Genomic DNA, 57,671 nt, shown 5'->3' on the forward strand with positions numbered 1-57,671 from the left:
ATAATATAGAATATAATTATAAAAAAAAATCAAAAAGGAGTGAAGGCGCAAAAAACACTGTCACGCTTGTCACGCTGTCACGTTTTCGAGGTGGCGGAATTTTCTTAGTTAGAAAAATTTTATTGCCTAACTGGACAATTTTTTTCGGGTAGTTATCCCTTATTTTATCGGCAATTGAGCGGGATTGGGAATACAATTACGGAAACCGATATTGTAAAATAAAATGGTTTTCAGCGCACTTTACAAGCAGCCACCACACAGTTTCGTTGGCTCCAAAAAACAAATCATGAATTACTTTTATCTAATCGCAAATGATGGATATTATTGTCAATTTTTGAAAGATAAATGCGAAAATATTTGTTTTTTTCGATAAAGCTTTCTATATTTGCACACAGAAATCACATCGTCAGAATTATTATTCATGAAATAAACAAAAACGCTATGGCAGAAAAATGCATTATGAGGATATTATTGACCTTTATCGTGGCATTGGGGATAGTGTCGTGCGGCAACAACACAAGCCGCTCTACCGACATGACTGATGCCAACGACTCGATCTACACCATCGAATACATCAACCATATTTGTTACTTGCATCCCGAGAGGGCATTGGAACTGTTAGACACCATGGAGCAACGGAAGCTGTTGGGACAGAACGACATTAATGGTCTAAGAGCAGTGATATACCAGAACGGACTGGATCAGAGCAATGTCGCGCTGAAATACGCTAAACGCATCTACGACAGTCCCGACATGCTCAAAGACACCGTTGTGGCAATAAAGACATACAATATCATCAGTTTGTTGTCGCACCAGACTGGCCACTATGCCGAGGCAATGAAATACGCCAACGAGGGTTCTGCCTACGCACTGTCGGCTGGCGACAATCTCAAGGCTGCCACCATCCTGCTCACCGCCGGCTACTCCATCGCGTCTTTAGGTCATAATGCCGAGGCAATAAACTATATCGACCGCGCCATCAATGTGCTCAAGTCGCTCAACAACGACAAAGACTACGACACACAGAGACACATCCTGGTAGGACAAATGCAGAAAGCAAATATCTACATGTCAACAGGACAGACTGACAAGGCAATGGCATTGTTTGATGACATACAGAAAGCCTACGACAATATTTCGAAGTGCGACCTCGTGCCCGAGGGACATTTGGAGAAGTATAAGGGCGACATCAACTACATGTTAATCACATGCTACACCGAGAAAAACATGATGAACGAGGCGGCACGGTGCTATGAGGAAATAATGAAGTTGCCAAAAACTCACTCCATAGGAAAAATGGTGGCTCCTTACCTCATCGCGACAAAACAGTTTGACAAGGCACTCAGCTTAATCAGCGAGTCAAAACATTATATGGCCTTAACAAGAGACACCGTCACTGACTATTATATTGAAAACATTCTCTTGCAGGAGGAAAACATCTACAAGGGAATGGGACGATATAAGGATGCTCTGAGAGTTGCAGACAACATCAAGAGCATCACCGACAGCATCATGAAACGAGAAAGGGAACACGAGGCCCAGGAGATGGCTACCATCTACGACATGGCTGACAAAGAACTGCAAATAGCCAACCAAGAGACCAAACTGCGCAACGGACGCATCCTTGTGACTGTGGCCTTGGCGCTACTGCTCGTTGCCGTAGTGGTGATCTTTATCGTGGTGAGATACAACAGAATCATCAAGATGAAAAACAGGGCCGCCGTGGCTACTATTGACGAACTCATGGCCACTCGCGAAAAACTTCAGAAGAAGGAAGAACAAATACCAAACTCGCTCACTGACTACCGTCCTGCGGAGAAATCTAAACAAGAAACGAAATCTAACGAAGAAACGAAGGGACAACAGACGAAGACAGAGAAAGGGCAAACATCGGAAACTGACTATCGAACATCGGAAACAGAGAATCGGAAGCCAGAAACAGAGAAACAACAGACAATGACAATAGACAAACTTCGACGGGAAGTAGAGGAACGTAAACTCTTCCTCGATCCTCTCTTCGACCGCAACAAGGCGAAAGAGACATTCCCCGAACTGAACATCAGGACGCTGTCGGCTGAGTTCAGCCAGCAGTACGGCATCTCGTTCCCGCGCTATATCACCTCGCTGCGCATCGACTACGCTCTCATGCTTCTTTGCACAGACAAAGACATAAGTGTGGAGACAATAGCCGCCAAGTCTGGTTTTGCCACCCGACAAACGTTCTACCGCTCCTTTACCGAACGGTTTGGCATCAGTCCTTCAGAATACAGAAGGATGAAAGAAGCAAAAATGTAGCATTTATAAACATCTGATAATCAACGTGTGACAAAATGTTACAGCGGTCTGCACAAAATGTTACATCATTTTTATTGCATTATTCAGACAAACATATTACCTTTGCATTCGAAAAAAAACGAATAATCAATCATAGACCTTCCATTTTTGCTAAAAAGTACGATAACTAAATAAAATAATAGAACAATGAACAAGACACTAAAATCTATCTTTGCAATCGGAGGAATAGTCTTATTGACTTCCTTCTTTTTCACATCGTGTGCAGTAGATGACAATGAGGAGGACAACGCCAACGGTGCGGAAATGGAGGAAATAGAACCGCTGCCCACCGAGGACGTCATCGAGACAACCATCGTGAGGAATGCAGCCATCTTTGGCAACAACTTCGACGAAGTGACACAGAAGGTGATCGACCGTCTGAAGGGTATCACGGAATATCTCGACCCAGTCACCGCCACCTCAATCCCCGAAAACGTGGAACTCATATTCATCGACAACGAGTCGCTGCTGAAGATGGAGCGTCCTGCCGTGATGGCCATCAAGGAGGCTTTCCAGCGCGGAGCAACCGTATATTTGCACAAGCCCAACGACTTTGCAGCAGCTTTGTTCAACATCGCCATGTTCGACGACATCGACAAGTTCTTTGGCAACCAAGCCAAGATGCGCGCCCAAACCCGCAGCGGCAATGAGTACCAGAACCACGACCTCTTTGCCGTGCGTCTCGACCAGAGCTATATGGATGCCGACGACCTGTTCAATGATGAGCCCATTGAGCAAACCTTCGTGAACGAGGATACAGGCGAAGAGACCACCGAGACTTTCCAGCCAAGCGATCCTACAAACTATCAGCTTGGACGTTATGCCGAGAATGCCGTGAAATGGATTGAATCAGAAAACGCCGAAACCGTCAGGGCCAAGACACGCGCCGCAAGCAGCAGCACCGACCCGTTTGCACAGCATCATATCCACAAGCTTTTATCGTGTAATCTGAATTATCCGAGCATATCGAAATACAATAAGAATTTTTCGGATATAAAGGTAGATTTAAACATTTCTGTTGACCTATGGATAATAACAGCCTATTCGTTTGAAAAACAAATGGACTATTACAATGTCGTAATGAAAGAAGTTTTCCCTGGGGGTACGGCATATAAAGGCGTGTATTGGAATCATGGGAATAGTGAGAAAGACGAGAGGGCATTTTATAAATTGAATGGGAACCAAATGGAAGATATAGGTTTTGCGCGTGCTGCATACGTTTACGCAGGTCCTGACATATACGTATTCAAGCCAGAAGGTTATACTGTAGAGCAGCCATCAACAGAATCTCCTGTTAACAAAAACAACTACTATATTAAAGAGAGCTATTCGAGCTGGGGCATTAACGGCGAATTAGGCTATTCTGACGGTAGTGTTGGCGGAAAATTGTCTTTCGACTACAAGAAGGGTGAAACCATAACATCATTTGAAAACGAACTCGAGGTAACCCTTAACAGGAACTACTCATACGACAATAAGAAAGCGACATACTGGGATTACGAGATGAATGTCAACAACAACAATCTAAAATACTGTGGATTTGTAAGACACAAAAAAGGAGGTATAAGTAAAGATGCCCTATGTCGCAAAGATTGCGAAACGAAACAGTATTGGGAATGGTTTATTTCTAATACTAATGCTGATATTTCTAAAAACATAGAGTTTGATGTTGTATTTGAATTCCCTGCATATTCAGCTAAATGTAATGTTACAGGTGATAATAATGGCTTCGATTTAAGTAGGTCTATTCTTACCAAGCAAAAGGTGAGATTCAAGCTTCCCATCCCATATCGCTATAACGAGACCTACACTACCTTTGCCGAGAAGTCAAAGGAGAACATTGCTGACGTGAAGGCAGTTGAGGAGGCCCTTGCCGGTAGTACTTATATAAAGGAATTCAAGTTTAAGCAGTCGAACATAACCAAGAAGGCCCTCGACGACAAGCTGACAAAAGAATGGAACACCACCATCGACAACCTTCTGAGAAACATTCAGGTGTTTGTGGATAACGAGGTGTCGGTATATCTCAACGACAGCAAGGGCAACCACCTTGGCGACCGTTTGGTGTTCTCCCCCGATAGTCCCAACGGTTATCCTCAAAGGAAAAAAGTAGAGTAAAATAGCTAATGGATGAAGACTTCACCAAATCCTATGATTAGTGAAAGGTGAAAGAATCACCGAATATTGTCAGGCGACTGCCACAGTTACGGCGGTCGCCTGATTTAGTTTCGGAAGTGGATAGCCATAGTGAGGGCCGAAAAGCTAATGTTTCATAAAATATCGCCACATCTCTTGATTGTGAATAGTATATTTTGTACTTTTGCAACGTATATACAGAAAAGCAAAATAGAATATTCACACCCTATAAAACAACAGAATAATGAAAAAGACAGCATTAATCACAGGCGCAACAAGCGGTATTGGCGAGGCTTGTGCAAGGAAATTCGCCGAAGGCGGCTACCGACTCATCATAACAGGCCGAAACGAGCAGAAACTAAACCAACTGAAAGACGAACTCGACACCGAGGTACTCACACTAAGATATGACGTACGCGACAGAAAGGCCACCGAGGCTGCCGTCAAGTCGATACCCGAAGGATGGACCGATATCGACGTGCTCATCAATAATGCCGGCCTTGCCCTCGGTCTGGAGCCCGAATACGAAGGCGACATGGACGACTGGGAGACAATGATCGACACCAATATTAAAGGTCTGCTGACGATGACCCGACTCATCGTGCCTGGCATGGTGGAGAGAAACCGCGGCCACGTGATAAACATCGGTTCGGTGGCAGGCGATGCAGCATACGCCGGAGGCAATGTCTATTGCGCCACAAAGAGTGCCGTGAAGGCAATAACCGACGGACTGCGTATCGACGTGGCACACACTGCAGTGAGAGTGACCAATCTCAAGCCAGGACTTGTGGAGACGCGTTTCAGCAACGTGCGCTTCCATGGCGACGACGCACGCGCCGACAACGTATATAAAGGCATCACACCACTCACTGGCACCGACATTGCCGACGTTGCATTCTATGCCGCCAGCGCTCCGGCCCACGTGCAGATAGCCGAAGTGCTCATTCTTGCCACTCATCAGGCAAATGGCAGCGTTATTCACCGAAAGTTGTAGATATTACACCATTCAGAGCCATCTATTCGGCATTATTTGCATTAAATAATGTGAATTGTTCTGATTTTACAAAAGAATAGCTTAATTTTGCACTTTCAAAGTGTAAATTATGAGCTTAACTCAATTTATAAGAAAAGTTTTTGTGCCTCGACAGAAAGAACTCGAGCGACACTATACCGAAGGCGAACTTCTTCAGCGAGAGGTGCTGAAGAAGCTCGTCAAAAGGGCTGCAGACACCGAATACGGACGCAACCACACTTTCTCTACCATAAAGGGATATGACAATTTTGCGCACAACGTGCCAGTAAACACCTACGAGGAACTCAAGGCTGACATCGACCGCATGCGACACGGCGAGAGAGACATCCTCTGGCCTGGCAAGGTGAAGTGGTATGCCAAGTCGTCGGGAACGACCAACGACAAGAGCAAGTTTATCCCCGTCAGCGAGGAGGGACTGCAAAACATACACTACCAAGGCGGCACCGACTGTGTGGCTCTTTACTTACGCAACTACGAGAAGAGCCGCCTCTTCGACGGACGCGCCCTGATTCTCGGCGGCAGCCACTCACCCAACTATAACATTCACAACAGTCTCGTGGGCGACCTCAGCGCCATTCTCATCGAGAACATCAACCCGTTGGCAAACCTCGTGAGAGTGCCTAAAAAACAAACGGCGCTACTCTCTGACTTCGAGGTGAAACGCGACCGTATAGCACACGAGACGCTTACGAAAAACGTCACCAACCTCAGCGGCGTGCCCTCGTGGATGCTTTCGGTGCTGAGCAGGGTGATGGAACTCTCAGGAAAGGAGCATCTCGAAGAGGTGTGGCCAAACATCGAGGTGTTCTTCCATGGTGGTGTGGCTTTCACGCCTTATCGCAAGCAATACGAGCAACTCATCACCAAACCCGACATGAGATATATGGAGACATACAACGCCAGCGAGGGATTCTTCGGTCTTCAAGACGACCCCGCCGACAAGTCGATGCTCCTGATGCTCGACTACGACGTGTTCTACGAGTTCATACCCATGGACGAGTTCGGCACCGACAACCCCACCGTCGTTCCGCTGTGGGGCGTAGAGACAGGACGCAACTACGCCATGCTCATCTCCACCTCGTGCGGCCTCTGGCGATATGTGATAGGCGACACAGTGAAGTTCACATCCGTAAACCCCTATAAGTTTGTCATCACCGGACGTACCAAGCATTTCATCAATGCCTTCGGCGAAGAGCTCATCGTAGATAACGCCGAAAAAGGACTTGCCTACGCCTGCCAGCAAACAGGAGCACAGGTGCTCGAATATACGGCAGCGCCGGTATTTATGGACGCCAAGGGCAAGTGTCGCCACCAGTGGCTCATAGAGTTCTCGAATGAGCCCGACGACCTCAACCTCTTCTCGCAGCTCTTCGACAAGAAACTACAAGAGCTCAATAGCGACTACGAGGCGAAACGCTATAAGGACATCACCCTCCAGCATCTTGAGATTGTTGTGGCACGCCACGACCTCTTCAACGACTGGCTGAAGATGAAAGGAAAGTTAGGCGGACAGCATAAGGTGCCACGACTGAGCAACAGCCGAGACATCATCGACCAACTGCTGAAAATGAACGAAAGATAATTAGTATTTGAGATATTACTCTGATGAAGAAAGACAGATGGCTTATCATTGCGCTGATAATCACCATGATAGCTTCATGCGCAAGAATGGGACAACCCGACGGAGGATGGTATGACGACACACCGCCCTCTGTGGTGGCTACTTCACCTGCAGACAAAGACACCAAGGTGAAGACAAACAAGGTGACCATCACCTTCGACGAGTTTATCAAGCTCGAAGACGCCAACAGCAAGGTGGTGATCTCGCCTCCGCAGATGGAACCTGCCGACATAAAAAGCTCGGGAAAGAAAATCATCGTCGAGCTAAAAGACTCGCTGAAGGATAACACCACCTATACCATCGACTTCTCTGACGCCATCACCGACAACAACGAAAGCAACCCAATGGGAAACTATACCTACAGTTTCTCAACGGGAGAGAAGATTGACACCTTCGAAGTGTCGGGAACAGTGCTCGACGCCAGCGACCTGGAACCCATCAAAGGCATACTCGTTGGACTCTATGACGACCTCTCAGACACGGTGTTTGCCAAAAAGCCATTCATGCGAGTGTCAAGAACCGACAGCCGCGGACGCTTCGTGATAAAAGGCATTGCTCCAGGCACGTACCGCGCCTACGCTCTGCAAGACGCTGACGGCGACTACACCTACAATCAGAAAAGCGAAATGGTGGCATTCAACCACCAGACCTTTGAGCCTTATGCCCGACCCGACGTAAGACAAGACACCGTGTGGCGCGACACGCTACGTATAGACAATATCATACGTGTTGACTATACGCACTTCTTCCCCGACGACCTCATACTCAGGGCTTTCACCGTGGAGCAGACCGACCGCTATCTCATAAAGACCGAGCGACAGGAGCCTAACCGGCTGAACTTCTACTTCAGCTACGGCAACGACTCGCTGCCTCAAATCAAAGGACTTAACTTCAACTCCGACAGCGCCTTCGTCGTAGAGACATCGCTGAAGAAAGACACTATCACCTACTGGCTGCGCGACACGGCACTTGTCAATCAAGACTCGCTCATGATCGAAGCCAAATATCTCATCACAGACACCACCGGAGTGCTCGTGATGCAGACCGACACTCTCGAACTACAGCCCAAGATCTCTTACGAGAAACGCATGAAGCTGAAGATGAAGGAGATAGAGAAATGGAAGAAAGAACAAGAGAAAAAGAAGAAAAAAGGCGAGGACTACGACTCGATAATGACAGAGAAGCCTCTTGAGATTAAGTTTACTAATACGGGAACGATAACACCCGAACAGAACGTCTTCCTCGAAATGGCCACACCGCTGTCGAAATGCGACACGTCGGGAGTGCATCTCTATTCGAAAATCGACTCACTATGGTATAATTCAAGATTTGAATGGAAACCCATAGAAGGCAATATCAGGGCTTTCAAACTGATGGCGGAATGGCGACCAGAAGTGGAATACAGTCTCGAAATAGACTCTGCCGCCTTCATCGACATCTATGGCTTGGCATCAGGACCAATAAAACAAGGTATAAAAGTTAGCTCTAACGACCAGTTTGGTTCGCTCGCCGTCAACATCACGGGAATGACCGACTCGGCTTCTGTCATCGTACAGCTATTAGCCTCGGGCGACAAGATGCAGAAAGAGGTGAAGGCCGTTGACGGCACAGCTGAATTCTACTATATCAAAGGCGGAAAATACTATCTCAGGGCTTTCGTTGACCGCAACGACAACGGCAAATGGGACACCGGCGACTACCATGCCGACCTGCAACCCGAGGAAGTGTATTACTACCCGAAAGAGGTGGAGGCTAAAGAGAAATGGGACATCACCATCGGCTGGGACCTCAACGCCACGCCTCTCGACAGGCAGAAGCCAGATGCCATAAAGAAACAAAAGTCGGAAAAAGAAAAGAAACTGAAAAACAGAAATGCCGAAAGGGCAAAGAACCTCGGCATCGACTATAAGACAGAAATGAGCAAGATAAAAGATAAAACACTGAAGAAATGAACGTAAAGCATATCATACTTACCATCGCCTTCGTGCTCGTGTCGATAAGCGGCAAGGCACAATGTGGCATAGAGAACACCGCCTTCAAGTCGGGCGAGTATCTCTCTTACGACCTTTACTTCAACTGGAAGTTTGTATGGGTAAAAGTGGGAACGGCATCGATGAGTACCGTACAGTCAAGATATAAGGGAAAGAGCGCATGGCGCAGTAGTCTCACCACACGTAGCAACAGCAAGCTCGACAAGGTGTTCACCCTTCGCGACACGCTCCTCTCATACTGCACACAAGACCTCGCCCCACTCTACTTCCGCAAAGGAGCTCGTGAGGGCGACCGTTACTACGTGGACGAGATATGGTACAGCTATCCCAAGAACAATAACTGCCACCTTAAGCAGCACAGAATTGAACATAGCGGCGAGCATGTGTGGAAAGAGTCTGAATATCAAGACTGTATCTACGACATGATGAGCATCTTCCTGCGTGCAAGAAACTTCGACGCGAGCAAGTTTACCATCGGGGAAAACGTGCCAATGCCGATAAGCGACGCCAAGCGTCTGTCAAACTCCTGGCTGAAATACCAAGGCAAGGAGACGTTTGAGATGGAAGACACGAAGCAGAAGTTCCGTTGTCTCGTCTTCTCGTTTATTGAGCGCGAGGACGGCAAGAACCACGAACTCATCCGTTTCTATGTCACCGACGATGCCAACCATATCCCCGTCCGTCTCGACATGTTCCTTAGCTTCGGCTCTGCCAAGGCTTTCCTCAAGGGATATAAGGGAGTGAGAAACCCCATGAAGGCATTGATAAAATGACGACAAACTGATTGTATATGAAGAAACTATATATAGAAACATACGGATGCCAGATGAACGTCGCCGACTCGGAAGTAGTGGCGTCGGTGATGAAGATGGCTGGTTACGACACATGCGACAACGTGGGCGAGGCAGACGCCATCTTCCTCAACACTTGTTCGGTACGCGACAACGCTGAACAAAAGATCTATAACCGGCTCGACACCCTCAACGCTGAAAGGAAGAAAGGCAGGAAGCTGATAATAGGTGTGTTAGGATGCATGGCAGAGAGAGTGAAGGAAGACCTGCTCGAAAACCATCATGCAGACCTCGTGGCAGGACCTGACGCCTATCTCTCCCTACCCGACCTCATAGCTCAGGCAGAGACAGGACATAAGGCCATAAACATCGAACTGTCAACATCAGAGACGTACAAAGATATCGTACCGCAGCGTATCCACGGTGCGAAGATAGGCGGTTTTGTGAGCATCATGCGCGGCTGCAACAACTTCTGCCACTACTGCATTGTGCCTTATACAAGAGGACGGGAACGAAGCCGCGACGTAGAGAGCGTCTTGCGCGAAGTACGCGACCTCAACAACCGCGGATTCAAGGACGTGACACTGCTTGGACAGAACGTCAACTCATACTCGTTTACTAACGAACAGACAGGCACAACGATAGATTTCCCGGCTTTATTGCGCCGCGTGGCAGAAGAGGTGCCCGAGATGCGAATACGTTTCACCACCTCACACCCAAAGGACATGAGCGACGAGACACTCCGCGTGATAGCCAAGATGCCCAACATCTGCAAACATATACATCTCCCGGTACAGAGCGGCAGCAACCGCATACTAAAACTCATGAACCGCAAATACACACTCGAGTGGTATCTCGACCGTGTAGCTGCAATAAGGCGCATCATCCCCGACTGCGGCCTCTCTACCGACATCTTTGTGGGATATCACAGTGAGACAGAGGAAGACCACCAGATGTCGCTTGACCTGATGCGCAAAGTGGGCTACGACTCTGCCTTTATGTTCAAATATAGCGAACGTCCTGGCACTTATGCCTCAAAACACCTACCCGACGACGTTGCCGAAGACGTGAAGATAAGACGTCTCAACGAACTGATACAGGTTCAGACGGAGATGTCGGCAATAGCCAACAAGCGCGATGAGGGCAAGACTTTTGAGGTGCTGGTAGAAGGATACAGCAAACGCTCACGTGAACAACTCTGCGGACGCACCGAACAAAACAAGATGGTGGTGTTTGACAAAGGCAATCACCATATCGGCGAGAAGGTGATGGTAAAGATCACCTCCAGTTCAAGCGCCACACTTCTGGGAGAAGAAGTGAGATAAAAGGGAGAAGGCATAAAGAAGAAAGATACTGTAAAACAGAATGTAAGAAAGAAAAGACAGATGAAAGAGTTTATACGTGTATTAAGGCGTTTTGTTCCTCCATACAAGAGATACCTGATATGGTCGGTGGTGTTTAACATCCTATCAGCCATACTTAATATCTTCTCTTTTATGGCTATCATTCCCATATTGCAGATCCTCTTCCAAACTGACGGCTCAAACACTCCACAACAGCTGGTTGAGATGAGATGGGACAATCTCCAGGAGGCATTCTCAAACAATGCCAACTACTATATAGGACAACTCATAGCCGATATAGGACCTACAACCACACTTCTCGTCATAGGACTCTTTCTTGCCTTTATGACATTCTTGAAGACAGGCGCCTACTTCCTGTCGTCAGCCACTATAATACCCATACGCACCGGCGTGGTACGCGATATTCGCAACCAGCTTTACCGCAAGATAACCTCGCTGCCCTTGGGATTCTTCTCGGAAGAACGCAAAGGAGACATTATCGCCCGTATGAGCGGCGACGTGGCTGAGGTGGAGAACTCCATAATGTCGTCGCTCGACATGCTGTTTAAAAACCCTGTGCTCATCGTTGCTTATTTCACTACACTCATCGTCATTTCATGGCAACTGACACTCTTCACACTCGTGTTCGTTCCCGTGATGGGATGGTTTATGGGCATGGTGGGACGCAAACTGAAGCAAAACTCCATAAAGGCACAAGCCCTATGGAGCGACACCATGAGCCAGGTGGAAGAGACGCTTGGTGGACTACGCATCATCAAAGCCTTCTGTGCTGAGAAAAAGATGAATGCGAGATTCGACAGCATAAACAGCCAATATCGCAACGACATCATGCGGGTAAACATTCGCCAACAGATGGCTCATCCCATGAGCGAATTTCTTGGCACCGTGATGATAGTCATTGTATTATGGTTCGGAGGCATACTCGTACTCTCTGGCGACACATCACTCTCAGGCCCAACGTTCATCTATTATCTCGTCATGCTCTACAGCATCATCAACCCGCTGAAAGAGTTTTCCAAGGCAGGATATAATATACCCAAAGGACTCGCCTCCATGGAGCGCATAGACAAGATTCTGAATGCGGAAAACGATATTAAGGAAAAGAATGACCCCAAACCGATAAAGGCCTTTGAACACAAGATAGAGTTCCGCAACGTGTCGTTCAGATACGACAAGAAATGGGTGCTCAGACATATTAACCTGACGATAGAGAAGGGAAAGACCGTGGCATTAGTGGGACAGAGCGGAGGCGGCAAATCGACCCTCGTCGATCTTATTCCACGATACTACGACGTGCAGGAAGGCGAGGTGCTCATCGATGGCATCAACGTCAAGGACCTCGGCATCCACGACCTTCGCAGCCTCATCGGCAACGTTAACCAAGAGGCCATACTGTTCAACGACTCGTTCAGAAACAATATCACCTTCGGCGTTGAAGGAGCCACAGACCAACAGGTAGAAGAAGCGGCACGCATAGCCAACGCCTACGATTTCATCATGGAATCGGAAGACAAGATGAACACAAATATTGGCGACCGAGGAAGTCGTCTCTCTGGAGGACAACGACAACGCATAAGCATAGCCAGGGCAATACTGAAAAACCCGCCAATACTCATTCTCGACGAGGCCACGTCAGCCCTCGACACCGAGAGCGAGCGACTCGTGCAAGACGCATTGGAGAAACTCATGAAGACACGCACCACGGTGGCTATAGCCCATCGTCTATCCACAATAAAGAGCGCCGACGAGATTTGCGTCATCCATGAGGGAACGATAGTAGAGCGAGGCAGTCACGAGGAACTGCTCGCCCTCAACGGCTACTACAAACGTCTCAACGACATGCAGAGCCTATAAGGAGAGATATGATAATAAAAGTTAATAAAGAAACACAAAAAGCACATCATCTGCAGTAAATCATTAACTTTGCAGACCAATTATACAATTTAACAATTAAATTATTTACAAGTATGTCATACCTATTCTCATCAGAGTCAGTCTCTGAAGGACATCCCGACAAGGTGGCCGACCAAATATCGGACGCCATCCTAGACCAGTTCCTGGCCTACGACGAAAAGGCACGTGTGGCTTGCGAAACATTCGTGACCACCGGCCAGGTAGTGATAATGGGCGAAGTGAGCAGCAAGGTGTATATCGACCTGCAGACCATTGCCCGCAATACAATAAAACGTATAGGATACACAAAAGCCGAATATCAGTTCGACGGCAACTCGTGTGGTATCCTCAGCGCTATCCACGAACAGAGTGGCGACATCAACCGCGGAGTTGATCGCGAGGAGGAAGAGGAACAGGGAGCCGGCGACCAGGGAATGATGTTCGGATATGCCACCAACGAGACCGACAGCTTCATGCCTGTCTCGCTCGACATTGCACATCTGTTGATGACCACTCTCGCCGAGATACGCAAGGAGGGCAAGCTGATGACCTACCTTCGTCCAGACTCTAAGAGCCAGGTGACAGTACAATACAGCGATGAAGGCATACCAGAGCGCATCGACACCATCGTGGTTTCAACACAACACGACGAATTTGCCGACGACGACACTATGCTTGCAAAGATACGCGAAGACGTCATCAATATCCTTATCCCACGGGCAAAGGCAAAGATAACAAACGAAAAAGTGCTTAAACTCTTTGGCAACGACATAAAGTACTACGTGAATCCAACGGGAAAATTCGTCATCGGAGGACCACACGGAGACACTGGCCTTACAGGACGCAAGATAATCGTTGACACCTATGGAGGCAAGGGAGCACATGGTGGTGGAGCCTTCAGCGGAAAAGACTCAAGCAAGGTGGACCGCTCAGCTGCCTACGCTGCACGCCACATAGCCAAGAACATGGTGGCAGCTGGTGTGGCCGACGAGATGCTCGTTCAGATAAGCTATGCCATCGGTGTGGCCAAGCCAATGAATATCTACGTCAATACTTACGGACGTAGCCGTGTGGCAATGAGCGACGGAGAGATAGCCAAGAGGATTGAGACACTCTTCGACCTTCGTCCAAAGGCTATTGAACGCCGCCTGAAACTGCGCCAACCGATGTTCAGCGAGACAGCAGCCTATGGCCACATGGGACGCAAGTGTGAGATAATCAAGAAGACCTTCACAAGCCATTACCATGAGACAAAGACCATCGACGTAGAACTGTTTACATGGGAGAAACTCGACTGTGTCGATATGATAAAGAAGAATTTTAATCTTTAGTATTCTATCGTTGGCAAGCTGGCGCACAACCAGCTTGCCAACTATATATCATCATGCAGCAGGATACAACATCAACAATACAGCAAACGCCATCGCCCGAGGCAATTCAGGCACAACGACCAGCAAAACCACAGCATCCTTATCAGGTGCTGAGGATGCTGCCCAAGGATGCTACGCCTGCCCAACAAGACTCCGCCATACAGGCCACCTTCCAACCGAAACCCATCCGCTACAGCTCACGTCCCGACACTTTGCACATCCCCGGTCACGAGATAGGCAAGAGCATTCGCGACGTAAGTCTTCCGAAATACTATAAAGAGACCTTCTTCTCAAAAAACAGCCTCCTCCATCCCGAGATAGCAGGAGGACGCTATGGCGTGGCCGGCGACCCCGTGCCCTATACCGTAAAGAGCGACGACACGATATCGCTGCTACTCATCGTCAGTTTCATCATCGCCACCATCTCATTCTCGCGGTCAAAGCACTTCCTTGCACGTCAGACAAAGAGCTTCTTTTACGTCTCACACCGCGAGAGCAGCATAAGCGAGACACTTAACGAGATACGCTTTCAAGTGTTTCTTGTCGGTCTGGCATGTCTTTTATGGGCGCTTCTGCAGTATTTCTATACCATCCACTACGTCAGCACCACGTTCGTCCTAAGCTCACAATATCATCTCATAGCCATATATTTCGCCATGAACACAGGTTACTTTGCCACACGTAGCCTTTTGTATTCAATAGTTAACAACGTGTTTTTCGGGAGAAAAAAGAATTTACAATGGCAAAAGACATTACTGTTTCTCACAGCTATTGAGGGAGTGCTGATATTCCCGGCCGCGATACTTCAGTCATACTTTGAAGTTCCTATAGAACACGTGACAATATACGCTCTTTCGATAGTCATTTTAGTTAAATTACTGACATTTTATAAGACTTATACAATCTTTTTTCATCAAACTCGCCTTTTTTTCCAAATAATTTTGTACTTTTGCGCTCTCGAAATGGTGCCAACCGCAGCTTTTTGGGGTGCACTGGCAATAACTGGTAACTATTTGAAAATAAATTTTTAGGACAAGATGATTAAAAAGATTTTGGTTTCACAACCAAAGCCAACAAGCGAGAAATCACCGTATTTCGCCATCGCTGAACGTTTTGACGTGGAACTGGTGTTTCGTCCATTCATCAAGGTAGAAGGACTGACATCCAAGGAATTTCGCCAGCAGAAGGTGAGCATAGCCGACTATACGGCTATCGTGTTCACGTCGCGTCATGCTATCGACCATTTCTTCAAGCTGTGCAAAGAACTGAGAGTGAACATCTCCGAGGACATGAAGTATTTCTGTGTCACAGAAGCCATATCCCTGTACATTCAGAAGTATGTCCCATACCGCAAGCGCAAGATCTTCTTCGGTTCTACAGGAAAGGTGGCCGATATGTTGCCTCAGATGGTGAAACACAAGACTGAGAGATATCTTGTACCGATGAGCGATGTACATAACGACGAGATACGCGATTTACTCGACTCTAAGAATCTCAAGCATACGGAATGTGTGATGTATCGTACAGTAAGCAACGACTTCACGGAAGAGGAAGTAAAGAACTTCGACTACGATATGCTCGTCTTCTTCAGCCCTGTCGGCGTTGACGCTCTGGTGAAGAACTTCCCCGACTTCAAGCAGAAAGATATTGCCATCGCATCCTTTGGACCTGCAACGGCACGCGCTGTGAAAGAAGCTGGCTTAAGACTTGACCTTGAGGCACCGACAGAGAAATATCCGTCAATGACTGGAGCTCTTCAACACTATCTCCTCGAGCACGAAGAGGAATAAGTCAAACAAGCAGTATAATATGACAACATCTGAAAGACCATGCATGTCATTTCCGAAAAAAGAGCGTATTACGAGTAAGAAACTCGTCGAGCAGCTCTTTTGTGGCACAAACCGCTCTATGGTGGCCTTCCCAATAAGAATGGTGTATATGCCGACAAAAGCCATTGACGTGCCTGTGCAGGTGTTGACAAGTGTCTCAAAACGCCATTTCAAACACGCTGTAAAACGAAACAGGGTGAAAAGGCAGATAAGGGAAGCATACAGAAAGACGAGAAACAGCTTCGTTGAAAGCATTGCAAATACCGACAATCACTATGCCGTGGCTTTCATCTATCTGGCCGACGACATTAAGAGTTCGGACGTCATCGATGGATGTATCGACAGACTGATGAAAAGGCTTGGTGAAAAGATTGCTCATGAAAGAGAAGTTGAAAAAGGGGACGTCAAAGCCAATGAAGGTTGTTAAGGTAATATCAGCTATCCTATCCTGGCTCTTGCTCCTGCCCATCCTCTTCTATCAGAGATGCATCACACCGTTCACTCCACCGAGCTGCCGCTTCACTCCCACATGTTCGGAATACGCGCGGCAAGCCATCAGGAAACACGGACCGTTTAAAGGCCTTTACCTTGCCGTATGGCGCATACTGAGATGCAATCCTTGGGGTGGTAGCGGATATGACCCTGTCCCATAGACAACAAAAGACGACACATGTCGTATATAAAAAATAGGAAACAAGAACTTTGTAATATATATAAGTCGTGAAGAATTTTATCGAAGAACTGAAATGGCGTGGAATGTTGGCGCAGATCATGCCAGGAACAGAAGAGCTGCTCCAGAAAGAGATGGTGACAGCTTATCTCGGCACAGACCCTACTGCCGACTCACTCCACATAGGTCACCTTTGTGGTATAATGATGCTGCGCCATCTTCAGCATTGCGGACATAAACCAATCATCCTGGTGGGCGGTGCCACAGGTATGATCGGCGACCCGTCGGGAAAAAGCCAGGAGCGTAACCTCCTCAACGACGAGACACTCCGCCACAATCAAGAGTGCATAAAGAATCAGGTGGCAAAGTTCCTCGATTTCGATACCGACGCTCCCAACCGTGCAGAGATGGTCAACAACTACGACTGGATGAAGAACTTCACCTTCCTCGATTTCGCACGTGAGGTAGGAAAGCACATCACTGTCAACTATATGATGGCAAAGGAGAGCGTTCAGCAGCGACTGAATGGCACTGCACGCGACGGACTGTCGTTCACCGAGTTCACATACCAGCTGCTCCAAGGATACGACTTCTTGTATCTGTACCAGCATAAGGGCTGTAAATTGCAGTTGGGTGGCAACGACCAATGGGGAAACATGACCACAGGTACGGAACTAATCCGCCGCACCTTAGGCAACGAGGTAGAGACATTCGCCCTCACCTGTCCTCTCATCACCAAGTCTGACGGCAAGAAATTTGGTAAGACAGAGTCTGGCAATATTTGGCTCGATCCGAAACGCACCACTCCATACAAGTTCTACCAGTTCTGGCTCAACGTAAGCGACGACGATGCTGAACGCTATATCAAGATCTTCACAAGCCTCGACAAGGCAACTATCGACACCCTTGTTGAAGAGCACAAACAAGATCCTGGCCGTCGCCTGCTACAGAAGCGTCTTGCCGAAGAGACAACCGTCCTCGTACACTCCCAAGAGGCTCTCGACATGGCTATCGAAGCAAGTAATATCCTGTTTGGCAAATCTACCAAGGAGTCGCTTCTGAAACTTGACGAACAGACCCTTCTCGACATCTTCGACGGCGTGCCACACTTCAATGTGACAGCCGACCAACTGGGTCAGCCTGCGGTAGAGATACTTACTCAGACAGCACCTGTATTCTCCAGCAAGGGAGAGATGCGCAAGATGGTTCAAGGCGGTGGAGTATCGCTCAATAAGGAGAAGCTCGCAGCCTTCGACCGTGTCATCACTTCCGATGACCTTATCGATGGAAAATACCTTCTTGTGCAGCGCGGAAAGAAGAATTACTACCTAATTACGGTAAAATAATAAAAAAAACCGCGAAAAATTTGGTAGTGGAGCAAAAAACCAGTACCTTTGCACCCGAAATAACTGAGGATTGGACCATGGTGTAATGGTAACACTACAGGTTTTGGTTCTGTCATTATGGGTTCGAGTCCCGTTGGTCCAACCATCCGAAAGGCTGTACGCAGACGCCGTACAGCCTTTTTTCTACTTAAAAATAAGTAAAAACAGGAAAATAATCGTATTTTATTTTGTGAAGGAGATATTTTGCATTATCTTTGCACACGATTATCATCACCAAAAAGAAAAGAAAAGCAAATCAAATAAAAAACAAACATAGTTATGAAAACAAATTATGAAGTGCGCTATGCCGCACACCCAGAGGATGCAAAAAGCTACGACACAGCACGCATCCGTCGTGACTTCCTTATCGAAAAAGTGTTTGCTGCCGATGAAGTAAACATGGTGTACTCAATGTATGACCGAATGGTCGTTGGTGGTGCCATGCCTGTCAACGAAGCCCTAAAGCTCGAAGCTATCGACCCCTTGAAGGCCGACTTTTTCACAACTCGCCGCGAGATAGGCATCTTTAATGTAGGCCAGGGAGAAGGCACTGTTACCGTAGGTGACGAGACTTTCACTCTTGGTTTCAAGGAGGCTCTCTACATCGGACGTGGAGACCGCGACGTGGTTTTCGCAAGCAAAGACGCCAACAATCCAGCAAAGTTCTATTTCAACAGTACTACAGCCCACAAGGAATATCCATGTCGCAAAGTGACGAAAGAAGACGCTATTATAGCTCATATGGGTTCTTTGGAGATGAGCAACGAGCGCAATATCAACAAGATGCTCGTGTCTCAGGTATTGCCGACCTGCCAGTTGCAGATGGGAATGACAGAACTTGCCACAGGTAGCGTATGGAACACCATGCCGGCACACGTTCATAGCCGCCGTATGGAAGCCTACTTCTATTTCGAAGTACCAGAAGACCAGGCAGTATGTCACTTCATGGGCGAAGTGGCTGAGACACGCCACGTCTGGATGAAGGGCGACCAGGCCGTTCTCTCACCCGAATGGAGCATCCACTCTGCCGCCGCCACACACAACTACACCTTCATCTGGGGTATGGGAGGCGAAAATCTTGACTACGGCGATCAGGACTTCTCAAAGATAACCGACTTAAAGTAAGAAGACAACAAAGATGGATACATTCAGCAAAAGATTTTCACTCGAGGGCAAGGTCGCTCTCGTGACAGGCGCTGCTTACGGCATCGGCTTTGCCATTGCAGAGGCATACGCCATGGCAGGTGCAAAGATAGCATTTAACTGTCGTGGACAGGAGCATCTCGACAAGGCGCTCGAAGACTACAAGGCAAAAGGCATCGACGCAAAAGGATACATCTGTGACGTGACAGACGAAGAACAGGTAAAAAAGATGGTAGCCGACATTGAGAAGGAACTCGGCACGATAGATATTCTCGTAAACAATGCAGGTATCATCAAGCGCATACCTATGACAGAGATGTCGGTTGAGGACTTCCGCAAGGTGGTTGATATCGACCTCAACGCTCCTTTCATCGTTTCAAAGGCTGTCATACCAGGAATGATTAACAAAGGCCACGGAAAGATCATCAATATATGCTCTATGATGAGCGAATTAGGCCGTGAGACTGTCTCGGCTTATGCTGCTGCCAAGGGCGGTTTGAAGATGCTTACCAGAAATATCTGCTCTGAGTTTGGAGAGCACAACATACAGTGTAACGGCATTGGCCCGGGATATATTGCCACCCCGCAGACAGCTCCGCTTCGCGAACTGCAACCCGATGGCAGTCGTCATCCGTTCGACCGTTTCATAATCTCCAAGACTCCGGCAGCACGCTGGGGAACTCCTGACGATCTCATGGGTCCGGCCGTATTCCTTGCATCAGATGCCTCAGATTTTGTCAACGGCCACATTCTCTACGTTGACGGCGGTATTCTCGCATATATCGGCAAACAGCCATAATATTGGGCAAAATAAAACGTTGGATTGCTGCACTTGTATCAATGGCAGCAATCCAGCGTTCAACTTTCTTTACAATATCTGTTGATATTAGTTCAAGGCATCTGTCAGTTCAGCGCCAGCCTTAAACTTAGCAACCTTCTTTGCAGGAATCTGTATCTTCTCTTTTGTTCTAAGATTGATTCCCTCACGAGCTGGGCGCTCGTTTACGCTAAATGTCCCAAAACCTACAAGGGAAACCTTGTCGTTTGCAGCAAGTGCTTCTACAATAGCCTTTGTTGTAGCGTCAAGAGCTTTCTTCGAGGCTTCCTTAGAAAGACCTGAGCCAGCAGCTATTTTCTCAATTAATTCTGACTTGTTCATAATTTGAATACTATTAATATTGTTATTATTTGAATGATTTGCATGATTTCGTTCGCAAATATAGGGCAAAGAATTCATAATTCAAACAAAAAATGAAAAAAAGTTGCGTTTTTCATTAAAAAAAATACGTTATGCCCTATAAATATGCCATATAACGGATATTTTTAGTAATTTTGCGCCCAAATAGTAACAACAATAATAAAAGAAAGGCAAAAAAATCATGAGAAATATTCCAGTAGTGACCAAAAACCTACTATTGGTCAACATCATAGCATTCTTGGCTACATGGATGTTACAACTGCGAGGCATAGACCTCAACGACATTTGCGGACTTCACTTCTTTATGGCAAGCGACTTCCAGGCATGGCAACTCGTCACATACATGTTCCTTCACGCCGGATTCACCCATATCCTGTTCAACATGTTCGCGCTATGGATGTTCGGCATGGTGATAGAAAACGTATGGGGTCCAAGGAAATTCTTATTTTATTACATCTCGTGCGGTGTGGGAGCAGGTCTTCTACAGGAAGTGGCACAGTTTTTCTCCTTCTATCTCACCATCAGTGGACAGAATCCTTACGTACACTTATCCGACATCTTTGCCATAGGCCAGCAGTTGTCAACACAGCTCAACGGCTGGACTACCATAGGTGCTTCAGGAGCCGTATATGCCATTCTTCTCGCCTTCGGAATGATCTTCCCCAACGAGCGCATATTTATTTTCCCACTTCCCATCCCCATCAAGGCCAAATGGTTTGTTATGTTCTACGTTGCCATAGAGCTGTTCTCTGCCATGAGTTCATCAGGCGACAACGTGGCCCATATGGCTCACCTTGGCGGTATGCTCTTCGGATATCTGATGATACGCTATTGGAACAATCATCCCACATCAGGATACGGACCGTCACGCGGCCAGCAGTTCTTCGACCGTCTTAAAGACAGCTTTGAACGCAGGCGTAACGCAAAGATGAAAGTACACAAAGGTGGAGCATCTGTCAACGACGATTGGGAGTACAACGCCCGCAAGAAAGCGAATCAAGAAGAGATAGACCGCATTCTCGACAAGATACGCCGTAGCGGATACGACAGTCTTACGAAGGAAGAGAAACAAAAACTCTTTGACAGCAGCAAGGAATGATCATCAACATAAAGGAGTTTACCCGTAAAGTCATTGCCGGTGCAAATATTGCAACCATAATGACAATGTTTGCCGTGGGGTTTTCTGACTATGTCAACCCCGCGGACCATCCTCTATTGGCCACCGTCGGCCTTACCTTCCCCATCATCCTTGTCATCAACGTAATGTTTCTGTTCTTCTGGCTCATCTTCTGCCGGAGGATGGTGTTCATCCCCCTCTTAGGCTTCGTCTTGTGCTATGTGCCAGTAAGGAAATACATCCCGATGAATATTCCTCACGAGACACCGATAGGAAGCATCAAAGTGCTCTCGTTCAACGTACACGGCTATGTGTATGACGAAGCAGACAACGGCAACAGCTTCATGCGTATCATCGACTATATCAAAAGCAGCAAGGCAGACATTCTCTGCCTTCAGGAAGACCTTGGCGACTGGCTGCACCCTAAGGTGCATCTTGACAGTCTCTACGCCCACAGCGTCCGCATCAAAGTTGGCTCAGATAGCGCCAATGCACTCGGCGTCTATTCGCGCTTCCCTATAGAGCGACACCAACAGATACACTATGAATCGTTACGCAACGGTAGCCTTGCCTGTTGGCTTGACATCAATGGCCGCAAGGTGATAGTCATCAACAACCACTTTGAGAGCAACAGACTCACGGCCAATGACAAGACCCGATACAAAAACATCATCAAAGGCGACCTCGAACGCGACACGATGAAAAAGGAGACGCGGTATATTGCCCACAAACTGAGTGAGGCAGTACGCCTTCGCGGGCCCCAAGCTGACCTCGTGGCAGAGTTTATCAGATCACACAAAGACACTCCAATCATAGTGTGCGGCGACTTTAACGACACCCCGATATCCTATACCCATCGTAAGGTGGCAGAAGAGCTCACCGACTGCTATATGGAAACGGCAAATGGTCCTGGTTTGTCATATAATCAGAAAGGCTTTAACGTGCGTATTGACAATATCTTGTGCTCAGGACACTTCACTCCATTCAACTGCAAGGTTGACAATAAAATCCACGCATCTGACCATTATCCCATCTATTGCTGGCTAAAATTTGGCTACAAACCATAAAAAAAGAAAGAAAAACGATAATTTCTTTTCCAAATTGTAAAAAATTCATTATATTTGCACGCTCTTTTTAGGCATAGAAGCGACAATAATAAATTAAAAAACAATAATAACAAAATGCAAAACAAAGGAATTGTAAAGTTTATCGCACTTGTCTTGATACTGGTGTGCGTATTCTATCTCTCCTTCTCGTTCGTTACTCGCCACTACGAAAACAAGGCGGCAGCGATGGGCGAAGAGGCAGGACAGGAATACCTCGACTCTATCATGAACGAAAAAGTGTACCTCGGCGCTTATTCGCTTAAGCAATGCCGAGAAATGGAGATCGGCCTCGGACTTGACCTGAAGGGCGGTATGAATGTAATCCTCGAAGTGTCTGTACCAGACGTTGTCGCCGTTCTCGCCGACCACAAGACAGACGCAGCCTTCACCAAGTCGATGGAGCAGGCAAAGAAAGAAGAAGAGACAAGTCAGGCTGACTTCGTGTCGCTCTTCATCAAGTACTACAAGCAGAACGCTCCTGGCCATCGCCTCGCCGAGGTGTTTGCCACTCAGCAGATGAAGGGCAAGGTAAGCACCCAGAGCTCTGACTCTGAGGTAGAGGCTGCCGTACGTGCTGAGGTTCAGTCAGCAGTTGACAACTCTTTCCTCGTAGTTCGCAATCGTATCGACAAGTTCGGTGTTGTTCAGCCAAACATTCAGAAGCTGGAGGGACAGTCTGGTCGTATCATGGTCGAGATGCCTGGTATCAAAGAGCCAGAGCGTGTACGTAAGCTCCTCCAGGGTAGTGCCAACCTCGAGTTCTGGGAGACATACAACAGTCAGGAAATCGTTCCCCTTCTCGCACAGCTCAACCAGCGCTATGCTGCAGGCGACGCTGCTGAAGAGGTTGCTCCTGCCGACTCTACAAAGGCTGAAGCCGCAGCCGAGACAGCTTCTGTTGAGGCTGACTCTGCAAAAGCTACCACTGAGAATGCTTCTGCACTCGCCAAGCTAAAGAAGACTGACGCCAAGGCTGACAAGACAGCAGAGGCAATGAAGAAGCAGAACCCTCTGTTTGCCGTATTCCAGCCAGTACAAGGCCAGGGCCTGAGCACTGTGGGTTATGCAATGGCACGCGACACAGCCGATGTCAACAAGATTATCTATTCAGAAGTGGCAAAGCAGGTGTTGCCATCTGACCTCAAGCTTCTCTGGAGTGCAAAACCAGCTGATTTCGACACCAAGGGCAACATCTATGAACTTCACGCCATAAAAGTTACAGAGCCTTCGGGTCGCGCCCCACTGGAAGGTGACGTCATCACCTCAGCTAAGGACGGCTTCTCGCAGTATGGCCAGCCAAACGTATCGATGCAGATGAACTCTGACGGTGCACGCCGCTGGGCTCAGCTCACCAAGATGAACATCGGTCGTGCCATAGCTATCGTCCTCGACGGTACTGTATATAGCGCACCACGCGTCAATGGTGAGATTCCTGGTGGAAACTCTGAGATTTCAGGTAACTTCACTATCGAAGACACCAAAGACCTTGCTAACACTCTTAACTCTGGTAAGATGCCGGCACCAACCCGCATCGTACAGGAAGAGGTCGTTGGTCCTTCTCTCGGAGCACAGTCTATCCAACAGGGTGTCATCTCGTTCATTGTGGCTTTCGTGCTTCTGATGATCTATATGCTCTGCCTCTATGGCGTCATCCCGGGTATGATGGCCAACATCGCCCTCATCTTCAACCTCTTCTTCACACTCGGTATCCTCACTTCATTCCAGGCAGCTCTTACCATGCCAGGTATCGCAGGTATCGTGCTCTCGTTGGGTATGGCTGTCGATGCTAACGTGCTTATCTACGAGCGTACCAAGGAAGAGCTTCGTGCCGGCCTCAACGTGCGTGAGGCAATAAAGAAAGGTTATGCCAACGCCTTCTCGGCCATCTTTGACTCTAACTTGACATCTATCATTACCGGTGTCATCCTCTACGTCTTCGGTACTGGTCCTATCCGTGGTTTTGCCACCACACTTATCATCGGTATCTTCTGCTCATTCTTCACCGCTGTATATCTCACACGCCTTGTTTATGAGCGTCAGATGAATCACGACAAGTGGCTTAACCTCACCTTCTCTACAGGTTTCTCCAAGAACCTCATGCAGAACACTAAGTTCCACTTCATGGGCATGTATAAGAAGACCTTCACCATTTGGGGCATTGCAGCCGTTCTGCTCATCATCTGCCTCGGTGTGCGTGGCTTGAGCAAGAGCATCGACTTCACCGGTGGTCGCAACTACGTAGTCAAACTGGAGAAGGCAGTAGAACCTGAGCAGGTGCGCGAGGCACTTCAGGGAGCATACGGCGAGGCTAACGTCAGCGCCATTGCCCTTGGTACCGACGGCAAGACCATCCGTGTATCTACCAACTACAAGATTGAGTCTAACGACCCGACAGTAGATGACGAATGCGAAAACATTCTCTACAAGGCTATGTCTAACGCAGGTCTTGTTACACAGAAGAGCGTTGAAGCATTTAAGAATCCAGATGTACGCGCAGGCGGTTCTATCATCAGCTCTACTAAGGTCGGTCCTTCTGTAGCTAAGGACATCACCTATGGAGCCATCGTGAGCGTCGTATTCGCCCTCATCGCCATCTTCCTCTATATACTCTTGCGCTTCCGCAATGTAGCTTACTCTGTAGGTTCTACCATTGCCTTGGCTCTTGACGCTCTCGTGGTAATCGGTCTTTACTCAGCACTCTGGGGCATCCTGCCTATCTCACTCGAGATCGACCAGACCTTCATCGGTGCTATCCTGACCGTTATCGGTTACTCTATCAACGACAAGGTGGTAGTGTTCGACCGTGTACGCGAGAACTTCAACCTCTTCCCCAAGCGCGACCGTCAGCAGCTGTTCAACGACTCGCTGAACCAGACCTTGGCACGTACCATCAACACCTCTGTAACTACATTGATCGTGCTTCTGTGTATCTTCATCCTCGGTGGTGACAGCATCCGCAGCTTCTCGTTCGCAATGATTCTCGGTGTTATCTTCGGTACTTGCTCTTCAATCTTCATCGCTGCTCCTATTGCCTTCTTGACAATGGGTCGTAAGATTAAGGAAGACTAATCGAAAGTGTAACAAGTACATATCGCCTTTTAGGCAAAAAAAAATGACTCCCCGTGACAACCACTGCCACGGGGAGTCTTGTTTTCAATAAACAATCTAACAAAAAACCTAAAATAACTAACCTAAACAAAAACCATTGTTTCCTGAACCAATCTTCTTTACCTTACTACATATATAAATTCAAATCTTGAGAGAGATGTAACCTTGATTAATATTTCTGCTGCAAAGGTACATCAAATCCTGTCTCTGGCAAAAAGAATTGCCCTAAAGCAACGGGGGATTTTTCCTATTCGTGATAGGACATTCCCGACCGACTCTTGTTATACACCTCATTGAGAATAAGTCCGGCAATAGTCAACCCAAATATTGCTGTGATGTGCATCACTGAACCATTGACGCGTGATGGGCCCTGACACTGATCGGTGTCGCAAGCAACATTCTCACCACGGTTCTTTAGTAATTCCTCACTGAACACACACTTGAACTTGCGCGCCGGTTTACGCTTCAGCTTGTTAAACCGCTGACGCAACGCACGGGCGAGCGGACAGCCTTTCACCTTCCAGAACTCTGCCACTTGCACCTTCGTCGGATCCATCTTCAGGGCTGCTCCCATAGAAGAGAAAAAGCGAGCCTTGCTATGACAGGCAAGTTCTATGAGCAACGCTTTGTCTTTGAGCGAGTCAATGGCATCCACGATATAGTCGTAACTGTCGAGATCAAAATCCGCGGCTGTATCTTCGCAGAACACCTGTTGTATGGCCACGATATCAGCAGAAGGATTAATGTCAAGAAGGCGCTCTTTGAGAGCCTCCACCTTTACCTGTCCGACGGTCTTTGTAGTGGCCATGGCCTGTCGGTTGATATTGGTGACACACACTCGGTCGCTGTCAACAATAGTGAGATGCGCCACTCCTGAGCGGACAAGACTCTCAGCACACCACGACCCTACCCCACCAACGCCAAAGACGATGACACGGAGCGAGGCAAGAGTGTGCATCGTGTCGTCACCCAAGAGCATATAGCTTCGTTTAAGTATTCCGTTATTTATTTCCATTTCCATGTATTATGTTGTTTTGTCTTGCTTTGTTGAGCATATTTTTTTATTTTCTTTGGAACTCTATTGCATGAAGAACCAGTGCAAATATAGTGAAAACACACAAAATACACAAGGTTGTGTTATACAAGGTTGTGTATTTTGTATATTTTTAACGTAGTCGGAAATACAAGGCTATACTTGCTGTTGTAAAGCAGTAAGGTAAATCATCATGTTCCTTTGTTTATAAGGTGCTGAGTAGTTACCTTCTCCCCACACACGGCTTCCACTCTCAAAGGCCATAAGAGGAAGGGGTGGCGGCAGGGTTGCGTTTTGCTACCACGCGAGGAAAAAATAAATTCCACGCGTGGTAACAATATTTTGGTCGCGGGAGAGGGAAAATGGGGAAAGTTACCAGTTAACCGGTAACAAGTTAACTTTTAAGGTTCTTCTGCAATTTAGTTGAAGAGCACATGTTCCAGTATAAGTCAGGTAATCAGTTGCTAACTGAATAGGGTAATCAGTTGCTAACTGAATAGGGTAATCAGTCGTCAACTGAATAGGGTAATCAGTCGTCAACTGAATAGGGCAATCAGTTGTCAACTGAATAGGGTATTCAGTTGACAAGTGAACGATGATGCTTTCTTATTCCTTCCATTGTGCGAATATGTTAATTTTTGCGCAATAGTAATAATAATCGACGTATCAATCTGTTGAAGAATAAACTCATACTTGAACATGTGCTCTTCAACTAAATTGCAGAAGAACCACTTTTAACAGATATTAACCAAGACCTATACTACGTAACTACTCTCGGATTAAACTAGCAAGCGCAAATTTACGAAATCTACCAGAAATTGCAGTTCTATGTTGAACTCACGTACTCATCACCTTGTAAACAAAGGATTTTGAGGCAAGATTATCAGGGGTGCTGAGTAGTAACAGCTGATAGATAAACAGCTAAAAACATAAATAATATGCAAATATTCTTTTTCATATAAAGGTATAATTATTATATCTAAGTAGGTCTGCGGGGTTTCCCCCGCTTTCCCCTTCAAGAACCGTGCATGCGACTTTCCTCGCACACGGCTCGTGTAATTCTGTTAATTATCTCTCGTTCTAAATAATCGGCTCTATGTGCTGTCATGCACTGCATTTGAGCGGGCGTGTACGACTTTTTGCTTCTTGTCGTTGCTTGAAGTACTCGTCGTATCGTGGGTCATTTTCCAAAGAAAAATGATTTATACAAGAAAAACAGGCGCATATGGGTTATTTGCAGAATAATGCACAGATGAGATGGAATGTGCAGAAAAGAGAGGAATTATAGTTAATAATGGTTAAGAGAAGAGTATAGATAATGGAATTTCAGAACAATATTAGTAACTTTGCGGCGAATTTAGAATAAATTATATTAATGAAAAAGATAAAATTAAGCTGTATGGCTATGGTTTTAGCCGCAGCGCAAACAGTTATGGCAGGTGGTCTGTTGACCAACACTAATCAGAATGTAAGTTTTCTCCGCAATCCAGCCCGTGATGCCGCCATAGGCATAGATGGTGTTTACAGCAACCCCGCTGGTGTGGCATTCCTCGGCGAGGGTTTCCATCTCTCGCTCAACATACAGAATGCTCATCAGACTCGTACGGTATCGTCATGGTCAAATCTCTACAAGTTAGGAATGAGCAACAACGGCAGCGAGTTCAAGGAGTTTGAAGGCGAGGCCGACGCTCCTGTCATTCCCTCTTTGCAGGCTGCCTACAACAAAGGCAAGTGGAGCTATCAGTTTGGCTTTGCCATCACCGGCGGTGGCGGCAAGTGTACGTTCGACTATGGCATCCCTACGTTTGAGTCGGCTATCGGATTGATTGCCACACAGCTGAAGGCCTTTGGCGCCACTGGCTACGACATGAACGCGTTTATGGAAGGACGCCAATACTACTTTGGTTTCACGGCCGGAACGGCATATAAGGTGAACGAGAATCTCTCGGTATATGGCGGTCTGAGACTTCTCTACGGCAATGCCTCATACAAGGCTGCTGTTAATAATATTAAGGTGAACACGGCGAATGGAGCAGTGGCTTTTGACAAGTTTCTCGACGGTGCAAACACGACCGTGATAAACGGATTGGCTCAGATAGAGGAAACCCTGCCTTTGGTGGCTGGCGGTATAGCACAGGTGCAGCAGGACATAGAGGCTGCCGGAGTGCCAGTACCGGCTGAACTTACAGGAAAGTTGGCAGAACTCCAGGCCACACAGCAGCAACTGCTCACCACCAAGGAGACACTCCAGGGTGCCGAAGGAAGCCTCAACATGCTTGAGCCTTACCGCAATGGCGTGAACCTGATGTGCGACCAGACAGCATGGGGCGTGGCACCTATCATTGGCATTGACTATAAGATAGGCGGTCTGAACCTTGCCGCAAAGTATGAGTTTAAGACACGCATGAGGATGAAGAACAAATCGACGGTAAAGGAGGCAAGCCTCATCTCTGCGGTCAACAAGTTTAAGGATGGTGAAAAGGTTGACGAAGACTCTCCTGCCCTGCTCACCTTGGGCGCACAGTACGAAATCTTACCATCACTTCGCGTCATGGCAGGCTGGCATCACTACTTCGACGTAGATACAAAGCAATACACCAAGGACATGCTGGGCGACAGCAACGAGTATCTCTTTGGTGCCGAGTACGATATCAGCAGGAAACTTCAGATAAGTGCTGGTATGCAGCGTACGGCATACGATTTCAAGGATGCCGGCATGAATGACATTTCGTTCAACCTAAGTTCTTATTCCTACGGCCTTGGCATAGGCTACAACATCACAGACAAGGTGAAGGTGAATGCGGCATGGTTCCAGACTCTTTACGACGACTATGACAAAGCTCCTGACGCCATGGGAGTGAAGAACTCGTTCACCCGCACCAATCGTGTGATTGGCGTAGGCGTGGATATTAAGCTCTAACGAGGGGAAAAAATCTCTCGAATAAGCAGTATATCCGGGAGATTATTCCATAAAATAAACTACTCTTTTTCAAGGTACTTCGCAAATATTCTTGCGGCAGTGACCACCATATTGACGCACGGTCGGGTCTTATAGTACTCGGCTGTGCGTTCTGATGCTTCATAGCTCAGGGGAGCCCCTTTCCTCAGGTTGAGCAGTTCGGCACACACCAGCGAATGGTGCTCTTCCTTAAACCGTTCGCAAAGCTCTTGCACCACCTTGTAGTTGTTTGACTTGCCCTCACGGTCGTTAGGGTCAGCCGAACCGCAATCCATGCCTGCAAGTATGGCCATGGCGCTTACGGCTCCGCATGTCATGCGCAGTCGTCCCATACCGCCGCCCATTCCGGCACTGAGTTTCAGAGCCTGTTCTTCTGTATAACCGTAGATGTCGGCAAAAGCCGCCACTACCGACTGTGAGCAGTTGTATCCTGCCACGAAAAGTTCTTCTGCCCGTCTTATTCGGGCTGCCTTGTCTATCTTCATGACTATCGTTGTATCTGTTGTTTACTGTAAATGTTGTCTGTTTCCCCCAGAAAAAATGTTTCCTGGTGAAACAAATGGCAGTCTATTCGCTTATGTTCAGCTTCTCCATTAGTTCAGCCATGCCATCGCTTGCGCCCTTTGCTATATACGTGATGTTGCCATAGGCCGTCACGGGCTTCGGGTCGATGAGATAGATGGGGATGCCGGGTTTTGTATAGCGTATGAGTCCGGCAGCGGGATATACAGCGAGCGACGTACCGATGATGATAAGCATGTCGGCCTCCATAACAGCCTCAGCGGCAACGGTAATCATCGGCACAGCTTCGCCAAAGAAGACGATGAACGGGCGGAGCAACGAACCGTCGCCAGCCTTCTCTCCTGGAGCCACTTCATAGTGGTCGGCAGTCAGTTGGACATGATAGCGGGTGTCGTCTGGATTGTCGCTCGAACAAGCCTTCATCAGTTCGCCATGAAGATGAATGACCTTTGATGAACCAGCCTGCTCGTGGAGATTGTCAACGTTTTGCGTAACAACCGTTACGTCGTAATACTTTTCCAGTTCAGCCACCAGCTCGTGTCCCCGACAAGGCCGTTTGTCGAGCATCTTTCCTCTCAACATGTTATAGAAGTCATTAACAAAGACAGGATCGGCGAGCCATCCTTCATGAGAGGCCACCTTCTGCACGGGATACTGCTCCCAAAGTCCGTCGGCATCGCGAAAGGTGGAAAGTCCACTCTCAGCCGACATACCTGCACCAGTTAAAACCACAATTTTCTTCATAAAGCTATGTTTTTTAATGAATAAATCAAGAATTCTTATTAAGAATGTACAAAAATACTAATTTTTATCGAAATAACAAGAGGAAATAAAAAAAAAGTGGTATCTTTGCACGTTTTTTAGAATATAACACATTATATAAGAAGAAGAAAATGGACAAATTAAGCTATGCTTTAGGCTTGGGCATCGGTCGTCAATTGGCACAAATGGGCGCCAACGACTTGAGTATCGATGACTTCGCCGCCGCAATCAAGGACGTGGTAGCAGGTAACGAACTGAAGATGTCAAACCACGAGGCACAGAATATCGTGCAAGACTATTTCGCTAAGCAGGAACAGAAGATTCAGGCCGAAATGGCAGAGAAGGGCAAGGCTGCTAAAGAGGCTGGCGAGAAGTATCTTGCCGAGAACGCAAAGAAAGAAGGTGTAGTGACCACCAAGAGCGGACTTCAATACCAGGTGCTGAAGGAAGGCAACGGCCGCAAGCCAAAAGCCACCGACAGCGTGAAGTGCCACTACGAAGGATTCCTCATCGACGGCACTCTGTTTGACAGTAGCGTACAGCGTGGCGAGCCAGCCACCTTCGGCCTCCAGCAGGTGATAGCCGGATGGACAGAAGGTCTCCAGCTGATGCAGGAAGGAGCAAAATACCGCTTCTTCATACCTTATCTCCTGGGCTACGGAGAGAGCGGTGCCGGACAGACTATCCCTCCATTCTCCACCCTCATCTTCGACGTTGAGCTTATCGAAGTAAAATAAGACAATCAAGAATAAAACAAAAATAATAAAGAAAATGAAGAAATTAACATTCATGGCCGCATCGGCCATCGCCGCAATGTCAATCATGTCGTGCGGCAACTCGACTCCTAAGGCAAACCTCAAGAGCGATGTTGACTCAATGAGCTACGCCATCGGTATGGCTCAGACACAGGGTCTGAAGGAATATCTCGTAGGACGCATGGGTGTTGACACAACCTACATGAAGGAGTTTATCAAGGGTCTGAACGAGGGTGCAAACGCTGGCGACGACAAGAAGAAAGCCGCTTACTATGCTGGTATCCAGATTGGTCAGCAGATAAGCAACCAGATGGTTATGGGCATCAACCACGAAGTGTTTGGCGACGACTCTACAAAGACCATCTCGCTGAAGAACTTCATGGCAGGTTTCGTTTCTGGCGTTACTGGCAAGAATGGTATCATGACTGTTCAGGAGGCTGGCATGATGGCACAGACAAAGATGCAGCAGCTGAAAGCTAAGACCATGGAAGCCAAGTATGGCGACAATAAGAAGAAGGGCGAGGAGTTTATGGCTGCCAACAAGAGCAAGGAAGGCATCAAGACTCTGCCAAGCGGCGTTCAGTACAAGGTGATCAAGGAAGGCAATGGTCCTATCCCAGCCGACACCTCAATGGTATCTTGCAACTACGAGGGTCGCACCATCGACGGCAAGGTGTTTGACAGCTCTTACAAGCGCAACCAGCCTCTCAAGCTCCGCTGCAACCAGACCATCAAGGGATGGACAGACGCTATGGTTCACATGCCTGTAGGCTCTGTTTGGGAAGTGTATATCCCACAGGAACTGGCTTACGGCGAGCGTGAGCAGGGCGACATCAAGCCATTCTCTGTTCTCATCTTTAAGATTGAACTTCTTGGAATCGAGAAATAATGAGACACAGTATGAAGATAATTGCACTCGCCATGATCATGGCGGGTGCATTTTGCGTTGAAGGGTACGCAGGGAAGAAAAAGACCAAAACCCCTAAGGCAGTGAAGAACGCCGTAGTGATGAACAGCGAGTCAGACACGCTGAGCTACGTTGCCGGCATGAGCATGACCAAAGGACTCGTGCCTTTCCTGCAGCAGTCGTTAGGCATCGACACAGCTTATATGGCAGACTTCATCAGCGGATTTGAAGAAGCTATTGCCTCGGCCGATAGCCCTCAGTATAAAGCCTATTCGGCAGGTATGGACATTGCAAAACAACTGAAGGAAAGAATGCTCGCCGGCATAGCTCGCGAACTGAAAGACTCGCCCGACTCGCTCGTGGAGAGCATCGCCATAAGAGGCTTCGTGGATGCCCTCAACGGCGACACTACTATGTATAAGGTGGAAAACGCCGAACTTCTCTTCAAAGACATGATGACAGAGGCCAAGGAAGCGAAGATTGAAAAGCTCTACGGGCCAAACCGCCGCGCAGGAGAGACTTTCCTTGCCGAAAACGCGAAGAAAGACAGCGTACACACCACAGCCAGCGGACTGCAGTATAAGGTCATCGTCGAAGGCACTGGCGAGAAACCAAAAGCCACCGACCGCGTGAAGGTGAACTACGAGGGACGCCTGGTAGATGGAACCGTCTTCGACTCTTCGGCAAAACACGGTGACAAACCTGTGGAATTTGCAGCAAACCAGGTGATAACCGGATGGACCGAAGCCCTTACACTCATGCCAGTGGGCAGTAAGTGGGAGCTGTACATCCCCTACAACCTTGCTTATGGCGAGCGCGATTCCGGCATGATAAAGCCTTATAGTGCGCTCATTTTCACGGTTGAACTTATTGAAATTGTGAAAAAATAGTCATTTTGTATATTTTTTGCAATTTTTTCTTGACTAATTCAATAAAAAGCATTACTTTTGCTGACAATTTGCAAACATACCGATAAAAGTTGAGAAAAAATGGAGAAAATAGACAACCTGGACAAGAAGATATTGAGAATATTGTCTAAAAACGCAAGGATTCCATTCAAGGATGTAGCCGCTGAATGTAACGTATCTCGTGCAGCCATTCACCAACGCGTACAACATCTCATCGAAGGCAATGTCATCATGGGAAGCGGGTTTGACGTAAATCCTAAGTCGCTTGGCTACTCTACTTGCACTTACGTAGGCATCACACTCGAAAGAGGTAGCATGTACAAGGACGTAGTTGAAAGACTTCAACATATTCCAGAAATCGTTGAGTGTCACTTCACTACCGGACCTTACACCATGCTCGTGAAACTATATGCCAGAGACAACGAACAGCTGATGCACCTGCTGAACGGACAACTACAAGACATTCCCGGCGTTGTAGCTACCGAGACACTTATATCTCTTGAACAAAGCATAAAAAGGGAAATAGACGTGAAAGTGGACGAATAATCTCATGGACAACAAATTCGACTGGGAGAACATATTAAACAATGTATATGACCGATTTCCGGAAGCCAAAAGGCAACCGGTAATCGGCATTACTGCTAATTATGCAGATGGCGAACAACGCCTGAGTCAATACTATTACAAGGCGGTAATCAAAGCCGGCGGAGTGCCAATCGTCATACCGCCAACTGACGACACCGACGTCATTATCAACACCCTCGAACATATCGACGGACTGCTGCTTAGCGGCGGCGGAGACTATAACCCGCTATTCTGCGGAGAGGAACCCTCTACCCTACTACACACCATCAATAGCGAACGCGACCTGCCCGAACTACTCATCACAAGACTGGCCTTCAACCGACAGATACCTATGCTTGGCATCTGTCGAGGCATCCAGACTCTTGCTATGGCCCTTGGCGGACATGTGGAACAAGACATCAGCCACCATGCTAACCTCATAAAACACAGTCAGGACGCAGCGCGAAGCGAAGCCACACACACCATCGACATCTATCCCGACTCCATCTTGCACGACATTTACAAGCAAGACCGCCTGCCTGTCAACTCCTTTCACCATCAGGCAGTTGACAACCCCGGCATACGCTTCAAGGTCGCGGCAAAATCAAAAGACGGCATCATCGAAGCCATAGAAAGCTGCGAATATAAACCCATTTTAGGCGTACAATGGCATCCGGAATGTATGGAAGAGGGATTGCCGTTATTTAAGTGGCTCATAAAACAAGCATCGCTATACGACGAAACCAAACTCCTTCATCACAAGATACTTACTCTCGACACACACTGCGACACGCCGATGCTCTTCCCGCAAGGCATAAGCTTCGACAGACGCGAACCGAAGGCACTTGTCGATCTTGAGAAGATGACAGAAGGACGACTTGACGCAACGATCATGGTGGCGTATCTTCCACAACCAAAAATGGGCGAGAGCTTCTCGTCGATAGTGAGAAAGATGTACCCCTCTGACGAGAGTATGAGAAATGCCACACCAATGGACTATGCCAACATGATTTTCGACCGTATAGAAAACATTGTGGCACAACGTAAGGAATATATAAGCATCGCACGCACACCAAGAGAACTATATGAAGACAAACGCCACGGCAGAAAATCGATAATGCTCGGCATAGAGAACGCCCTCGCCATCAACGGCGACCCACAAAACATAAAACACTTTGCACAACGAGGAGTGGTGTATATCACCCTCTGCCATAATGGCGACAACGACATCTGCGACAGTGCCAAGGGTTGTAACACACACAACGGCATAAGCCGACTGGGAGAAAAGGTGATAGGCGAGATGAACCGCCTTGGCATCATGACCGACTTGAGTCATGCTGGAGAGAAAAGCTTCTACGACGCCCTGGAAATAAGCCGCCTGCCTATAGTGTGCAGCCACAGCAGCTGCAAGGCTCTGTGCGACCACCCAAGAAACCTCACCGACGACCAGATGCGGCAACTGGCAAAACACGGAGGAGTGGCTCAGATAACACTCTACCCAGGATTCCTGCGCACCGACGGGGAGGCAACAGTTATCGACGCCCTGAGACATCTCGAACATGCCATCAGCATTATGGGCATAGAACACGTGGGACTGGGCACCGACTTTGACGGCGACGGCGGAGTAAAAGGCATTGCCAACGCATCGGAGATATTAAACTTCACACGACATCTGCTGTCACGACGCTACAATGCTCAAGATATACAGCTCATCATGGGAGGAAACTTCATGAGGGTAATGGCAGAAATACAAAAAAGATAATAGTCATGAAAAGATACATTAACAAAGGAATCATGAAGAAAAACCTCGTTCTTACATTGATGGCACTACTGCTGTTATCATGCGGAAACTCAAAACAAACGACCTTGAGCAAAGAGACCGATGCCAACAATGTCGTGGTGGGACCAGAATTCTCGGCAGACAGCGCCTACGCTTACTGCAAGGCACAGTGCGACTTCGGACCACGCACCATGAACAGCGAGGCACACGACAAGTGCGGACAATGGATTGCCGACAAGTTCAGGGAGTTTGGACTCGAAGTGACGGAACAGAAGACGACACTAAAGGGATATGACGGTACACCGCTACGTTCTACAAATATCATAGCCTCACACAATACTCAGGCCACAGACCGCATCCTTCTCTGCGCACACTGGGACACCCGGCCATGGGCTGACAACGATGCCGACAGCGCCAACTGGAGAAAACCCGTCATGGGGGCAAACGATGGCGCATCGGGAGTAGCCGTCATGCTCGAACTGGCACGTCTCATAGGCCGCGACGACAGTCTTGCCATTGGCATCGACTTCGTATGCTTCGACGCTGAAGACTGGGGCGTACCTCAGTGGAGCGACGCCGCTGATGACGGCAACTCGTGGGCTCTTGGAGCACAGTATTGGGCGGAGAATCCTCACAAGAAAGGATACAAGGCACGATTTGGCATACTGCTCGACATGGTGGGAGGCGCAGGCGCCACATTCTCACACGAAGGCATGTCGAAACACTATGCCAAGGATATCGTAGAGAAGGTATGGAAAGCCGCACATGTGATAGGCCACTCGTCGATGTTTCCAAATAACGACGGCGGCATGATCACCGACGACCACATCCCTGTGAACGAGAAGCTGAAAATACCTACCATCGATATCATTCCCTATTTTGAGTCGTGTCCGCAAAGTTCGTTTGGACCTACGTGGCACACTATAAACGACACGATGGAGAACATCGACGCCTCCACCCTGAAAGCCGTTGGCCAGACCGTCATACAAGTGATTTATAGCGAATAGGAAAGACTTTCGATACGCAAACGTTTACGGCTATTTTTTTGCAAAATATGTATGATAGTTCGTATAATAATCGTACCTTTGCACTCGAAAGACAAACTATCCTACATACAATGCTCAAGAATGTCGTGAGACATGAAGAGTAGCATACAATATTTTAATGAGAAAGAAATTGGTTACGTGTATGAAGCCGGCTCGTTGTAGAATCCTACAACTGGCCGGCTTCGACCATAAGAACCACCCGCTCAGTCAACCTGTCTGTACCTTCCGGGTCGTATCCTTTTTTTAGATTTGCACCGAAACACCAGGCAAAAGCCTGCCAAAAGCCAGCCCTTACAGGTCCTAACACCGCTTTCACAATGTCGTAAGACGATGTGTCGCACTCCCTGTGTATAAGCTTTATCAGCAACTTACCTTGGGAATATGTGAGTTTTTTCATTCGTGGCTTATACTCCTTTACTATACACTTCTCTACAAGCTTAAGATGCTCGTCGCGGGCTTTCTTGTTGGGCAATGTCTCTAAATACTCGCATGTCTCTATAATGATATGGTTGGCCTCTTTGGCAATGGGAAGCACCTTCTTCACATTTCTCACCAGTCGCAGATATGCATTGAGATTCTTCTTGCTGTCGAAAGCCAATTGTGGATATACATAGACGTTGCTCATCTCCATATATGGTATGCTGTCGCCCTGGTCTATCACCTTCGACACCTTTACCGTAGGCACAAAAGAGGGATTGTCCACAGCCTCCGAGATGTCGTCGCCCTGCGGATTGTCTGTCTGTGCATCCATAGCAGTGGAGCACAACATCAGCAACATAAAAAACACTACTTTCTTCATTTCGAGCGCAAAAGTAATGATAAAATCTGAAATAATATCAAATATGCCGATAATTTAACTCATTTTATTTTGTCTCATCGGTTCGTTTTATTACTTTTGCACAACAAAAACTGCAGAACGACATGACAAAAAGAATCATATACTTCACCCTTGCGGCTTATGCTTTGATGGTTTTGACAATGGCTTGCGGCAAACGACAACAAAAAAACACGCATAGCTACAGCTTCACCATCGACGTCATCAACGGATACACGCCAGTGAAAAACCAAGGACTGGGACGCACTTGCTGGATATACGCTATGTTGGCCACGATAGAGACAGACAGAATAACACTGGGCGACTCGGTAAACCTGTCTGCCGACTATACTGTACGCCGACTGATGGAAGAACAATACAACAGGGCTGTGCTCACTGGCGGGACAGAAAAAGTGTGGGACAGCGGTACTGCACCAGACTTGCTACGCCTTATCGACTTGTATGGCGCAATGCCGTTCAACAGCTATTGTTCTTCAAAACAGACTGACGATAGCGCGGCTGACTCTCACTCGCTGGCAGCAAAGACCATGGCCATCGCCCGGAAAGCCATAAACAGCAAGGCTGACCCTGAAAAGTATTTCAGTCTTCTATCCACTCTCCTCGACAGTAGCCTCGGCTCTCTCCCACCCCATGTGTATATGCTTGGAGCACAATACACTCCCGAAGAATTCGGACGTAGCGTGGCACTGTCGTCAGACTACGAAGCACTTACCAGTTTCGCTCATCATCATTACAACACATACGTTGACCTTGAACTGCCAGACAACAGGCATCACAACATGTTTTTCAATGTAACCCTCGACTCGCTCGTTTGTCGCATCAGACAAGCAGTAACCAAAGGGTACGGCGTCTGCTGGGAAGGCGACATAAGCGAACCAGGATTCTCGTTTCGTCGGGGAGTGGCAGTAATGCCGAAAGACAGTCCCACACCAACCGACATGTTGCGCAAGAAGGAATTCCTCTGTCGCCACACTACCGACGACCACTGTATGGCAATAATCGGCATGGCCCACGACAAGCAAGGCCAGACATTTTATATAATGAAAAACTCGTGGGGTAGGTCAAATGCCCATAAAGGTCTCATCTACATGTCGGAAGACTATCTGAGGATGAAGACAATAGCCATAGTGACAAAGAGAGATAGATAAGGCTTACAAAGGATCGACATCATAGTATGCGGTAAGTGTAGAGAAACGCTTGTCGGACAATAGTGTCGTACGGGCTTTGGCAAGATATTGGCGCACCATCTTCATGTCGATACCATTCTCGAGCTTTATCATTATCATGCGTATATTGAGTTTGTTCACCTTTCCTATCTCAGGTTTGGCAGGACCCTGTATGCGTTCGCCAAACCACTGTTTGAGCCAACTTGCCAGCGTCAGCGACGCTTGTTCCACAATTTCGTTTTGCGTGTGTTTGAGATAGACATAGATAAGTTTATAGAACGGCGGATAATGAAACCTCAGACGTTCCGAGAGCTGGCTATTATAGAAACCCGTATAATCGCCACATACCACCTGATGTATGATGGGCAGCTGGGGGGAATGGGTCTGAAGAACCACGAGGCCTTGCTTTCCCCTACGTCCGGCTCGTCCACCCACCTGTGACATCATCATAAAAGCATGTTCATAAGCACGGAAATCGGGATAGTTAAGCATATTATCGGCATTAAGTATCCCCACGACGCTAACATTGCCAAAGTCAAGTCCTTTGGTTACCATCTGCGTGCCTATCAGAATATTGGTACGACCGTCTGAGAAGTCGCGAATGATACGCTCATAGGCATGTCTTGTACGTGTGGTGTCAAGATCCATGCGTGCTATGCGTGCATCGGGAAAGGCCTCGTGAAGCGCATCCTCTATGCGCTCTGTACCGCTGCCTTTCGGACGCAGTTCTTTACAACCGCAGGCTGGACACACCTCGGGTATAGAGTATGCCGCTCCACAATAGTGACACGACAGCAGTCCCGCGGTGCGATGAAGCGTAAGACTCACGTCGCAATGGTTACACCTTGGAGTCCATCCACAATGTTTGCATTCCACCATAGGGGCATAGCCACGGCGATTTTGGAACACAATGGCCTGTTTGCCTTTTTCCAGAGCCTGTCTTATCCTCGACAACAACAAAGGCGAGAACATCCCAACCATCATCTTCCGTTTTTTCAGATCTTTCAGGTCAACCACTTCGGTCTCAGGCATCTCTACACCACTGTATCGTGTAGTAAGACTCACGAGACCATACTTTCCTGTTGTTGCATTACGATAGGTCTCTATACAAGGCGTAGCTGTTCCGAGAAGTGTCTTTGCTCCTGTCATCTGTGCCAACACCAATGCCACGCTGCGTGCATGGTACCGCGGAGCGGGATCTTGTTGTTTATAACTCGTCTCGTGTTCTTCGTCGATTATTACGAGACCGAGTTTTTTAAAAGGCAACAGCACAGCCGAGCGGGCACCGAGAATTACGTCATATGGTGAGTCGGAGAGTTGTTTTTGCCATATCTCCACACGTTCTGCATCAGAATATTTGGAATGGTAAATGCCGAGTCTTCTGCCAAACACCTTCTTCAACCTTGTCATTATCTGCACCGTCAGCGCTATTTCAGGCAATAGGTATAATACCTGACGGCCGCGGTCTATCTCTTGTTGAATAAGGTGAATGTATATTTCGGTTTTTCCACTTGAAGTCACTCCATGCAACAGTACAACATTCTTCTGCATCATCTGACTGACAATACTATCGTAGGCAAAATGTTGTGCTTGGCTCAAAGGAGCAATCCTCTCCGGGTTGGGTTGCCCGCCATCGTTTAGTCGTCCCACCTCCTTCTCGTATGTAGTGAGCAGCCCTCTTTTCACAAGAGCCGTAACGTTGGCAAGAGTTTGAGAGGAGGCATTGAGCAGTTCGTCGCGTGTTATCTCCACCACGCCTTCTATATTTTGCATGTCGTCTCCTTCCGAAGTATTGCCACAACAGGAGTCCCAATGCGACATTTGCAGATAACATGTGAAGACGTCGAGTTGTTTCTTCGACTTCTTCAGCATATTAAGGGCAATATGTAGGGCTGGCTCACTTCTGAATGGAGGAGCAAGAGTGACATATAGTTCGGTGGAAGGCTTATAGCCGTCTTCTGTCTTCAGTCCTGACGGAAGAGCGGCCTTGTAGATGTCGCCCATTGGAGCGAGGTAATAATCGGAAATCCATTGCCAAAGTCTCATCTGCAACTCGTCCACTACAGGCCTGGTGTCAAGTTGTTGTTTCAATGGTTTTACTATATATCCCTGAGGCTTATTCTCATGTACATTAGCTACGAGACCAACGTATGTCTTGGTTTTGCCAAAAGGCACCACCACACGACATCCCTTCAGTCCTTCTGTGTCTATTGACTCAGGGACAGAATAAGTAAAAAAGCCTTCAAGGGGCAAAGGAAGGATAATGTCGGCGTATTTCATTTTTTCTTATCGTATCCCGACCGGGAATCGAACCCGGATCTACTCTTTAGGAGAGAGTTGTTCTATCCATTGAACTATCAGGACGCATGAAATAAATCGTTTTCGGGTGCAAAGGTAATGCAAAAAATCGATTTAGCGAAAGAAAAGAGAATATATTTTCTATTTTGAGCATAAGAATTTCGTCTATTTTGAGGGAAATACAAAATTAAAAGGAAAAAAACTTTTATTTTTGTTTGTTTTGCATTACCTTTGCATAATGTAAACGACATCTCGGCAAAACAATCAAGCAAGCTTGTTGATTTTGCTCTCGATTTGCATTACCCTTGCAAAAAAATACAAAACGATAAATGGAAGAAATGAACAACATCCAGTTGCCCGAGAATGCATTCCGGGAACTAAGAGAGGGCGAACATTATCAGCCGATAATGGACCCAAAGAAGAACTATTCAGAAGTCAATGCATGGTCGGTCACATGGGGAGTACTGATGGCTATGCTTTTCTCGGCAGCCGCTGCTTATCTCGGTTTGAGGGTAGGTCAGGTGTTTGAGGCCGCGATACCTATAGCCATCATCGCGGTAGGCATGTCAACGGCAGCGAAGCGCAAGAACGCTCTCGGTGAGAATGTCATCATTCAGAGTATCGGAGCCTGTTCAGGAGCTGTTGTGGCTGGAGCTATATTCACCCTTCCCGCCATTTACATTCTCCAAGCAAAGTATCCGGAAATGAGTGCTTCGTTTCTCAAGATATTCATTGCCTCGCTACTTGGAGGCATAATAGGCATATTGTTTCTTATCCCTTTCAGAAAGTATTTCGTTAGCAATATGCATGGTAAGTATCCTTTCCCTGAAGCTACCGCTACCACACAGGTTCTCGTAAGCGGAGCTAAGGGAGGAGCACAGGCCAAGCCGTTGCTTTTGGCAGGCGCCATTGGCGGTATTTATGATTTCATCGTCAGCACATTCGGATGGTGGAACGAGAACTTCACAACACGTTGTTTCGAACTGGGTTCGCAGCTTGCAGACAAGGCAAAACTGGTGTTCAAAATCAACACTGGAGCTGCCGTCCTTGGCTTAGGTTATATCATTGGCCTTAAGTATGCATTCATAATATGCGTTGGTTCGCTTGCTGTATGGTGGTTGATAGTGCCGGGCATGTCGTTGTTCTTTGGCGACATGGTGCTCAACCAATGGGATCCGTCTATTACGGCTACCGTAGGCGAGATGAGTCCTGAAGAGATATTCCGCTCATACGGTAAGAGTATAGGCATTGGCGGCATTGCCATGGCGGGAATAATTGGCATCATCAAGTCGTGGGGCATAATAAAGAGCGCTGTAGGTCTTGCCGCTCGCGAGATGAAGGGCAAGGACACCACCTCAAAAGAAGAGTTGCGCACCCAACGAGACATCTCGTTTAAGGTCATTGCCATAGGCTCGGTTATCACCATTGCATTGATATTCCTCTTCTTCTGGTTTGGAGTGATGGAAGGCAACTTGCTATTTGCAGTTGTTGGTATAGTGCTCGTAGCTGTCATCGCATTCCTTTTCACCACCGTTGCAGCCAACGCCATTGCCATCGTAGGCACCAACCCTGTCTCTGGAATGACTCTTATGACCCTTATCCTTGCCTCTGTTGTGATGGTGGCAGTAGGCATGAAAGGAACAGGAGGCATGGTAGCTGCACTAATCATGGGAGGCGTGGTTTGTACTGCACTGTCTATGGCTGGCGCATTCATCACCGACCTTAAGATCGGCTACTGGCTGGGCACCACACCAAAGAAACAAGAGTCGTGGAAATTCCTCGGCACTCTTGTCTCCGCTGCCACTGTCGGTGGAGTGATGATGTTGCTCAACGAGACTTACGGCTTTGCATCAGGACAGTTGGCAGCTCCGCAGGCAAATGCCATGGCTGCTGTTATCGACCCTCTGATGAACGGCATCGGTGCGCCATGGTTGCTCTATGGCATCGGAGCCGTACTCGCTATTGTCCTTACCTTGTTAAGAATTCCCGCATTGGCATTTGCTCTCGGCATGTTTATCCCTATGGAACTCAACATACCTCTACTTGTGGGCGGAGCCATCAACTGGTATGTCACCACCCGCTCAAAAGACTCTTCCACAAACAGCGAGCGTGGCGAAAAAGGCAATCTCTTGGCTTCAGGATTCATTGCCGGAGGAGCTCTGATGGGTGTGCTTAGTGCTCTCCTGCGCTTTGCCGGAGTGTCGTTCAACTACTCAGAATGGTGGGCAAACCCGATGAGCGAGATTTGTTCTATAGCCGCTTACATTCTCCTTATATTATATTTCGTAAAAGCAACAAAAAAATAAGATATTACAATGAAAGTATTATTGGTTAACGGTAGCCAACACAATAACGGCTGCACGCATACTGCACTGCAGGAGATAGCTGACGAACTGCAGCGTCTGGGCATTGAAACTGAAGAATTCTGGTGTGGCAACAAGGCAATAATGGGCTGTATAGGATGCGGTCATTGCACAGAGACAAAACGTTGTTGGAACGACAAAGACACCGTAAACGACTTCCTTGAAAAAGTGGCAGAGACAGATGCATTTGTATTTGGCACACCTGTTCATTTTGCTGGCACATCTGGGTTCATAAAGCCATTTATGGATAGGGCTTTCTGCTCTAAGGCTTCACTGTTTTTCAACAAACCGGCAGCAGCCATAGTAAGCTGTCGTCGTGGAGGTGCTCAGGGAGCCTTTGAAGACATGAACCGCTACTTTACCATCGCTTGTATGCCTGTTGTGTCGTCAAAATACTGGAACGAGGTACACGGCAACACACCCGACGAGGTGAGACAAGACCTCGAAGGTATGCAGACAATGCGTCAGTTGGCACGTAATATGGCATGGATATTAAAATGTATCGAGGCTGGACGAAACGCAGGCGTACAACTACCTGAACATGAGATTCCGGTGAAAACAAACTTCATAAGATAGTACATTTGGAACACCGAGGTTACAATTTGTCATATAAAACATTAAAGTGAGGTTAAAATATAAAAAATATTAGGTGTTTATATTGCAACCAATAAGAAAAATGCCTATATTTGCACTGCATAATAAAAACCACTTTAATATAATACGGCACTATGAATTGTAACTTGCAAACTATCCAAAAATGCCTTGATGACTATATGTCAAGAAATGGCAAAACAAAAATCGGCGATATTGAAGCTAACAGAGCGTTGGCCATTGCCGGAGTAATGAACGACGACCAGGCTCACCCAGGACGACCACTGAGAGAACTGCTAAGAAACATGCGAGACACCAATGTTCTTCCACAGAACATCAGGCAGCTTTATGGCACGTGGACAATAAAACATTCCAAGACCATAGCCAAGGTGCTTCAGATTCTACAGTTCTGACAACACCAAAAGTGTAAAACAACAATAAAAAGGCGGCTTATACGTTAATTACAGTTAAGCCGCCCTTACTTCTTCTTTAGATAAACGTCTTAAATACGCAAACATATTGAAAATAGATATTATTATGAACAAGAGTGTAATTATCATTTCGCTGTCGGCTGTACTCTTCATGAGCAGCTGCGCAAGCAAGAAAGATTTGGAAAATTGCCAAAATGAGAACAAAGAGCTCACACGTAATTATCAAGATGCCAAGGAGATGCTGGCTGCCAACAAAGCACGTATCGCTTCGCTTGAAGACCAACTGGCTCAGCAGAAGAAGGACTATGCAGCACTACAGAACTCACTCGACAAGAGTCTCAGTAATGCAAGCCAAAACAATGTGAGCATAGAAAAACTCGTTGACCAGATTAACGAGTCAAACCAGTATATACGCCACCTCGTTGAAGTGAAGAGCAAGAGCGACTCGCTGAATATGGTACTCACCAACAACCTCACTCGCTCGCTGAGCAAAGAGGAAATGAAAGAAGTGGATGTACAGGTGCTGAAGGGTGTAGTATATATATCACTCGCAGACAACATGCTCTACAAGAGCGGTTCTTACGAAATCAACGACCGCGCCGCTGAAACACTAAGCAAGATCGCAAAAATCATCAAGGATTACAAAGACTACGATGTGCTTATAGAAGGTAATACCGACAACGTGCCCGTTAACACAACTGCTGCCTCGATGAAGAACATACGCAACAACTGGGACCTCTCGTGCCTTCGTGCCTCAAGTGTGGTTCAAGCACTGCAGAACGAGTATGGTGTAGATCCTAAGCGTCTGACAGCAGGAGGACGTGGCGAATACAACCCTCTCACCAACAACAGCACCGAGGTAGGAAAGCAGCGTAACCGTCGTACTCAGATTATCATCACTCCAAAACTCGACCAGTTTATGGACTTGATAGACAAGGCACCGGAGGCGGAGTAAATTACTCCTCCTCCAAGTACCACTTGGAATACTCTACATAGTGGCGGCCGAAGTTCTCCGCTTGATCAGTACGCGTATGCTTGATAAACTTTGCAGGTACACCTCCCCATAGTTCATGAGCACCAATCTTCGTGTTTTGCAATACAAGAGCTCCTGCCGCTACTACTGCTCCCTCGCCAATGTCACAATGGTCGAGCAACGTAGCACCCATACCTATCAAAGCACCATCTCGGATGGTACAAGCATGCACAGTGGCATTATGACCTATGGTAACATCATTGCCTATTACAGTTGGCCCGGTGGTATTGGTTACATGAATACAAGAACCGTCCTGTACATTGGTGCGATTGCCTATGGTGATAGGAGCCACATCGCCACGTACAACAGCGTTAAACCATATTGAACACTCATCGCCCATCGTAACTTCACCTACGATAGTGGCATTTTCGCTGAAATAACAGTCACGACCCCATTTGGGTGTAAGACCTTTTATTGATTTTATTAAAGCCATAAAATTATTGGTTGTTATTGTTTTTGTTTTGCAAAGGTAATACATTATTTACATAAAAACAAATAATTCACCAAAAATAACATTTACATTATCATTATGTCACCAATAATCCTAAAAATAGCATAATAATGCAACTAAAACCGATTTTTTTGATAATTTATGTCATTTATGAAAGATTTTTGGTAAAACATTTGGTTATTTCAACAAAGCTTCCTAAATTTGCACCCAAAATTCAGAACAAAGAATTAAATTTGCAAACGCTATGGCAGAAAAAATGGAAGTAAAGGAGCTCGACCAAGTGGTCGTACGCTTCTCAGGAGACTCCGGCGACGGAATGCAGTTGGCCGGAAACATCTTCTCTACGGTATCGGCTACTGTAGGTAATGGTATTTCTACATTCCCCGACTATCCAGCAGACATTCGCGCCCCGCAAGGATCGCTTACTGGTGTATCGGGATTTCAAGTACATATCGGAGCTGGACGTGTATATACTCCAGGCGACAAGTGTGATGTGCTCGTGGCAATGAACGCTGCCGCATTAAAGACACAATACAAATATGCCAAACCTCAAGCCACTATCATCATTGACACTGACAGCTTCGGACCAAAGGATCTTGAAAAGGCAAACTTCAAGACAGAGGACTACCTCGGAGAGATGGGTATCGACTCTGACCGTGTCGTTCAGTGTCCTCTTACAAAGATGGTGAAAGACTGCCTTGCCGACAGTGGTATGGACAACAAGGCCATTCTCAAGTGCCGCAATATGTTTGCCTTAGGTATCGTATGTTGGCTTTTCAACAGAGATCTAAACCTCGTTGCAAACTTCCTTCGCGAGAAATTTGCCAAAAAACCACAGCTAGCGGAAAACAATATCAAAGTCGTACAGGCGGGATATGACTACGGACACAACACCCACGCAAGCGTACCAGCTACATACCGCATAGAATCCACCACAAAGGAAAAGGGACGCTATATGGATATCACTGGTAACAAAGCTACGGCATACGGACTTATTGCAGCAGCAGAGAAGGCTGGGCTCAAGCTATTCCTTGGCTCGTATCCTATAACTCCCGCTACCGATATACTCCACGAGTTGTCAAAACACAAGTCGTGCGGCGTAATCACCGTTCAGTGCGAGGATGAAATTTCTGGATGTGCAAGTGCCGTAGGTGCATCATTCGCAGGTGCACTCGCAGCTACATCCACCTCTGGACCTGGAGTATGCTTGAAGTCAGAGGCGATAAACCTTGCCGTAATTGACGAACTGCCATTGGTAATCGTTGACGTGCAACGAGGCGGTCCTTCTACCGGTCTGCCCACAAAGAGCGAACAGACCGACCTTCTCCAGGCTCTCTATGGACGAAACGGCGAAAGCCCAATGCCAGTAATCGCCGCGACAAGTCCTACAGACTGTTTCGACGCCGCATATCAAGCAGCGAAAATTGCCCTTGAACATCTCACTCCTGTGATGCTCCTTACAGACGCTTTCATCGCAAACGGTTCAGCAGCATGGAAACTGCCAAACATCGCAGATCTCGATGCAATAAACCCACACTATGTCAAGCCAGAACAAAAAGGATGCTATACGCCATACGAGCGTGATCCAGAATCGTTGGTACGCTATTGGGCTATACCAGGTCAAGAAGGCTACACACACATCCTCGGCGGTCTGGAAAAGGACGGCAAGACAGGTGCCATATCTACTGAACCAGAGAATCACAACGAGATGTGCCATCTCCGCGCAGAGAAGGTTGCACGCATACCTGTTCCTGATGTAGAGGTTTATGGCGACAAAAACGATGCCGACCTCCTGTTAGTCGGTTTCGGCAGCACATTTGGTCATCTCTACAGCGCAATGGAAGAACTTCAGAAAGAAGGCAAGAAAGTTGCTTTAGCACAGTTTAAGTACATCAATCCACTGCCAAAAAATACAGCGGAAGTGCTTACAAAATACAAAAAGGTAGTAGTGGCGGAGCAAAATCTCGGACAGTTTGCCGCATTCCTGAGAAGCAAAGTTGACAATTTCGCACCTTATCAGTTCAACGAAGTTAAGGGTCAGCCATTTGTCGTAACAGAACTTGTCGCAAGTTTTAAGGAGATATTGGAAAAATAATAAAAAAGAAGTAAACAATGGAATATACAGCACAAGATTATAAAAAAGGACAGCCACGTTGGTGTCCTGGATGTGGTGACCACTTTTTCCTCGCCTCCTTGCACAAGGCAATGGCAGAGTGTGGTGTTGCACCTTACGAGACTGCCGTGATTTCAGGTATTGGATGTTCAAGTCGTCTGCCATACTATGTAAATACATATGCCATGCAGACCATACACGGTCGTGCAGCTGCCATCTCAACTGGCGCAAAGGTAGCCAATCCGAAGTTGACCGTATGGCAGATAAGCGGTGACGGCGATGGTCTTGCTATCGGCGGCAACCACTTCATTCACGCCATGCGACGCAATATTGATCTCAACATGATACTGCTCAACAATCGTATCTACGGACTTACCAAGGGACAATACTCTCCAACCTCACCTCGAGGATTCGTCAGCAAGTCAAGTCCTTACGGTACTGTTGAAGACCCATTCCGTCCAGCTGAGCTTTGCTTCGGTGCACGAGGTCATTTCTTTGCACGCTCAGTAGCTACAGATGCCCCAGAAACAGTAGAAATCCTGAAAGCAGCATATAAGCACAAGGGTGCATCTGTTTGTGAAATTCTCCAAAACTGTGTCATCTTCAACAACGGATGCTACGACCCGGTATATAATAAGGAAGGACGCAAGAAGAATGCCATTTATGTAAAGCACGGACAACCTCTTATCTTCGGCGAGAACAACGAATACGGACTGGTTCAGGAGGGATTCGGACTCAAGGTGGTGAAGATCGGAGAAAACGGAATCACAGAAAAAGACATCCTGGTACACGACGCACATTGCGAAGACAACACCCTCCAGCTAAAGTTGGCCATGATGGACAACGAACATGGATACCCTATAGCTCTCGGCATTATTCGCGATGTTGAAGCTCCTACATACGACGAAGCTGTAAACCAGCAGATTGAAGATGTGAAAGCACAAAAGAAATATCATAACTTTATGGAGCTTCTTGAGACAAACGACACGTGGGAAGTGAAGTAGTCTAGCTCAAAAAGTCTGTTTTTGTAGCAAAAACAAATAAGATTTCAATATTAATTTATTAAAGTTCATTGTCCCAAATAGTGGGCAATGAACTTTAATAGTATAATTCACTTAGTAATATCCACGACTAATATAGTAAGGTGAAATCAACATAAGCAAAGACGACAACAGAGTAGCAGAAGTGATAAAAAGACTTGATTTTTGCAAACTATAAATTACAAAAACGTTTCCATATTGTTATTTTTTGATTACTTTAACGAAAAAAGAATTACTATTTGAAAAATTATGGCCTCAATATTTTGTAATAAGGAGAAATATTACTACCTTTGCGCTCGAAAAAAAGGGTGTCTAAATCCCAATAGGTAATAGAAGAAAGAGTATTCACAACTAAAATTCATAAATATAAAAAATGGCAAACTTAGATTTGACAAAGTATGGCATCACTGGTTCAACAGTGATCGCGCACAATCCTTCTTACGAACAGTTGTTCGAAGAGGAAACAAAGGCAGGACTTGAGGGTTATGAGGTTGGCAAGAACACTGAACTTGGTGCTGTCAACGTAATGACTGGTATTTACACTGGACGTTCACCTAAGGACAAGTACATCGTCATGGACGAGAACTCAAAGGACACTGTATGGTGGACAACTGAAGAATATAAGAACGACAACCACCCAATGTCTGAGGAAGTTTGGGCAACAGTTAAGGATCTTGCTGTTAAGGAACTTTGCAACAAGAACCTCTATGTTGTTGACGCATTCTGCGGAGCAAACAAGGACACTCGTATGGCAGTTCGCTTTATCGTTGAGGTAGCATGGCAGGCACACTTCGTGACCAATATGTTCATCCAGCCAACAGCAGAGGAGCTCGAGAGCTTCGAGCCAAACTTCGTTATCTACAACGCTTCGAAGGCAAAGGTAGAGAACTACAAGGAGCTTGGTCTTAACTCTGAGACTTGCGTTGCATTCAACGTTACAAGCCGTGAGCAGGTTATCATCAACACATGGTACGGCGGTGAGATGAAGAAGGGTATGTTCTCTATGATGAACTACTACCTCCCACTCCAGGGCATCGCTTCTATGCACTGCTCTGCAAACTGCGACATGAACGGTGAGAATACAGCTATCTTCTTCGGTCTCTCTGGTACAGGTAAGACCACTTTGTCAACAGATCCAAAGCGCCGCCTTATTGGTGACGACGAGCACGGATGGGACGACAATGGCGTGTTTAACTTCGAAGGTGGCTGCTACGCTAAGGTTATCAACCTCTCTAAGGAGAACGAGCCAGACATCTATGGTGCCATCAAGCGTAACGCCCTTCTTGAGAACGTTACAGTAGCAGAGGATGGTAAGATTGACTTCAACGACAAGAGCGTTACAGAGAACACTCGCGTATCTTATCCAATCAATCACATCAACAACATCCAGCCAGGTTCATCAGCTCCAGCTGCAAAGAACGTTATCTTCCTTTCAGCTGACGCATTCGGAGTACTTCCTCCAGTATCTATCCTGACACCTGCACAGACTCAGTACTACTTCCTCTCTGGCTTCACAGCAAAGCTTGCGGGAACAGAGCGCGGCATCACAGAGCCAACACCAACATTCTCTGCTTGCTTCGGTCAGGCATTCCTCGAGCTGCATCCAACAAAATATGCTGAGGAACTCGTGAAGAAGATGGAGAAGAGCGGCGCTAAGGCTTACCTCGTTAATACAGGTTGGAACGGAACAGGCAAGCGCATCTCTATTCCAGATACACGTGGTATCATCGACGCAATCCTCGATGGTTCAATCCTGAAGGCAGAAACAAAGAAGATCCCAATGTTCGACTTTGAGGTACCAACATCTCTGCCAAACGTAAATCCTGCTATCCTCGACCCACGCGACACTTACGAGTGCGCATGCAAGTGGGAGGAGAAGGCTAAAGATCTCGCAGCACGCTTCATCAAGAACTTCGCTAAGTACACTACTAACGAAGCAGGCAAGGCCCTCGTTGCAGCAGGTCCACAGCTCTAAGAAGCTTATTGTCTGGCAACAGACTAACATTTGAGTCATAACACTCTAATATATCTTTGTTATTAGCTCTGCTGGCAAGTGACTTGTCGGCAGAGCTTGCTTTATATATGGTTTTGACCTACGTCAAAAAAATCCATTTTATAATTCGATTGTCACAAGTATTTTCCTTATTATTATAAAAAGGGACTACCTTTGCACACGTATTCAAGGATAAAAACAACAACAAAGAAGAAAGAATCATGATGATGGATATACAGATGGCAGTAATAACTGCAACAACATTAGGTATGATGGCTATAGGAATATTTACCCTTAAGCATACCAATGTACACTGAAAAAAATAAAAAGTGAGCGGCAATGTCCGCTCTTTTTTATTTTGTTCTTCTGAGCACTATTATGACAAAAAAAGAAGTGAAAAAAGAGTAAAAAAAGGTCATTTTCAACAAATATCGCATAAAAAGCGACTTTTTATCATATATTTAACTTAATATAAAGTAAGAAGTTGCAGATATTTGAAGAAAACTAAGTAAATTTGCACCTAAAAATAAAAATAATAATTGATGAGAAGATTTTTCCGTCCATTTTGTCTGCTTTTTACAGCAGCAATGTTCATGGCTTCATGCCTTAACTCAGATAACGACACCGTCACTTATTACGACGATGCCGCAATTACAGCATTCTCTCTTTCAAATGCAAAAATCACACGCCATACAAAATCTTCAACAGGTGAAGACTCGACATACATCGAGATAAGTAGCAATGTGGCAAACTATCCTTTTGTCATCGACCAGATAAAAGGAGAGATATACAATGTTGACTCACTACCTCTGGGCACAGACCCAACAAAGATACTCTGCAACTACTCAACCAAGAACAATAGCTATGCAGGAATAAAGTCACTGAAAAGCGATTCAATAGCCTACTTCAACACAGCAGACAGCATTGACTTTTCAAGTCCAAGGGAAGTAAGCGTGTATTCGTCAAGCGGAGTAAACGTGAAAAAATACAAGATAACTGTCAATATCCATAAAGAAAAAGCCGACTCATTCGTATGGAAACAAATGCCAGATAGCCGTGAACTTGCCTCGCTCCAAGACATGAAAGCATATAATCTCAACGGAGAGATTGTCGTGTTAGGCACAGACGGACAAAAAACAAGAGTACTTACAATTAACGCCTCGAACGGAAGGACATTCACTGATACAGGTATCACACTCGAAACAAACAGTTATAACAATGCTGTGGTATTCAACAATGAGCTATATGTGATAGACAACGGAACACTAAAGACATCGAAAGATGCCAAAAGCTATGACATCGTGACCGACAGTCCGGAAGTAATACAGTTGTTGGCAGCAAGCAGTAAAGCCATTTACGGCAAGACGGCAGAAAACATTATCTTCTATTCAACAGACAAAGGAAAGACATGGATCGAAGATACGATGGACTCAGATGGCAAGAATCTTCCTACAGAAGACATTTCCTATACTTGTTATCAATACGGGAAAAACAAAGACGAAGAGACCATCGTTCTGTTCGGAATACGTCCCGAGATATCAACTATGGACAACACCGCCACCATATGGAGAAAGATAATCGAAAACAACGATTACAGCGAGGGTAACGAATGGACATACATAAACTATGACAGTAAGAGCAAAAAGACATTGCCACGTCTCGAAAATCTCAATGTAGTGAGACATAATGACATGCTTATGGCACTGGGAGGAAAGGGACTCGACGGATGTTATGTTGGAGCCTTCTCGAAGATATACATTAGTTATGATCATGGATATTCATGGAACAGTCTTGACTATATCACCTATCCATATGGATTTGACAAAAGTGCTTCAGCTGTATCTGTTTGCACAGATTCAGACAATTATATATGGATAATGCTCAACCATACAGGACAAGTATGGAAAGGGCGAATAAACAAAATGTCGTGGAATAGATAAACAGAATGAGAATTTGGATACTAACCATACTGCTGCTGGCAGCCCATGTAACAATGGCACAAGACGAACCAGAATACAAGATGGAGATAGGTGCCGGCACAGGACTTGCCAGTTATCAAGGAGACCTTAACGGTAGTCTGACGGCAAACATGCAACCTATGGCGGTAGTATCAGCGAGACTCAAACCCAATCCGAGGATGGCATGGGCACTGGAAATAGGCTACATACCAATAAAAGGTAAATACGACCGTCAGTCAACATACTATCCGATGCTATCGTCCACCCAAGAGTCGTTCAGCAACAGCGTTGTTGACATTGGAGGACGCTATGAATACAATTTCTGGCCATACGGCACAGGAAGAGAATACAAAGGAGCAAAAAGACTTGTACCATACATAACAGGAGGCATTGGCTTGACAATAGCCAGCACAGTGGGAGGAAGTGTGATAGCCACCAATCTCCCGTTGGGAGCAGGAATAAAATACAAAATAGCACCACGGCTGAACCTGAATGCTGCATGGATAATGCACTTCACCACAAGCGACAACATCGATGGAGTATATGATCCTTACGGCATAAAAAGCAGTGGAATATTTAAGAACAAAGACAGTTATAGCATGCTACAAATAGCGTTAACATACGACATTTGGGCGAAATGCAGAACCTGTCATAACGACGACTTTTAAATAAAAAAATATGGCATACAATATTGACATGAACAGAATGCCCGAACATGTGGCCATCATCATGGATGGCAATGGACGTTGGGCAACGGAAAAAGGAAAAGAACGCAGTTATGGACATCAAGCTGGCGTGGACACGGTAAGACGTATCGCGTCTGAAAGCGCACGCCTTGGAGTAAAATATCTCACACTATACACTTTCTCAACCGAAAACTGGAATCGTCCGGCTGATGAGGTCGCAGCTCTCATGGGACTTGTGCTAACATCTCTTGAAGATGAAATATTCATTAAGAACAACGTGAAGTTTCTTGTTATAGGCGATATGACACGACTTCCAAAACCAGTACAAGACAAGCTGAAAGCAACAATGGAACGGACAGCTGGCAATACGAGAATGACATTGATAGCGGCACTGAGTTATTCTTCGAGATGGGAAATAACCGAAGCTGTGAAGAAGATTGCCTCAGATGTAGCTGAGGGTAAGATGAATATAAATGATATTGAAGAAGATACAATATCAAAGAATCTCACCACAAACTTCATGCCCGATCCAGACCTTCTCATCCGCACTGGAGGCGAGATACGCATAAGCAACTACCTTTTGTGGCAGATAGCATACAGCGAACTATACTTCTGCGACACTTATTGGCCAGACTTCAGCGAAGAAGATTTGCACAAGGCGATAGCAATCTATCAGAGCAAGCAAAGACGCTTTGGAAAGACTGAAGAGCAAGTGGAAAATAACGAAAACACAAAGTAAATAGAGAATGAAAAGTTCTATAAAGACTTATATTATAAATAAGGTGTCAGCACTGGTTATCCTTGCCAGCTGTTGTCTCGGCACGGCAAAAGCCCAAGACGTGATTGTCAATCCGGAGATTTCCTATGCAGGCTCGCCCATGACATGTACCATTGGCGGACTTTCTGTAAAAGGCGTTGAAGGATATGAGGATTATGTGCTCACGGGTCTGTCGGGACTGTCAGTAGGACAAGAGATAAGAGTACCAGGACAGGAGATAACAGAAGCTGTAAAAAGATACTGGCGACACGGCCTGTTCTCAAAGGTCAGCATTTCTGCAGACTCCATTGTCGGGGACAAGATATACCTTTGCTTCAACCTCTCTTTACGTCCACGTGTGAGCGCCATAAACTATCATGGCATCAAGAAGTCGGAACGTGAGGACATGGAAGCCAAGCTGGGCATCATGAAAGGCAGTCAGATCACTCCTAACATGATAGACCGCGCAAAAATCCTCGCAAAAAAATATTTCGACGAGAAGGGATACAAGAATGCCGACATCAACATCATGCAACGCGATGATGTGACAGGCAGCAACCAAGTCATCCTTGATGTCAATATCGACAAGAAAGACAAGATGAAAGTACGTTATATCTTCATTGACGGAAACAACAACCTCAAATTGTCGAAAATCAAGGGCGGACTATTTAAGAAAGGTGTATTCTCAAAGACCCACGAGGCAGGAACTGTCGGTTCGTTCCTCAAGTCGAAGAAGTTCACTCCCGAGCGTTATGAAAAAGACAAACAGAACCTCATTGAAAAATATAATGAGTTAGGATACCGCGACATGACCATCGTTCGCGACAGTATTATCAATCACGACGAAAACCACGTTAACATCTACATAAAGATTGACGAAGGTCAGAAATACTACATCAGAAACATCACGTGGGTTGGTAATACGGTAGTTACAGCCGAATATCTCAACAGGCTTCTCGGCATGAAAGGCGGCGACGTGTATAACCAGAAAGAGTTGCGCAAACGCCTGTCAGAGGATGAAGATGCAGTAGGAAACTACTATTGGAACAATGGTTATCTCTTCTACAATCTCGAACCTACGGAGGTGAATATCGTTGGCGACTCGATCGACCTTGAGATGCGCATCACCGAAGGACAGCAAGCTCACATCAGCCATGTGCGAATATATGGTAACGACCGCCTCTATGAGGATGTGGTAAGACGCGAGCTGAAATGCAAGCCAGGCGATCTGTTCTCAAAAGACGCCCTGATGCGTACCGCACGTGAGATAGCTTCCATGGGATTCTTCGATCCAGAGAAGGTCAACCCCGATGTTCAGCCCAACTACGAGGATGGAACGGTTGACATCAACTGGCCTTTGGAACAAAAATCCAACGACCAAGTGGAGTTCTCGTTAGGATGGGGACAGACAGGTGTTATTGGTCGCATATCATTGAAGCTCAACAACTTCTCTATGCGTAACCTCTTTGGAAAGAATAAGATGCATCGCGGCATTATGCCTATTGGCGACGGCGAGCAGCTTGCCATTTCGGCACAGACCAATGGTTCTTACTACCAGTCGTATAGCATCAACTACTCGGCTCCATGGTTTGGCGGCAAGCGTCCAAATGCTTTCAATATCGGTGCATACTATTCAAAGCAGACCGACGTGAACAGCAACTACTACAATAGTTCATGGATGAACTCCATGTATAATTATTATGGTGGTTATGGTTCTTACAACAACTACTACAACAACTACGAGAGTTATCTTGACGACGACAAGTACGTGCAGCTCTTCGGTATGTCGATAGGGTGGGGTAAACGTCTTCGTTGGCCCGACGACTATTTCCAATTGTCCATGTCGTTGTCATACCAGCGATACATGTTGCGTGACTGGCAGTATTTCATCATCTCGAATGGAAACTGTAACAATATCAACTTAGGAATAACGCTTGCCCGTACAAGTACCGACAACCAGTTGTTCCCACGTCGCGGTTCAGAGTTTATGGCGTCAGTCACACTTACTCCACCATGGTCAATGTTCGACAACAAAGACTACGGTTCGCTTGCCACCGACCGCTACTCAGCCACCTACGACGCTGAACTTCAGGAAAAATACCGTTGGATAGAGTATCATAAATGGAAGTTTAAGTCACGTACATATACCGCATTAACCAACGGACAGAAATGTTTTGTGCTCATGACACGCGTGGAGTTGGGTATCCTCGGTGCATATAACAGAGACAAAAAGTCGCCGTTTGAGACATTCTATGTTGGTGGCGACGGTATGAGCGGCTATTCTACTGGTTATGCACAGGAGACGATAGCCCTTCGTGGTTATGAGAACGGTTCGTTGACACCATATTCGTCATTAGGATATGCCTACGACCGCTTCACCTTAGAGCTCCGCTACCCACTGATGCTTGGCAACACCACCATCTATGGTCTCGGATTCCTTGAAGGAGGTAACGCATGGTACGATACCAACAAGTTCAATCCGTTTGACATGAAGCGCTCAGCAGGAGTCGGTGTACGTATCTTCCTCCCGATGGTAGGTCTTATGGGTATTGACTGGGCATATGGTTTCGACAAGGCCTTATCAACAGGAACAAAGGGTGGCAGTCAGTTCCACTTCATTCTTGGACAAGA

Annotated in this window: 45 protein-coding genes and 2 tRNA genes (1 of these 47 running past the window's edge); 39 read left to right on the forward strand and 8 right to left on the reverse strand. The window is 46.7% G+C overall.

The window, feature by feature from the left end:
* Positions 1-459: 459 nt before the first annotated feature.
* The 17 genes from CIK99_RS12270 to CIK99_RS12355 all read left to right on the forward strand — a co-directional run bounded on the left by CIK99_RS12270 (position 460) and on the right by CIK99_RS12355 (position 20,359).
* On the forward strand, positions 460-2,295 hold the full coding sequence (locus CIK99_RS12270; protein ID WP_158215984.1) for a helix-turn-helix domain-containing protein: 1,836 nt from the start codon (positions 460-462) through the stop codon (positions 2,293-2,295).
* Positions 2,296-2,481: 186 nt separating this feature from the next.
* Positions 2,482-4,452 (forward strand): hypothetical protein, encoded by a 1,971-nt coding sequence (locus CIK99_RS12275; RefSeq protein WP_144007994.1) that lies wholly within the window; start codon positions 2,482-2,484, stop codon positions 4,450-4,452.
* Between the two features lie 262 nt (positions 4,453-4,714).
* Positions 4,715-5,464, forward strand: coding sequence for an SDR family oxidoreductase (locus CIK99_RS12280; RefSeq protein ID WP_094381786.1), 750 nt, complete (start codon positions 4,715-4,717; stop codon positions 5,462-5,464).
* A gap of 109 nt (positions 5,465-5,573) precedes the next feature.
* Positions 5,574-7,085, forward strand: a complete 1,512-nt coding sequence (locus CIK99_RS12285; RefSeq protein ID WP_094381787.1) for a GH3 auxin-responsive promoter family protein — start codon at positions 5,574-5,576, stop codon at positions 7,083-7,085.
* 23 nt (positions 7,086-7,108) lie between these two features.
* Positions 7,109-9,076, forward strand: coding sequence for an Ig-like domain-containing protein (locus CIK99_RS12290; RefSeq protein ID WP_094381788.1), 1,968 nt, complete (start codon positions 7,109-7,111; stop codon positions 9,074-9,076).
* On the forward strand, positions 9,073-9,888 hold the full coding sequence (locus CIK99_RS12295; protein WP_094381789.1) for a DUF3108 domain-containing protein: 816 nt from the start codon (positions 9,073-9,075) through the stop codon (positions 9,886-9,888). The genes CIK99_RS12290 and CIK99_RS12295 overlap by 4 nt, the downstream gene beginning before the upstream one ends.
* A gap of 17 nt (positions 9,889-9,905) precedes the next feature.
* Positions 9,906-11,231: a tRNA (N6-isopentenyl adenosine(37)-C2)-methylthiotransferase MiaB gene (gene miaB, locus CIK99_RS12300; RefSeq protein WP_094381790.1), complete on the forward strand. Its 1,326-nt coding sequence runs from the start codon at positions 9,906-9,908 to the stop codon at positions 11,229-11,231.
* Positions 11,232-11,291: 60 nt separating this feature from the next.
* On the forward strand, positions 11,292-13,124 hold the full coding sequence (locus CIK99_RS12305) for an ABC transporter ATP-binding protein (protein ID WP_094381791.1): 1,833 nt from the start codon (positions 11,292-11,294) through the stop codon (positions 13,122-13,124).
* Between the two features lie 113 nt (positions 13,125-13,237).
* Positions 13,238-14,494: a methionine adenosyltransferase gene (gene metK, locus CIK99_RS12310; protein ID WP_094381792.1), complete on the forward strand. Its 1,257-nt coding sequence runs from the start codon at positions 13,238-13,240 to the stop codon at positions 14,492-14,494.
* 53 nt (positions 14,495-14,547) lie between these two features.
* Positions 14,548-15,564, forward strand: coding sequence for a DUF4271 domain-containing protein (locus tag CIK99_RS12315; RefSeq protein WP_094381793.1), 1,017 nt, complete (start codon positions 14,548-14,550; stop codon positions 15,562-15,564).
* A 6-nt stretch (positions 15,565-15,570) separates the two neighbouring features.
* Entirely contained in the window at positions 15,571-16,323 is a 753-nt protein-coding gene (locus tag CIK99_RS12320) for a uroporphyrinogen-III synthase (RefSeq protein WP_094381794.1), read from the forward strand.
* 19 nt (positions 16,324-16,342) lie between these two features.
* A complete protein-coding gene (locus CIK99_RS12325; RefSeq protein ID WP_094381795.1) occupies positions 16,343-16,789 on the forward strand; it encodes a ribonuclease P protein component in 447 nt (148 codons plus the stop codon).
* Positions 16,776-17,015 carry a membrane protein insertion efficiency factor YidD gene (gene yidD / locus CIK99_RS12330; protein WP_094381796.1) on the forward strand — a complete coding sequence of 80 codons (240 nt, stop codon included), beginning with the start codon at positions 16,776-16,778 and terminating at the stop codon, positions 17,013-17,015. The genes CIK99_RS12325 and yidD overlap by 14 nt, the downstream gene beginning before the upstream one ends.
* Positions 17,016-17,082: 67 nt before the next feature.
* The gene (gene tyrS, locus CIK99_RS12335) at positions 17,083-18,378 is read left to right on the forward strand and encodes a tyrosine--tRNA ligase (protein ID WP_094381797.1); all 1,296 of its coding nucleotides are present in this window, start codon (positions 17,083-17,085) and stop codon (positions 18,376-18,378) included.
* 71 nt (positions 18,379-18,449) lie between these two features.
* Positions 18,450-18,523, forward strand: a tRNA-Gln gene (locus tag CIK99_RS12340).
* A gap of 173 nt (positions 18,524-18,696) precedes the next feature.
* Positions 18,697-19,542, forward strand: coding sequence for a 5-dehydro-4-deoxy-D-glucuronate isomerase (gene kduI, locus CIK99_RS12350; RefSeq protein WP_094381799.1), 846 nt, complete (start codon positions 18,697-18,699; stop codon positions 19,540-19,542).
* A 13-nt stretch (positions 19,543-19,555) separates the two neighbouring features.
* Positions 19,556-20,359 (forward strand): gluconate 5-dehydrogenase, encoded by an 804-nt coding sequence (locus CIK99_RS12355; RefSeq protein ID WP_094381800.1) that lies wholly within the window; start codon positions 19,556-19,558, stop codon positions 20,357-20,359.
* A gap of 87 nt (positions 20,360-20,446) precedes the next feature.
* Here CIK99_RS12355 and CIK99_RS12360 read toward each other — a convergent pair whose 3' ends face one another.
* Complete coding sequence (locus tag CIK99_RS12360; protein WP_094381841.1) at positions 20,447-20,719, reverse strand: HU family DNA-binding protein; 273 nt, start codon at positions 20,717-20,719, stop codon at positions 20,447-20,449.
* A 220-nt stretch (positions 20,720-20,939) separates the two neighbouring features.
* Here CIK99_RS12360 and CIK99_RS12365 point away from each other — a divergent pair, with 220 nt between their 5' ends.
* From CIK99_RS12365 to secDF, 3 genes are all read left to right on the forward strand, one after another.
* On the forward strand, positions 20,940-21,857 hold the full coding sequence (locus tag CIK99_RS12365) for a rhomboid family intramembrane serine protease (protein WP_094381801.1): 918 nt from the start codon (positions 20,940-20,942) through the stop codon (positions 21,855-21,857).
* Positions 21,854-22,942 carry an endonuclease/exonuclease/phosphatase family protein gene (locus CIK99_RS12370; protein WP_254047806.1) on the forward strand — a complete coding sequence of 363 codons (1,089 nt, stop codon included), beginning with the start codon at positions 21,854-21,856 and terminating at the stop codon, positions 22,940-22,942. Before CIK99_RS12365 ends, CIK99_RS12370 begins: the two co-directional genes overlap by 4 nt.
* A 114-nt stretch (positions 22,943-23,056) precedes the next feature.
* The gene (secDF, locus tag CIK99_RS12375) at positions 23,057-26,050 is read left to right on the forward strand and encodes a protein translocase subunit SecDF (protein WP_094381802.1); all 2,994 of its coding nucleotides are present in this window, start codon (positions 23,057-23,059) and stop codon (positions 26,048-26,050) included.
* A 286-nt stretch (positions 26,051-26,336) separates the two neighbouring features.
* On the opposite strand, the gene CIK99_RS12380 is transcribed toward secDF, so the two are convergent.
* Positions 26,337-27,104, reverse strand: a complete 768-nt coding sequence (locus CIK99_RS12380; RefSeq protein ID WP_094381843.1) for a ThiF family adenylyltransferase — start codon at positions 27,102-27,104, stop codon at positions 26,337-26,339.
* 1,417 nt (positions 27,105-28,521) lie between these two features.
* Between CIK99_RS12380 and CIK99_RS12385 the strand changes: the two genes are divergently transcribed.
* Positions 28,522-30,042 carry an OmpP1/FadL family transporter gene (locus CIK99_RS12385; protein WP_094381844.1) on the forward strand — a complete coding sequence of 507 codons (1,521 nt, stop codon included), beginning with the start codon at positions 28,522-28,524 and terminating at the stop codon, positions 30,040-30,042.
* Positions 30,043-30,101: 59 nt separating this feature from the next.
* Here CIK99_RS12385 and CIK99_RS12390 read toward each other — a convergent pair whose 3' ends face one another.
* The gene (locus CIK99_RS12390; protein ID WP_094381803.1) at positions 30,102-30,566 is read right to left on the reverse strand and encodes a C-GCAxxG-C-C family protein; all 465 of its coding nucleotides are present in this window, start codon (positions 30,564-30,566) and stop codon (positions 30,102-30,104) included.
* 82 nt (positions 30,567-30,648) lie between these two features.
* Positions 30,649-31,347 carry an NAD-dependent deacylase gene (locus tag CIK99_RS12395; protein WP_094381804.1) on the reverse strand — a complete coding sequence of 233 codons (699 nt, stop codon included), beginning with the start codon at positions 31,345-31,347 and terminating at the stop codon, positions 30,649-30,651.
* Between the two features lie 149 nt (positions 31,348-31,496).
* Here CIK99_RS12395 and CIK99_RS12400 point away from each other — a divergent pair, with 149 nt between their 5' ends.
* From CIK99_RS12400 to CIK99_RS12425, 6 genes are all read left to right on the forward strand, one after another.
* Positions 31,497-32,102 (forward strand): FKBP-type peptidyl-prolyl cis-trans isomerase, encoded by a 606-nt coding sequence (locus CIK99_RS12400; RefSeq protein WP_094381805.1) that lies wholly within the window; start codon positions 31,497-31,499, stop codon positions 32,100-32,102.
* 34 nt (positions 32,103-32,136) lie between these two features.
* Positions 32,137-33,009, forward strand: a complete 873-nt coding sequence (locus CIK99_RS12405) for an FKBP-type peptidyl-prolyl cis-trans isomerase (RefSeq protein WP_094381806.1) — start codon at positions 32,137-32,139, stop codon at positions 33,007-33,009.
* An 11-nt stretch (positions 33,010-33,020) separates the two neighbouring features.
* A complete protein-coding gene (locus tag CIK99_RS12410; RefSeq protein ID WP_158215985.1) occupies positions 33,021-33,917 on the forward strand; it encodes an FKBP-type peptidyl-prolyl cis-trans isomerase in 897 nt (298 codons plus the stop codon).
* Positions 33,918-34,016: 99 nt separating this feature from the next.
* Positions 34,017-34,481, forward strand: a complete 465-nt coding sequence (locus tag CIK99_RS12415) for an Lrp/AsnC family transcriptional regulator (protein ID WP_094381808.1) — start codon at positions 34,017-34,019, stop codon at positions 34,479-34,481.
* Between the two features lie 4 nt (positions 34,482-34,485).
* On the forward strand, positions 34,486-36,261 hold the full coding sequence (locus tag CIK99_RS12420; protein WP_094381809.1) for a membrane dipeptidase: 1,776 nt from the start codon (positions 34,486-34,488) through the stop codon (positions 36,259-36,261).
* A 32-nt stretch (positions 36,262-36,293) separates the two neighbouring features.
* Positions 36,294-37,286: a M28 family peptidase gene (locus CIK99_RS12425; RefSeq protein WP_094381845.1), complete on the forward strand. Its 993-nt coding sequence runs from the start codon at positions 36,294-36,296 to the stop codon at positions 37,284-37,286.
* 205 nt (positions 37,287-37,491) lie between these two features.
* Here the strand turns inward: CIK99_RS12425 and CIK99_RS12430 are convergent, their stop codons facing one another.
* A complete protein-coding gene (locus CIK99_RS12430; protein WP_094381810.1) occupies positions 37,492-38,124 on the reverse strand; it encodes a DUF4294 domain-containing protein in 633 nt (210 codons plus the stop codon).
* Between the two features lie 122 nt (positions 38,125-38,246).
* On the opposite strand from CIK99_RS12430, the gene CIK99_RS12435 reads away from it, so the two are divergent.
* Complete coding sequence (locus CIK99_RS12435; RefSeq protein WP_094381811.1) at positions 38,247-39,308, forward strand: C1 family peptidase; 1,062 nt, start codon at positions 38,247-38,249, stop codon at positions 39,306-39,308.
* Between the two features lie 3 nt (positions 39,309-39,311).
* On the opposite strand, the gene priA is transcribed toward CIK99_RS12435, so the two are convergent.
* Positions 39,312-41,606, reverse strand: a complete 2,295-nt coding sequence (gene priA, locus CIK99_RS12440; protein ID WP_094381812.1) for a primosomal protein N' — start codon at positions 41,604-41,606, stop codon at positions 39,312-39,314.
* Positions 41,607-41,618: 12 nt separating this feature from the next.
* Positions 41,619-41,690: transfer RNA gene (locus CIK99_RS12445), tRNA-Arg, on the reverse strand.
* Between the two features lie 263 nt (positions 41,691-41,953).
* Between CIK99_RS12445 and CIK99_RS12450 the strand changes: the two genes are divergently transcribed.
* The 4 genes from CIK99_RS12450 to CIK99_RS12465 all read left to right on the forward strand — a co-directional run bounded on the left by CIK99_RS12450 (position 41,954) and on the right by CIK99_RS12465 (position 45,964).
* Entirely contained in the window at positions 41,954-43,930 is a 1,977-nt protein-coding gene (locus CIK99_RS12450; protein ID WP_094381813.1) for an OPT family oligopeptide transporter, read from the forward strand.
* Positions 43,931-43,939: 9 nt separating this feature from the next.
* Positions 43,940-44,563: a flavodoxin family protein gene (locus CIK99_RS12455; RefSeq protein WP_094381814.1), complete on the forward strand. Its 624-nt coding sequence runs from the start codon at positions 43,940-43,942 to the stop codon at positions 44,561-44,563.
* A 197-nt stretch (positions 44,564-44,760) separates the two neighbouring features.
* Positions 44,761-44,991 carry a hypothetical protein gene (locus CIK99_RS12460; protein WP_094381815.1) on the forward strand — a complete coding sequence of 77 codons (231 nt, stop codon included), beginning with the start codon at positions 44,761-44,763 and terminating at the stop codon, positions 44,989-44,991.
* A 124-nt stretch (positions 44,992-45,115) separates the two neighbouring features.
* Positions 45,116-45,964 carry an OmpA family protein gene (locus CIK99_RS12465; RefSeq protein WP_094381816.1) on the forward strand — a complete coding sequence of 283 codons (849 nt, stop codon included), beginning with the start codon at positions 45,116-45,118 and terminating at the stop codon, positions 45,962-45,964.
* Position 45,965: 1 nt separating this feature from the next.
* Here the strand turns inward: CIK99_RS12465 and CIK99_RS12470 are convergent, their stop codons facing one another.
* A complete protein-coding gene (locus tag CIK99_RS12470; RefSeq protein ID WP_094381817.1) occupies positions 45,966-46,475 on the reverse strand; it encodes a gamma carbonic anhydrase family protein in 510 nt (169 codons plus the stop codon).
* A 262-nt stretch (positions 46,476-46,737) separates the two neighbouring features.
* Between CIK99_RS12470 and CIK99_RS12475 the strand changes: the two genes are divergently transcribed.
* From CIK99_RS12475 to CIK99_RS12505, 7 genes are all read left to right on the forward strand, one after another.
* Positions 46,738-48,588 (forward strand): 2-oxoacid:acceptor oxidoreductase subunit alpha, encoded by a 1,851-nt coding sequence (locus tag CIK99_RS12475; protein ID WP_094381818.1) that lies wholly within the window; start codon positions 46,738-46,740, stop codon positions 48,586-48,588.
* A 17-nt stretch (positions 48,589-48,605) separates the two neighbouring features.
* Entirely contained in the window at positions 48,606-49,610 is a 1,005-nt protein-coding gene (locus CIK99_RS12480) for a 2-oxoacid:ferredoxin oxidoreductase subunit beta (RefSeq protein WP_094381819.1), read from the forward strand.
* A 409-nt stretch (positions 49,611-50,019) separates the two neighbouring features.
* Entirely contained in the window at positions 50,020-51,621 is a 1,602-nt protein-coding gene (gene pckA / locus CIK99_RS12485) for a phosphoenolpyruvate carboxykinase (ATP) (RefSeq protein ID WP_094381820.1), read from the forward strand.
* 560 nt (positions 51,622-52,181) lie between these two features.
* Positions 52,182-53,579: a DUF6242 domain-containing protein gene (locus tag CIK99_RS12490; RefSeq protein ID WP_144007995.1), complete on the forward strand. Its 1,398-nt coding sequence runs from the start codon at positions 52,182-52,184 to the stop codon at positions 53,577-53,579.
* A 5-nt stretch (positions 53,580-53,584) separates the two neighbouring features.
* On the forward strand, positions 53,585-54,265 hold the full coding sequence (locus CIK99_RS12495) for a DUF6089 family protein (protein WP_094381822.1): 681 nt from the start codon (positions 53,585-53,587) through the stop codon (positions 54,263-54,265).
* A gap of 10 nt (positions 54,266-54,275) precedes the next feature.
* Positions 54,276-55,022 carry an isoprenyl transferase gene (locus CIK99_RS12500; protein ID WP_094381823.1) on the forward strand — a complete coding sequence of 249 codons (747 nt, stop codon included), beginning with the start codon at positions 54,276-54,278 and terminating at the stop codon, positions 55,020-55,022.
* A 7-nt stretch (positions 55,023-55,029) separates the two neighbouring features.
* Positions 55,030-57,671, forward strand: the 5' portion of a protein-coding gene (locus CIK99_RS12505; protein WP_094381824.1) for an outer membrane protein assembly factor. The gene runs 7 nt beyond the window's last position; only the first 2,642 of its 2,649 coding nucleotides appear in the window; its start codon is at positions 55,030-55,032; its stop codon lies beyond the right edge, outside the window.

This window comes from Prevotella sp. P5-92 (genome assembly GCF_002251245.1).
GTDB lineage: Bacteria > Bacteroidota > Bacteroidia > Bacteroidales > Bacteroidaceae > Prevotella.

Bases quoted from the DNA above. Each gene is read 5' to 3' on its own strand.
- CIK99_RS12270 (WP_158215984.1), top strand. From the start codon at position 460: ATGAGGATATTATTGACCTTTATCGTGGCATTGGGGATAGTGTCGTGC.
- CIK99_RS12275 (WP_144007994.1), top strand. From the start codon at position 2,482: ATGAACAAGACACTAAAATCTATCTTTGCAATCGGAGGAATAGTCTTA.
- CIK99_RS12280 (WP_094381786.1), top strand. From the start codon at position 4,715: ATGAAAAAGACAGCATTAATCACAGGCGCAACAAGCGGTATTGGCGAG.
- CIK99_RS12285 (WP_094381787.1), top strand. From the start codon at position 5,574: ATGAGCTTAACTCAATTTATAAGAAAAGTTTTTGTGCCTCGACAGAAA.
- CIK99_RS12290 (WP_094381788.1), top strand. From the start codon at position 7,109: ATGAAGAAAGACAGATGGCTTATCATTGCGCTGATAATCACCATGATA.
- CIK99_RS12295 (WP_094381789.1), top strand. From the start codon at position 9,073: ATGAACGTAAAGCATATCATACTTACCATCGCCTTCGTGCTCGTGTCG.
- miaB (WP_094381790.1), top strand. From the start codon at position 9,906: ATGAAGAAACTATATATAGAAACATACGGATGCCAGATGAACGTCGCC.
- CIK99_RS12305 (WP_094381791.1), top strand. From the start codon at position 11,292: ATGAAAGAGTTTATACGTGTATTAAGGCGTTTTGTTCCTCCATACAAG.
- metK (WP_094381792.1), top strand. From the start codon at position 13,238: ATGTCATACCTATTCTCATCAGAGTCAGTCTCTGAAGGACATCCCGAC.
- CIK99_RS12315 (WP_094381793.1), top strand. From the start codon at position 14,548: ATGCAGCAGGATACAACATCAACAATACAGCAAACGCCATCGCCCGAG.
- CIK99_RS12320 (WP_094381794.1), top strand. From the start codon at position 15,571: ATGATTAAAAAGATTTTGGTTTCACAACCAAAGCCAACAAGCGAGAAA.
- CIK99_RS12325 (WP_094381795.1), top strand. From the start codon at position 16,343: ATGACAACATCTGAAAGACCATGCATGTCATTTCCGAAAAAAGAGCGT.
- yidD (WP_094381796.1), top strand. From the start codon at position 16,776: ATGAAGGTTGTTAAGGTAATATCAGCTATCCTATCCTGGCTCTTGCTC.
- kduI (WP_094381799.1), top strand. From the start codon at position 18,697: ATGAAAACAAATTATGAAGTGCGCTATGCCGCACACCCAGAGGATGCA.
- CIK99_RS12355 (WP_094381800.1), top strand. From the start codon at position 19,556: ATGGATACATTCAGCAAAAGATTTTCACTCGAGGGCAAGGTCGCTCTC.
- CIK99_RS12360 (WP_094381841.1), bottom strand. From the start codon at position 20,719: ATGAACAAGTCAGAATTAATTGAGAAAATAGCTGCTGGCTCAGGTCTT.
- CIK99_RS12365 (WP_094381801.1), top strand. From the start codon at position 20,940: ATGAGAAATATTCCAGTAGTGACCAAAAACCTACTATTGGTCAACATC.
- CIK99_RS12370 (WP_254047806.1), top strand. From the start codon at position 21,854: ATGATCATCAACATAAAGGAGTTTACCCGTAAAGTCATTGCCGGTGCA.
- secDF (WP_094381802.1), top strand. From the start codon at position 23,057: ATGCAAAACAAAGGAATTGTAAAGTTTATCGCACTTGTCTTGATACTG.
- CIK99_RS12380 (WP_094381843.1), bottom strand. From the start codon at position 27,104: ATGGAAATAAATAACGGAATACTTAAACGAAGCTATATGCTCTTGGGT.
- CIK99_RS12385 (WP_094381844.1), top strand. From the start codon at position 28,522: ATGGCTATGGTTTTAGCCGCAGCGCAAACAGTTATGGCAGGTGGTCTG.
- CIK99_RS12390 (WP_094381803.1), bottom strand. From the start codon at position 30,566: ATGAAGATAGACAAGGCAGCCCGAATAAGACGGGCAGAAGAACTTTTC.
- CIK99_RS12395 (WP_094381804.1), bottom strand. From the start codon at position 31,347: ATGAAGAAAATTGTGGTTTTAACTGGTGCAGGTATGTCGGCTGAGAGT.
- CIK99_RS12400 (WP_094381805.1), top strand. From the start codon at position 31,497: ATGGACAAATTAAGCTATGCTTTAGGCTTGGGCATCGGTCGTCAATTG.
- CIK99_RS12405 (WP_094381806.1), top strand. From the start codon at position 32,137: ATGAAGAAATTAACATTCATGGCCGCATCGGCCATCGCCGCAATGTCA.
- CIK99_RS12410 (WP_158215985.1), top strand. From the start codon at position 33,021: ATGAAGATAATTGCACTCGCCATGATCATGGCGGGTGCATTTTGCGTT.
- CIK99_RS12415 (WP_094381808.1), top strand. From the start codon at position 34,017: ATGGAGAAAATAGACAACCTGGACAAGAAGATATTGAGAATATTGTCT.
- CIK99_RS12420 (WP_094381809.1), top strand. From the start codon at position 34,486: ATGGACAACAAATTCGACTGGGAGAACATATTAAACAATGTATATGAC.
- CIK99_RS12425 (WP_094381845.1), top strand. From the start codon at position 36,294: ATGAAGAAAAACCTCGTTCTTACATTGATGGCACTACTGCTGTTATCA.
- CIK99_RS12430 (WP_094381810.1), bottom strand. From the start codon at position 38,124: ATGAAGAAAGTAGTGTTTTTTATGTTGCTGATGTTGTGCTCCACTGCT.
- CIK99_RS12435 (WP_094381811.1), top strand. From the start codon at position 38,247: ATGACAAAAAGAATCATATACTTCACCCTTGCGGCTTATGCTTTGATG.
- priA (WP_094381812.1), bottom strand. From the start codon at position 41,606: ATGAAATACGCCGACATTATCCTTCCTTTGCCCCTTGAAGGCTTTTTT.
- CIK99_RS12450 (WP_094381813.1), top strand. From the start codon at position 41,954: ATGGAAGAAATGAACAACATCCAGTTGCCCGAGAATGCATTCCGGGAA.
- CIK99_RS12455 (WP_094381814.1), top strand. From the start codon at position 43,940: ATGAAAGTATTATTGGTTAACGGTAGCCAACACAATAACGGCTGCACG.
- CIK99_RS12460 (WP_094381815.1), top strand. From the start codon at position 44,761: ATGTCAAGAAATGGCAAAACAAAAATCGGCGATATTGAAGCTAACAGA.
- CIK99_RS12465 (WP_094381816.1), top strand. From the start codon at position 45,116: ATGAACAAGAGTGTAATTATCATTTCGCTGTCGGCTGTACTCTTCATG.
- CIK99_RS12470 (WP_094381817.1), bottom strand. From the start codon at position 46,475: ATGGCTTTAATAAAATCAATAAAAGGTCTTACACCCAAATGGGGTCGT.
- CIK99_RS12475 (WP_094381818.1), top strand. From the start codon at position 46,738: ATGGCAGAAAAAATGGAAGTAAAGGAGCTCGACCAAGTGGTCGTACGC.
- CIK99_RS12480 (WP_094381819.1), top strand. From the start codon at position 48,606: ATGGAATATACAGCACAAGATTATAAAAAAGGACAGCCACGTTGGTGT.
- pckA (WP_094381820.1), top strand. From the start codon at position 50,020: ATGGCAAACTTAGATTTGACAAAGTATGGCATCACTGGTTCAACAGTG.
- CIK99_RS12490 (WP_144007995.1), top strand. From the start codon at position 52,182: ATGAGAAGATTTTTCCGTCCATTTTGTCTGCTTTTTACAGCAGCAATG.
- CIK99_RS12495 (WP_094381822.1), top strand. From the start codon at position 53,585: ATGAGAATTTGGATACTAACCATACTGCTGCTGGCAGCCCATGTAACA.
- CIK99_RS12500 (WP_094381823.1), top strand. From the start codon at position 54,276: ATGGCATACAATATTGACATGAACAGAATGCCCGAACATGTGGCCATC.